Origin of the sequence: Streptomyces sp. WI03-4A, assembly GCF_033792105.1 — a bacterium.
GTDB lineage: Bacteria > Actinomycetota > Actinomycetes > Streptomycetales > Streptomycetaceae > Streptomyces > Streptomyces collinus_A.
Window position 1 is genome coordinate 1 of record NZ_JARAUO010000043.1, and the last position, 57,671, is coordinate 57,671.

The 57,671-nt window shown below is 73.1% G+C and carries 46 protein-coding genes and 1 riboswitch (1 of these 47 running past the window's edge); of the genes, 18 read left to right on the forward strand and 28 right to left on the reverse strand.

Annotated elements, in window-relative coordinates:
• A partial coding sequence (locus PV343_RS32380) for a DUF5691 domain-containing protein (protein ID WP_319150610.1) occupies nt 1-1,409 on the forward strand: 1,409 nt, incomplete at its 5' end.
• Nucleotides 1,410-1,462: 53 nt separating this feature from the next.
• On the opposite strand, the gene PV343_RS32385 is transcribed toward PV343_RS32380, so the two are convergent.
• Nucleotides 1,463-1,873 carry a cobalamin B12-binding domain-containing protein gene (locus tag PV343_RS32385; protein WP_020941751.1) on the reverse strand — a complete coding sequence of 137 codons (411 nt, stop codon included), beginning with the start codon at nt 1,871-1,873 and terminating at the stop codon, nt 1,463-1,465.
• A 224-nt stretch (nt 1,874-2,097) separates the two neighbouring features.
• Between PV343_RS32385 and PV343_RS32390 the strand changes: the two genes are divergently transcribed.
• On the forward strand, nt 2,098-2,949 hold the full coding sequence (locus PV343_RS32390) for an esterase/lipase family protein (RefSeq protein ID WP_319150611.1): 852 nt from the start codon (nt 2,098-2,100) through the stop codon (nt 2,947-2,949).
• Nucleotides 2,950-3,248: 299 nt separating this feature from the next.
• Nucleotides 3,249-4,787: a M23 family metallopeptidase gene (locus tag PV343_RS32395; RefSeq protein WP_319150612.1), complete on the forward strand. Its 1,539-nt coding sequence runs from the start codon at nt 3,249-3,251 to the stop codon at nt 4,785-4,787.
• Between the two features lie 66 nt (nt 4,788-4,853).
• Here the strand turns inward: PV343_RS32395 and pcrA are convergent, their stop codons facing one another.
• Nucleotides 4,854-7,334 (reverse strand): DNA helicase PcrA, encoded by a 2,481-nt coding sequence (pcrA, locus tag PV343_RS32400; protein ID WP_319150613.1) that lies wholly within the window; start codon nt 7,332-7,334, stop codon nt 4,854-4,856.
• 284 nt (nt 7,335-7,618) lie between these two features.
• A riboswitch (cyclic di-AMP (ydaO/yuaA leader) is annotated at nt 7,619-7,788 on the forward strand.
• 7 nt (nt 7,789-7,795) lie between these two features.
• On the opposite strand from pcrA, the gene PV343_RS32405 reads away from it, so the two are divergent.
• Nucleotides 7,796-8,878 (forward strand): C40 family peptidase, encoded by a 1,083-nt coding sequence (locus PV343_RS32405; RefSeq protein WP_319150615.1) that lies wholly within the window; start codon nt 7,796-7,798, stop codon nt 8,876-8,878.
• Between the two features lie 186 nt (nt 8,879-9,064).
• Here PV343_RS32405 and PV343_RS32410 read toward each other — a convergent pair whose 3' ends face one another.
• Nucleotides 9,065-9,418 (reverse strand): hypothetical protein, encoded by a 354-nt coding sequence (locus PV343_RS32410; RefSeq protein ID WP_319150616.1) that lies wholly within the window; start codon nt 9,416-9,418, stop codon nt 9,065-9,067.
• A 416-nt stretch (nt 9,419-9,834) separates the two neighbouring features.
• Here PV343_RS32410 and PV343_RS32415 point away from each other — a divergent pair, with 416 nt between their 5' ends.
• Entirely contained in the window at nt 9,835-10,902 is a 1,068-nt protein-coding gene (locus tag PV343_RS32415; RefSeq protein ID WP_319150670.1) for a C40 family peptidase, read from the forward strand.
• Nucleotides 10,903-10,920: 18 nt separating this feature from the next.
• On the opposite strand, the gene PV343_RS32420 is transcribed toward PV343_RS32415, so the two are convergent.
• Nucleotides 10,921-11,649, reverse strand: a complete 729-nt coding sequence (locus PV343_RS32420) for a response regulator transcription factor (protein ID WP_319150617.1) — start codon at nt 11,647-11,649, stop codon at nt 10,921-10,923.
• Complete coding sequence (locus PV343_RS32425) at nt 11,646-12,938, reverse strand: PspC domain-containing protein (RefSeq protein ID WP_319150618.1); 1,293 nt, start codon at nt 12,936-12,938, stop codon at nt 11,646-11,648. The genes PV343_RS32420 and PV343_RS32425 overlap by 4 nt, the downstream gene beginning before the upstream one ends.
• Nucleotides 12,939-13,157: 219 nt before the next feature.
• On the opposite strand from PV343_RS32425, the gene PV343_RS32430 reads away from it, so the two are divergent.
• Entirely contained in the window at nt 13,158-14,630 is a 1,473-nt protein-coding gene (locus PV343_RS32430; protein WP_319150619.1) for a PspC domain-containing protein, read from the forward strand.
• Nucleotides 14,617-14,826 (forward strand): hypothetical protein, encoded by a 210-nt coding sequence (locus PV343_RS32435; RefSeq protein ID WP_319150620.1) that lies wholly within the window; start codon nt 14,617-14,619, stop codon nt 14,824-14,826. The genes PV343_RS32430 and PV343_RS32435 overlap by 14 nt, the downstream gene beginning before the upstream one ends.
• Here the strand turns inward: PV343_RS32435 and PV343_RS32440 are convergent.
• A complete protein-coding gene (locus PV343_RS32440) occupies nt 14,820-15,344 on the reverse strand; it encodes a TQO small subunit DoxD (protein WP_319150621.1) in 525 nt (174 codons plus the stop codon). The two genes, PV343_RS32435 and PV343_RS32440, sit on opposite strands and share 7 nt — an antisense overlap.
• A gap of 167 nt (nt 15,345-15,511) precedes the next feature.
• Entirely contained in the window at nt 15,512-16,798 is a 1,287-nt protein-coding gene (locus PV343_RS32445; RefSeq protein WP_319150622.1) for a hypothetical protein, read from the reverse strand.
• A 189-nt stretch (nt 16,799-16,987) separates the two neighbouring features.
• Here PV343_RS32445 and PV343_RS32450 point away from each other — a divergent pair, with 189 nt between their 5' ends.
• Nucleotides 16,988-17,875 (forward strand): DUF4429 domain-containing protein, encoded by an 888-nt coding sequence (locus PV343_RS32450; protein ID WP_319150623.1) that lies wholly within the window; start codon nt 16,988-16,990, stop codon nt 17,873-17,875.
• Here PV343_RS32450 and PV343_RS32455 read toward each other — a convergent pair.
• A complete protein-coding gene (locus PV343_RS32455) occupies nt 17,868-18,662 on the reverse strand; it encodes a class II aldolase/adducin family protein (RefSeq protein ID WP_020941737.1) in 795 nt (264 codons plus the stop codon). The genes PV343_RS32450 and PV343_RS32455 overlap by 8 nt on opposite strands.
• A 141-nt stretch (nt 18,663-18,803) precedes the next feature.
• Between PV343_RS32455 and PV343_RS32460 the strand changes: the two genes are divergently transcribed.
• Nucleotides 18,804-19,265 (forward strand): pyridoxamine 5'-phosphate oxidase family protein, encoded by a 462-nt coding sequence (locus tag PV343_RS32460; RefSeq protein ID WP_319150624.1) that lies wholly within the window; start codon nt 18,804-18,806, stop codon nt 19,263-19,265.
• Between the two features lie 18 nt (nt 19,266-19,283).
• Here the strand turns inward: PV343_RS32460 and guaA are convergent, their stop codons facing one another.
• Nucleotides 19,284-20,864 carry a glutamine-hydrolyzing GMP synthase gene (gene guaA, locus PV343_RS32465; protein ID WP_319150625.1) on the reverse strand — a complete coding sequence of 527 codons (1,581 nt, stop codon included), beginning with the start codon at nt 20,862-20,864 and terminating at the stop codon, nt 19,284-19,286.
• A gap of 276 nt (nt 20,865-21,140) precedes the next feature.
• On the opposite strand from guaA, the gene PV343_RS32470 reads away from it, so the two are divergent.
• A complete protein-coding gene (locus tag PV343_RS32470) occupies nt 21,141-21,410 on the forward strand; it encodes a chorismate mutase (protein ID WP_319150626.1) in 270 nt (89 codons plus the stop codon).
• 675 nt (nt 21,411-22,085) lie between these two features.
• Here the strand turns inward: PV343_RS32470 and PV343_RS32475 are convergent.
• The 5 genes from PV343_RS32475 to PV343_RS32495 form a co-directional block, all read right to left on the reverse strand.
• Nucleotides 22,086-23,876 carry a GMC family oxidoreductase gene (locus PV343_RS32475; protein ID WP_319150627.1) on the reverse strand — a complete coding sequence of 597 codons (1,791 nt, stop codon included), beginning with the start codon at nt 23,874-23,876 and terminating at the stop codon, nt 22,086-22,088.
• A 98-nt stretch (nt 23,877-23,974) separates the two neighbouring features.
• Nucleotides 23,975-25,588 (reverse strand): succinic semialdehyde dehydrogenase, encoded by a 1,614-nt coding sequence (locus PV343_RS32480; RefSeq protein ID WP_319150628.1) that lies wholly within the window; start codon nt 25,586-25,588, stop codon nt 23,975-23,977.
• Nucleotides 25,589-25,714: 126 nt separating this feature from the next.
• Complete coding sequence (locus PV343_RS32485) at nt 25,715-26,683, reverse strand: serine/threonine-protein kinase (RefSeq protein WP_319150629.1); 969 nt, start codon at nt 26,681-26,683, stop codon at nt 25,715-25,717.
• A gap of 114 nt (nt 26,684-26,797) precedes the next feature.
• A complete protein-coding gene (locus PV343_RS32490; RefSeq protein ID WP_319150630.1) occupies nt 26,798-28,489 on the reverse strand; it encodes a serine/threonine-protein kinase in 1,692 nt (563 codons plus the stop codon).
• A gap of 53 nt (nt 28,490-28,542) precedes the next feature.
• Nucleotides 28,543-30,261, reverse strand: a complete 1,719-nt coding sequence (locus PV343_RS32495) for a serine/threonine-protein kinase (protein WP_319150631.1) — start codon at nt 30,259-30,261, stop codon at nt 28,543-28,545.
• A gap of 263 nt (nt 30,262-30,524) precedes the next feature.
• Here PV343_RS32495 and PV343_RS32500 point away from each other — a divergent pair, with 263 nt between their 5' ends.
• Nucleotides 30,525-30,938 (forward strand): hypothetical protein, encoded by a 414-nt coding sequence (locus PV343_RS32500; RefSeq protein ID WP_319150632.1) that lies wholly within the window; start codon nt 30,525-30,527, stop codon nt 30,936-30,938.
• 12 nt (nt 30,939-30,950) lie between these two features.
• Here the strand turns inward: PV343_RS32500 and PV343_RS32505 are convergent, their stop codons facing one another.
• The 3 genes from PV343_RS32505 to PV343_RS32515 all read right to left on the reverse strand — a co-directional run bounded on the left by PV343_RS32505 (nt 30,951) and on the right by PV343_RS32515 (nt 37,744).
• Entirely contained in the window at nt 30,951-32,654 is a 1,704-nt protein-coding gene (locus PV343_RS32505) for a serine/threonine-protein kinase (protein ID WP_319150633.1), read from the reverse strand.
• 162 nt (nt 32,655-32,816) lie between these two features.
• Entirely contained in the window at nt 32,817-35,618 is a 2,802-nt protein-coding gene (locus tag PV343_RS32510) for a protein kinase (protein ID WP_319150634.1), read from the reverse strand.
• A 134-nt stretch (nt 35,619-35,752) separates the two neighbouring features.
• Nucleotides 35,753-37,744, reverse strand: a complete 1,992-nt coding sequence (locus PV343_RS32515) for a serine/threonine-protein kinase (RefSeq protein ID WP_319150635.1) — start codon at nt 37,742-37,744, stop codon at nt 35,753-35,755.
• Nucleotides 37,745-37,982: 238 nt separating this feature from the next.
• Here PV343_RS32515 and PV343_RS32520 point away from each other — a divergent pair, with 238 nt between their 5' ends.
• The gene (locus PV343_RS32520) at nt 37,983-39,023 is read left to right on the forward strand and encodes a serine hydrolase domain-containing protein (protein WP_319150636.1); all 1,041 of its coding nucleotides are present in this window, start codon (nt 37,983-37,985) and stop codon (nt 39,021-39,023) included.
• A 121-nt stretch (nt 39,024-39,144) separates the two neighbouring features.
• On the opposite strand, the gene PV343_RS32525 is transcribed toward PV343_RS32520, so the two are convergent.
• Complete coding sequence (locus tag PV343_RS32525; protein WP_319150637.1) at nt 39,145-40,854, reverse strand: glycerol-3-phosphate dehydrogenase/oxidase; 1,710 nt, start codon at nt 40,852-40,854, stop codon at nt 39,145-39,147.
• A gap of 282 nt (nt 40,855-41,136) precedes the next feature.
• On the opposite strand from PV343_RS32525, the gene PV343_RS32530 reads away from it, so the two are divergent.
• Nucleotides 41,137-42,345, forward strand: coding sequence for a nucleotide sugar dehydrogenase (locus tag PV343_RS32530; protein WP_319150638.1), 1,209 nt, complete (start codon nt 41,137-41,139; stop codon nt 42,343-42,345).
• Nucleotides 42,346-42,436: 91 nt separating this feature from the next.
• On the opposite strand, the gene PV343_RS32535 is transcribed toward PV343_RS32530, so the two are convergent.
• The 4 genes from PV343_RS32535 to PV343_RS32550 all read right to left on the reverse strand — a co-directional run bounded on the left by PV343_RS32535 (nt 42,437) and on the right by PV343_RS32550 (nt 47,577).
• On the reverse strand, nt 42,437-43,561 hold the full coding sequence (locus PV343_RS32535) for a GuaB3 family IMP dehydrogenase-related protein (RefSeq protein ID WP_319150639.1): 1,125 nt from the start codon (nt 43,559-43,561) through the stop codon (nt 42,437-42,439).
• 140 nt (nt 43,562-43,701) lie between these two features.
• Nucleotides 43,702-45,204: an IMP dehydrogenase gene (gene guaB / locus PV343_RS32540; RefSeq protein WP_319150640.1), complete on the reverse strand. Its 1,503-nt coding sequence runs from the start codon at nt 45,202-45,204 to the stop codon at nt 43,702-43,704.
• A gap of 162 nt (nt 45,205-45,366) precedes the next feature.
• Nucleotides 45,367-45,954, reverse strand: a complete 588-nt coding sequence (locus PV343_RS32545; RefSeq protein ID WP_317444923.1) for a sigma-70 family RNA polymerase sigma factor — start codon at nt 45,952-45,954, stop codon at nt 45,367-45,369.
• A gap of 1,011 nt (nt 45,955-46,965) precedes the next feature.
• Nucleotides 46,966-47,577: a response regulator transcription factor gene (locus tag PV343_RS32550; RefSeq protein ID WP_003948568.1), complete on the reverse strand. Its 612-nt coding sequence runs from the start codon at nt 47,575-47,577 to the stop codon at nt 46,966-46,968.
• Nucleotides 47,578-47,958: 381 nt separating this feature from the next.
• Here PV343_RS32550 and PV343_RS32555 point away from each other — a divergent pair, with 381 nt between their 5' ends.
• Nucleotides 47,959-48,288 carry a WhiB family transcriptional regulator gene (locus PV343_RS32555; protein WP_319150641.1) on the forward strand — a complete coding sequence of 110 codons (330 nt, stop codon included), beginning with the start codon at nt 47,959-47,961 and terminating at the stop codon, nt 48,286-48,288.
• A 110-nt stretch (nt 48,289-48,398) separates the two neighbouring features.
• Here the strand turns inward: PV343_RS32555 and PV343_RS32560 are convergent, their stop codons facing one another.
• Entirely contained in the window at nt 48,399-49,301 is a 903-nt protein-coding gene (locus PV343_RS32560; protein WP_319150642.1) for a LysR family transcriptional regulator, read from the reverse strand.
• An 80-nt stretch (nt 49,302-49,381) separates the two neighbouring features.
• On the opposite strand from PV343_RS32560, the gene PV343_RS32565 reads away from it, so the two are divergent.
• The 3 genes from PV343_RS32565 (at nt 49,382) to PV343_RS32575 (ending at nt 51,660) form a co-directional block, all read left to right on the forward strand.
• Entirely contained in the window at nt 49,382-50,050 is a 669-nt protein-coding gene (locus PV343_RS32565) for an MOSC domain-containing protein (protein WP_319150643.1), read from the forward strand.
• 53 nt (nt 50,051-50,103) lie between these two features.
• Nucleotides 50,104-50,877 carry an SDR family NAD(P)-dependent oxidoreductase gene (locus PV343_RS32570; protein ID WP_319150644.1) on the forward strand — a complete coding sequence of 258 codons (774 nt, stop codon included), beginning with the start codon at nt 50,104-50,106 and terminating at the stop codon, nt 50,875-50,877.
• Between the two features lie 75 nt (nt 50,878-50,952).
• A complete protein-coding gene (locus tag PV343_RS32575) occupies nt 50,953-51,660 on the forward strand; it encodes an ester cyclase (protein WP_319150645.1) in 708 nt (235 codons plus the stop codon).
• Nucleotides 51,661-51,738: 78 nt separating this feature from the next.
• Here PV343_RS32575 and groL read toward each other — a convergent pair whose 3' ends face one another.
• From groL to PV343_RS32595, 4 genes are all read right to left on the reverse strand, one after another.
• Nucleotides 51,739-53,367: a chaperonin GroEL gene (gene groL, locus PV343_RS32580; protein WP_319150646.1), complete on the reverse strand. Its 1,629-nt coding sequence runs from the start codon at nt 53,365-53,367 to the stop codon at nt 51,739-51,741.
• Between the two features lie 121 nt (nt 53,368-53,488).
• Nucleotides 53,489-53,797 carry a co-chaperone GroES gene (gene groES / locus PV343_RS32585; RefSeq protein WP_020132158.1) on the reverse strand — a complete coding sequence of 103 codons (309 nt, stop codon included), beginning with the start codon at nt 53,795-53,797 and terminating at the stop codon, nt 53,489-53,491.
• Nucleotides 53,798-54,027: 230 nt separating this feature from the next.
• The gene (locus PV343_RS32590) at nt 54,028-54,822 is read right to left on the reverse strand and encodes a polysaccharide deacetylase family protein (protein WP_319150671.1); all 795 of its coding nucleotides are present in this window, start codon (nt 54,820-54,822) and stop codon (nt 54,028-54,030) included.
• Nucleotides 54,823-55,145: 323 nt separating this feature from the next.
• On the reverse strand, nt 55,146-56,078 hold the full coding sequence (locus PV343_RS32595; RefSeq protein ID WP_319150647.1) for a polysaccharide deacetylase family protein: 933 nt from the start codon (nt 56,076-56,078) through the stop codon (nt 55,146-55,148).
• 91 nt (nt 56,079-56,169) lie between these two features.
• Between PV343_RS32595 and PV343_RS32600 the strand changes: the two genes are divergently transcribed.
• Complete coding sequence (locus tag PV343_RS32600) at nt 56,170-57,336, forward strand: THUMP-like domain-containing protein (RefSeq protein WP_319150648.1); 1,167 nt, start codon at nt 56,170-56,172, stop codon at nt 57,334-57,336.
• A 13-nt stretch (nt 57,337-57,349) separates the two neighbouring features.
• On the opposite strand, the gene PV343_RS32605 is transcribed toward PV343_RS32600, so the two are convergent.
• A protein-coding gene (locus PV343_RS32605; protein WP_319150649.1) for an RNA polymerase sigma factor crosses the window boundary here: on the reverse strand, nt 57,350-57,671 show its 3' portion. It continues 932 nt past the right edge of the window; only the last 322 of its 1,254 coding nucleotides appear in the window; the start codon falls outside the window, past its right edge — the gene reads right to left on this strand; the stop codon is at nt 57,350-57,352.

A 57,671-nucleotide genomic window follows, 5' to 3' on the forward strand; every position in this document is an offset into this window, starting at 1 on the left:
ACCCCCGGCCGGCGCTGCCCGCGGCCGCGGCGCGCAGGCTCGCGATCCTGCTGGCCGACCGCCCCGGGAGCGGGGGCGGCGGCCGGCGCGGCAGCTCCCCGGACCTCATCGAGCTGCTCCCGCAGTGGCTCGCGGCGGCCGGCGCCCACGGGTACGCGGCGCCCCCGCAGGCGCTGCCCGCGCTGCTGGACGCTGCCCGGGGCCGGACGGACCTGCGGCCGGCGGCGCTGGCGTTCGCCGGGCCCCGGGCGCTGTGGCTGGCCCGGCTGAACCCGGACTGGCGCTTCGCGCTGCGCTCGGCGCCGGGCGGCGGTGCGACCCTGCCCGACCCGGCGGACGGGGAAGCGGTGCGGCGGCTGTGGGAGGAGGGCCTGTTCGCCGAGCGGGTCGCGCTGCTGGCCGCGCTGCGCGCCCGTACGCCCGCGCCCGCCCGGGAGCTGCTGGCGTCGACCTGGACGACGGAGCGGGCCGAGGACCGGCTGATGTTCCTCGACTCGCTGCGCACGGGCCTGTCCCTGGAGGACGAGCCGTTCCTCGAACAGGCGCTCGGTGACCGCAGCCGCAATGTCAGGTCGACGGCGGCGGAGCTGCTGTCCACGCTGCCGGGGTCGGCGCTCGCCGCGCGGATGGCGGTCCGGGCGGCGGCATGTGTGGCCGTGGACCGGACGGGGAACTCGCCAACGGTCGTCGTGGAGGCGCCACCCGAGTGCGATCCGGGCATGGAGCGTGACGGTGTGGCGGCAAGGCCTCCCACGGGCAGAGGAGAACGGTCGTGGTGGCTGGGTCAGCTGGTGGAGGCGGCACCGCTCGGCATCTGGGCGAGCCGGCTCGGCGGGCGCACCCCGGAGCAGATCGTGGCGCTGCCGGTGGCGGACGACTGGCAGGCGGAGCTGCACGCGGCCTGGTGCCGGGCGGCGGTGCGCCAGCGCGACGCCGCGTGGTCGAGGGCGCTGCTCGGCACGCCGTCGGCCCCGGAGGCCGGCGGGCCGGGCGCGGTGTCGCTCGCGGAGCGGGCGAAGCTGCTGGGCGCGCTGGAGCCGGGGGAACGGGCCGTGTGGGTGGCCGGGTTCATCGCGACGCACGGCCTGTCGGAGGCGTTCCAGCTGCTCGGGGTGTGCGCGGTCCCGTGGGCCGCCCCGCTCGGCCGGTCCGTGGTGGACGCCCTGGACATCGCCCGGGACGCGGGCAGTTACCCCTGGAGTTTCAGCGGGGTGATGGGGCTCGCCGAGCGCTGCCTGGACCCGGCGGAGGCCACCCGCCTGGAGGGTCTGCTCGCGCTGCCCGACGAGCGGGAGAACGCGTCGCCGGGTGCCGGGGGGTACTGGGCCGAGGCGTTCCAGCGGCTCGTGGCCACGCTGCGCCTGCGGGCGGCGATGGCCGCGGAACTGCGGCCGGACGCGCCGAGTTGACGCGGGCTGCCCGGGCCACCGCTGCCGCCCGGGTCGCTCCGGAGGTGCCGCCGCTAGGCGGGCTGCCGGACGTTGCCCCGCACCCAGTCCACGATCTCGGTGGTGGTCGCGCCGGGGGTGAAGATCGCCGCGACGCCCTTCTCCTTCAGCGGCGGGATGTCCTCCTCCGGGATGATGCCGCCGCCGAAAACGAGGATGTCCGCGGCGTCGCGCTCCTTGAGGAGGTCGATGACGGCGGCGAACAGGGTGTTGTGGGCGCCGGAGAGGATGGACAGGCCGATCGCGTCGGCGTCCTCCTGGATGGCGGTGTCGACGATCTGCTCCGGCGTCTGGTGCAGGCCGGTGTAGATGACCTCCATACCACCGTCGCGCAGCGCCCGCGCGATGACCTTGGCCCCGCGATCGTGGCCGTCGAGCCCCGGCTTCGCCACCACCACGCGGATCGGACCGGCTGCCACACCCATCACTGCCTCCATCAAGCGACCACGGAAGCGACCACTTCCGCTCGTACCGACAAGTACCGCATATCTGGCACGTTCCGCCACCCGTCGGCAAGTGAACGAACGTTATCTCCAGCATCGCGCAACCGGCGGTTTTACGGTGCGGACAGAGGGGGAAATCACACGGTGGGACATGAGGGCACACGGGGGACCGAGCCGTCCCCCGGGTGCCGACAGGAGGTCGGCCAATGAAGGTCACCGGGGTACTTCCGCTCTTCCTCCCGTTCTACCGGCGCCTGTGGCCCGGCAGACTGGTCGACCTTTCCATGACGCTGTTCAAGGCGACCGCGCTGGAGGCCGCGATCCTGGCCGGCCACCTGCTGCTGTATCCGACCGGCCTGGTCCAGGAACGCCGCTGCGCCTCCCTGGCCGCCGGGGAGGGAACGACGCGGCTGCCCGCCCGCCCGGGCCCGCCGGTGGTGCTGCTGCACGGCTTCATCGACAACCGCTCCGTCTTCGTCCTGCTGCGCCGCAGCCTGGTCCGCAACGGCAGGCAGCGCGTCGAGTCGCTGAACTACTCCCCGCTGACCTGCGACATCCGGACCGCCGCCGAACTGCTCGGCCGGCATGTCGAGGAGATCTGCGAGCGCACGGGCAGTGAGCGCGTGGACGTCGTGGGCCACAGCCTCGGCGGGCTGATCGCGCGGTACTACGTACAGTGCCTCGGCGGTGACCTGAGGGTGCGCACGCTGGTCACGCTGGGCACCCCGCACTCCGGCACCCGGGCCGTGCCGCTGGCCAGCGCGCATCCGATCGTGCGGCAGATGCGTCCGGGCTCCGAGGTGATCGAGGAGCTGTCCCGGCCCGCGCCCGGCTGCCGCACCCGGTTCGTCAGCTTCTGGAGCGACCTGGACTCCGTGATGGACCCGCTGGAAGCGGCCTGCGTCGACCATCCCGACCTGGACGCGCTGAACGTGCGGGTGACCGGGATCGGGCACCTGGCCCTGCCGGTGCACCCCGCCGTCGCGGCCGGGATACGCGAGGCCCTGGAGGCCACGCAGGCCGAGGAGACGATCGCGGGCGGCCTGACGGTGGCCTGACGGTGACCACCTGACGGTACCCCGGGAGCGGCCCGGCCGGTCGCCCGGACGGGCGAACGGGTGGTTCGCAGGCCCTCGCGTCGGCCGGCACGGCCGACGCACGGGTGACCCACCGCCACTCGCCATCGAACGTATTTCGAACACAAAGCCAAACTCGCGTCCGCCGTCCCCCGAAACACGGGCGATTGCCCGTTTCCGGCCAACGCGAAACCAGCCGAAGATTGTCGCGCCCGCATACCGACGGGTACAGTCGCCGCACTGCTCTGGCAGCCCCTGTTGTCGAGGCGAAAGAGAAGTTGGTGAACGACCGTCACCCGTCGGGGAGTACGACCACCCCGGCCCCGGCTTCCGACGCCTCCGCCACGCACTACGCGCCGTACGGGACCCAGGAAGCCCGCTACGACGACTTCACCACGTACGCCGGCTACGACGCCACCGGTTTCACGGCCGGTTCCACCGGCACCGGAACCGTCGCAGGCGACCCGCTCTTCGGCAGCCTCCCGGGCGGTGAGCAGCACACCTACGCCGCCACCCAGTGGGGCACCGGCACCGGCCACACCCCGGGGTACGACCCGTACGCGGCCCAGCACCACACGGCCTACGACTCGGGCACGTACGACAGCACCGCCTGGACGGTTCCCGCCCAGGCCACCGGGCACGACGTCAGCGGCCAGTGGGACGCGAGCGCCTGGACGCAGGCCGAACAGCCGGGCCACGACGGCCTGTCCGCAGTCGCCGACCCCACCCAGCAGTGGGACTGGAACGCCCAGGCGTTCGACACGGGCGCCTACGACGCCACGCAGTGGAACTCCGACGGCACGGCCGTGGCGCACGAGCAGCTTGCCGAACCGTTCGACCAGCAGGCCACGGCCACGTTCGAGCAGGTCGGCGACGCCCAGGCGACCGCCGCCTTCGACCATGTGTCCTACGAGGACGCCGCCTACGGCGAGGCCGGCCACCTCGGCGAAGCCCGCGACACGGCCCTCGAGGGCGACGAGCCGGGCTCCACGGGCGAACTGCCCGTCGTGCGGGACCTGCTCGACGACCAGGAGGACACGACTCCGGCCCCGGCGTCCCGCGCGGGCTCGCGCAGTGCCGCACGCTCCCGGCGCCGTACGCCCCCCAAGCGCTCCGCGCTGCTGACCATCGCCGTGCCCTCGGCCTGTGTGATGGGGGTGGCCGGGATCGCGGCCGCCTCCGTCGGCGGTCTGACGGACGACGGCGGCAAGGACACCACCGCCTCCGCGCCGGACGCGCACGCGGTGAAGCCGTCCGTCGCCAACAGCAAGCTGGACGCCCAGCTCCGCACACTCTCCGCCGGGGCCGACGACTTCGCCGACCGGGCCAGCCGTACGCAGGACCGGATCGACCTCAAGGCGCAGCAGGAACTCCAGCAGAAGAAGGCGGCCGCCGAGGCCGCGCTCAAGGAGCGGCTGCGCCCCAAGTTCGCGCTGCCCGTCGCGCAGCGCGGGCTCAGCGCCTACTTCGGCCAGGCCGGTGTGAACTGGATGTCCGTGCACACGGGCATCGACTTCCCGGTCTCGTACGGCACCACCGTCATGTCCGCCGTCGACGGCGTCGTCTCCACGAAGTGGAACAGCGCCTACGGCAACATGATGATCGTGACGGCGAAGGACGGCACGGAGACCTGGTACTGCCACCTGTCCAGCTACCGCGTCGCCTCCGGTACGAGCGTCAAGGCCGGGGAGCCGATCGCCTTCTCGGGCAACTCGGGCAACTCCACCGGCCCGCACCTGCACTTCGAGGTCCGGCCCGCGGGCGGGGCGGCCATAGACCCCCTGCCGTGGCTGCGCAGCCACGGTCTCGACCCGACCTGACCCGGCCCGATCCGACCTGAGACGACCTGACCTTCGAGCCCCGCCGGACCGGCGGGGCTCAGGTGTCTACAGCTTCTCCACCGGCGCGTACCGCAGCAGCAGCCGCTTCGGCTTGCCGTCCCCGAAGTCGATCGTCGCCTGGGCCTTGTCCTCCACGCCCGAGACCGCGACGACCGTGCCGAGCCCGAACTGGTCGTGGGTGACCCGGTCGCCGACGGCGAGGGCCACGGCCGGCTTCTCGGAGGCCCGCCGGGTGGCGAACCCGGACGCGCCCGCCGCCGAGGAGCGGGAGCGGGACGAGGACAGCGAGGCCGCGATCCCGGAGACCGGCGCGGCGGCCCGCGGCGCGGGAGCGCCCGTCCGCTTCCACTCCAGGTGGGTGGTCGGGATCTCCTCCAGGAAGCGGGAGGGCGGGTTGTACGAGGGCTGTCCCCAGGCGCTGCGCATCGCCGAGCGCGTGAGGTAGAGCCGCTCACGGGCGCGCGTGATGCCGACGTAGGCCAGGCGCCGCTCCTCCTCCAGCTCCTTGGTCTGGCCGAGGGCGCGCATGTGCGGGAAGACGCCGTCCTCCATGCCGGTCAGGAAGACGACCGGGAACTCGAGCCCCTTGGCGGTGTGGAGGGTCATCAGGGTGATGACGCCGGCGCCGTCCTCCTCGTCCGGGATCTGGTCGGAGTCGGCGACCAGGGCGACCTGCTCCAGGAAGTCGGCGAGCGTGCCGGTCTCGCCCTCCCCGCGCTCCTGCTCGAACTCCAGGGCCACGGCGGCGAGTTCCTGGAGGTTCTCGATGCGGGTCTCGTCCTGCGGGTCGGTGGATGCCTGCAACTCGGCCAGGTAGCCGGTGCGTTCCAGTATCGCCTCCAGGACCGTGGCCGGTCCGGCGCCGGACTCCACGATCGTCCGGAGGTCTTCCATCAGCACGTTGAACCGCTTGACGGCGTTCGTCGACCGCGCGGCCATGCCGTACGCCTCGTCCACCCGCTTCAGCGCCTGCGGGAAGCTGATCTTCTCGCGCTGGGCGAGGGCGTCGACCATCGCCTCCGCGCGCTCGCCGATGCCCCGCTTGGGGACGTTGAGGATGCGGCGCAGCGGCACCGAGTCCTCGGGGTTGGCGAGGACGCGCAGGTAGGCCAGGACGTCCCGGACCTCCTTGCGCTCGTAGAAGCGCACGCCGCCGACGACCTTGTAGGGCAGGCCGACGCGAATGAAGACCTCTTCGAAGACACGGGACTGGGCGTTGGTGCGGTAGAAGACGGCGACGTCCCCGGCCTTCGCCTCGCCCGCGTCGGTGAGGCGGTCTATCTCGTCGGCGACGAACTGGGCCTCGTCGTGCTCGGTGTCCGCCACGTAGCCGGTGATCCGCGCGCCCTGGCCGGCGTTGGTCCACAGGTTCTTCGGACGGCGGGACTCGTTGCGCTCGATGACCGCGTTGGCCGCCGAGAGGATCGTCTGGGTGGAGCGGTAGTTCTGCTCCAGCAGGATCGTCGTGGCGTCCGGGTAGTCCTCTTCGAACTGGAGGATGTTGCGGATGGTCGCGCCGCGGAAGGCGTAGATCGACTGGTCCGCGTCACCGACCACGCAGAGCTCGGCGGGCGGCAGGTCGGCCTCGCTCGGCGGCACGTCCACCGGGTGCTCGGCGGTGCCGACGAGTTCGCGCACCAGGGCGTACTGGGCGTGGTTGGTGTCCTGGTACTCGTCGACCAGGACGTGCCGGAAGCGGCGGCGGTAGTGCTCGGCGACGTCCGGGAAGGCGCGCAGCAGGTTGACCGTCGTCATGATCAGGTCGTCGAAGTCGAGCGCGTTGGCCTCGCGCAGCCGCGACTGGTAGAGCGCATAGGCCTGCGCGAGGGTCTTCTCGAAGCCGTCGGTGGCCTGGGCGGCGAAGTCCTCCTCGTCGATCAGCTCGTTCTTGAGGTTGCTGACCTTGGCGCTGAAGGACTTGGGCGGGAACCGCTTGGGGTCGAGGTCGAGGTCCCGGCAGACCAGGGCCATCAGGCGCTTGCTGTCGGCGGCGTCGTAGATCGAGAAGGACGAGGTGAAGCCGAGCCTCTTCGACTCGCGCCGCAGGATCCGCACGCACGCGCTGTGGAAGGTCATGACCCACATCGCGTTCGCGCGCGGGCCGACGAGCTGCTCCACGCGCTCCTTCATCTCGCCCGCGGCCTTGTTGGTGAAGGTGATCGCGAGGATCTGGCCGGGGTGCACGTGCCGCTCGGCGAGCAGGTGGGCGATGCGGTGGGTGAGCACCCGGGTCTTGCCCGAGCCCGCGCCGGCGACGATGAGCAGCGGTGAGCCGGCGTGGACGACGGCCGCGCGCTGGTTCTCGTTCAGCCCGTCGAGGAGCGCGGCCGCGTCGAGCGCGGGGCGGGGGGCGCCGTCGCGGTAGTGGGCGTCACGGTCCGGCGGCACGTCGAACTTCCCGCCGAACAGATCGTCCGGAACGGGCTCCGGCGCGTGATCGTCCTCGGGCGGCGGCGGGTGCTCCTCCTCGTGCCCACGAGGGGCCTGGAGGTCCGCCAGGAAGCTGTCGTCAAAGAGGCTGCTCATCGCTCTACGAGTCTAGGGCGCCGCACCGACAACCGGTCCCCGCCCCGGAAACCCGGTCCGCGCGGGGGCCGCAACCGGACACGGCGCACCGCGGCCGGCCGCCGCGCCACGGACGCCGACATGGCCCTCACGCTGCGAGAGCGCCTTGTCACACCGGTGTGAAACAGGCGCCAGGTCACGGAAATGTATCGGACATAAGCCACACCAACCTTCACAGGAGTCACACGAGTTGGCTAGGTTGCCGTCAGGCCGCACGCACCCCTTCCGGCGAACGTCGCCGGGCGTCGCGGCCTCCGCCGAGTCCGGTGCGCCTTCGCGCGGCCGGAGCCGGGGACCCACCGATCCCGGGGTGAATCGGCCGACTCCCGCCCGGGACGACGCCGTAGGGCAACCCTTCCGAACCACCCGCCCGAACCCGACAGCTAACCCGGTAGGCGGCACGTTGGAAGGAGTCGCCACCCTTGGCGTCGCACCGCAAGCCGCGACCCGGCGGAAGTGGACCGGGTCTGCGCACCCCCGCTCTCGCCACCGCCGCGCTCACCTCCGTGGCCGTCCTGTCCCAGACGGCCGAGGCGGCCCCCGCCGACGACGGCGGGCCGAGCGTGGAGGAGATCGAGAAGAAGATCGACGAGTTCTACCGGCGGGCCGAGTCGCCGGCCGAGCCGTCCGTGGACACCCCGGAACGGACCGTACGGCAGCGGGGCCGGCTGGACTCCCTGCGCGGGAAGGTGGCGTTCGGCGACGGCCCGCAGGAGCCGGAGCACGACCGGCGTCCGCCGGACTACTTCGACCAGACCCGGCTGATGGACCGGCTGGCGTCGACGGTGAAGAAGCGGCAGGAGACCGCCAGGAGCACCGACGCGGGCGCCGAGGTTCCGGACGCCTCGGCGCACGCCCCCGCGCGCGCCCGAGCCGCCGTCCAGCCGCGGGAGACCGCCACGGCGGCCGTGTCGGCGTACGACCCGAAGACCGCCAAGGCCGCCGTCCAGCGCAAGCTCGCCGCCGCCCGGAAGCTGATGTCCCTGCTGACCGCCCCGGAGGACCCGGCCTCGGCTCCGGCCCCGAGTCCGGCCCTGAGTCCGCCCCCGCCCCCGTCTCCGGTCCCGTCCGCGGCCGGGCGGCACGGGCGGCACGGGCGGCGGGAGGCCGCGGCGCCGTCGTACCAGGCGTCGCCGGGCGTGCGGGCGACCAGGGCCGACCTGGCGATCGCCTTCGCCCGCGGCCAGATCGGCAAGCCGTACGTGAACGGGGCCAGCGGGCCCGGCTCCTACGACTGCGCCGGTCTCACCCGGGCCGCCTGGAAGGCCGCCGGTGTCACCCTGCCGCGCACCGCCCGCGCCCAGGCCGCCGTGGGCACGACGGTCCCGCTCGCCGACGCGCGCCCCGGTGACCTGGTCTTCTTCCACGATGACCTGAGCCATGTGGGTCTGTGCACGGGGGACGGGACGATGATCCACGCGCCGGGGCCCGGCGCGTACGTCCGCGAGGAGTCCCTCCGCCACGACGGCGACTCGGTCGTCCACAGCGTGGTCCGGCCCGCCTGACGCACCACCGCGCGTCCGGGACGTCCCGGACGCGCGGTCGTCCTCCTTTCCAGCCCCCCACGCGCGCGTGGCCTCCTCGTCCGGCCGGCGCGGCTCCCCGGCATCGGGATCACGCCGGGCATCTCAGGTCTGCGGATCAGGGCCCGGCGCTGAGCGTCACGTCCGCGGCGCGGTGGGGAAGGTCCCTCACGTCCACAGCACGGCGATGAAGATGTTCGCCGTGGTCAGCAGGCCGACCAGGCCGAAGACGCGCTTGTCCACCTTCTCCTCGTCGCGCTGCACGTAGACCAGCCCGAGGATGACGATCAGCAGGGCCAGCTTCACGCCGATCTTGATGGTGTCGACGTGGTGGCCGTCGGCCTCGTTGAGCCCGACCAGGGCCACACCGGTGACCAGCATGGTGAAGGCCCCGTGCAGCATCCCGGGGACGAAGCGGGCCGTGCCCCGGCCCATCGCCTTCATCTGGGTGAGGAAACCGCCGAGCAGCGCGGCGATGCCGATGATGTGCAGGCCGACGAGGAGATGGATGAGTACGTCCATGAGCCCGGAGCCTAATGAGGGGCCTCGGACCCGCCGTCACCGGGCCCGGGCGTGACATCGGACGGATCTTGCATATATGCGCCCCATAGCACCACAGCGCTTCCTGGTGTCCCGCATTCCGCGCATCGATCACCACGCTGCGTGAAGGTGTCGACTCCGGCACGGCAACACGGTCACTTACGGTCACGTTTCGATCCACCGACGCCAGTTCCGCACTCCGCGTTACCAAGCTGTCACAGGCGGGCCTAGCGTCCTCCCCCAGGTGACCGGCACCCCACCGCCGCCCGGGCCAGGGGCGGCCGCCGGTCGCCGCGCCGAGAAAGGCCCGGCGGTGGCCCGCTCCCCCTGTGCGGGCCATCGCCGGTCGCCTCGATCGCCCAGACGCAGCAGTCCCACGAAAGGTCGTGACGGTCCAGGTGGCAGCGCACCGCAAGCCCCGACAGCGCTCGCTCGGCGGCAGCACCGCCCGTACGGCCGTCACCCTCGCCCTCGCGGGCGCGGCCACCGCCACGGTGTTCGACGGCACCGGCAGCGCCGCCCCGGAGCCGACCGTGGCGCAGGTGAAGGCCAAGGTGGACAAGCTGTACCAGCAGGCGGAGGCCGCCACCGAGACCTACGACGGGGCCAGGGAGAAGGCCGGTGCGGCCCAGCGGCGGCTGAACTCGCTGCGGGACCAGACCGCGCGCAGGCAGCAGAAGCTCAACTCGGCCCGTGACGCGCTGGGAACCTTCGCCGCGGCGCAGTACCGCGAGGGCGGCATCGACCCCTCCTGGCAGCTCGCCCTCTCCAGCGACCCCGACCGGTACCTGGACGGCGCCGCGTTCGCCGAGCGGGCCGGCGAGCGGCGGGCCGGTGCGGTGGCCCGGGTGCGCGAGCAGCTGCGGGAGATCGAGCAGCTGCACGGAGCCGCCCGCGCCGAGCTGACCGCGCTGCGGTCGCGGCAGGCGGAGCTGCGGCGGCAGAAGCAGACCATCACCGGGAAGCTGGCGCAGGCGCGCCGGCTGCTGGCGCGGCTCACTCCGCGGGAGCGGGCGCAGGTCACCGGGGACAGCGGCGCGCCGGGGCACGCCACCCGGTCCGCCCCGGACGCCCGGCAGCCGCTGGACGAGCCGGGACCGCCCTCCTCCGCCCCGGACTCCCGCGCCGCGGCGGCCGTCGCCTACGCCTACCAGAAGCTCGGCAGCCCGTACGTGTGGGGCGCGACCGGCCCGGACGCCTTCGACTGCTCGGGCCTGGCCCTGGCCGCCTACCGTTCGGCCGGGGTCTCGCTCCCCCGCACCACCTACGCGCAGATCAACGCCGGCCGACGCGTCTCCCGGTCCGAACTGCGGCCGGGCGACCTGGTGTTCTTCTACTCCGGCATCAGCCACGTCGGCATCTACGTCGGCAACGGGCAGATGATCCACGCGCCCAACCCCTCGGCGCCGGTCCGCCTGGCCCCCATCGACCAGATGCCGTTCGCCGGGGCGGCCCGGGTGGCCTGAGGCCGGCCGGGCCGGGGGTCAGACCAGGCGGCGGGCGGTGGCCCAGCGGGTCAGCTCGTGCCGGTTGGACAGCTGGAGCTTGCGCAGGACCGCCGAGACGTGGGACTCGACCGTCTTCACCGAGATGAACAGCTGCTTGGCGATCTCCTTGTACGCGTAACCGCGGGCGATCAGGCGCAGCACCTCCCGTTCGCGCTGGGTGAGGCGGTCCAGGTCCTCGTCGACCGGCGGGGCGTCGGTGGAGGCGAAGGCGTCCAGGACGAACCCGGCCAGGCGCGGCGAGAAGACGGCGTCGCCCTCCTGCACCCGGAAGATCGAGTCGATCAGGTCGGTGCCCGTGATGGTCTTGGTGACGTAGCCGCGGGCGCCGCCGCGGATCACCCCGATCACGTCCTCGGCGGCGTCCGACACGGACAGCGCGAGGAAGCGGACGGGCGCCTCGGCGGCCGACATCAACGCCGCGCACCGGCGCAGCACTTCGACCCCGCCGCCGCCCGGGAGGTGGACGTCGAGGAGGACCACCTCGGGCCGGGTCGCCGTGATGACGGTGACCGCCTGGTCGACGTCCGCGGCCTCGCCGACCACCTCCACACCGGTCTGGGCGGTCTGGCCGATCTCGGCCTGGACGCCGGTGCGGAACATCCGGTGGTCGTCCACGAGCACCACGCGCACGTGCCGCTCCCCCGGGCCGGTCCCGGGCCGCTCCGCCGCCCCCGCCGTACCGTTCGCCTCGGTCGCGTCGCTCATGACGTCCTCTCCGCCCTCTCCATCTCCAGCTCGACCTCCGTGCCGCCGCCCGGCACCGCCCGCAGCCGGGCCGTGCCGCCGTTGCGTTCCATACGGCCGATGATCGATTCTCTGACGCCCATGCGGTCGGCGGGTATCGAGTCGAGATCGAAGCCCGGGCCGCGGTCGCGGACGGACACGAAGACCGTCTTCCCCTCGACCTCGGCGTAGACCTGCACGGCGCCGCCCTCGCCACCGTACTTGGCGGCGTTCACCATCGCCTCGCGCGCGGCCTGCATCTGCGCGGCGGTCCTCTCGTCGAGCGGGCAGTCGCCGACCACGACCACCTCGATGGGCACGCCGTGCTTGTCCTCGACCTCGGCCGCGTTGCGCCGCACCGCCTCGGCGACCGTGTCCGGCTCGTCGGCCTCGTCCTTGCCGGTGCCCTCCGGCTTGTACAGCCAGGTGCGCAGGTCCCGCTCCTGGGCACGGGCCAGGCGGCGCACCTCGCCCGCGTTGTCGGCGTTGCGCTGGATCAGGGTGAGGGTGTGCAGCACGGAGTCGTGGACGTGGGCGGCGACCTCGGCGCGCTCCTGGGCGCGGATGCGCATCAGGCGTTCCTCGGACAGGTCCTGGGTCATGCGGACGAGATAGGGGCCGGCGAGCAGTGTGATGCCGACCAGGACGGCGAGCGCGGCCTGGAGGACCGCGCCGAGGTGGGCGGCCGAACCCTGCATGACGAAGATGGCCGAGACACCGGCGGTGACCAGCAGGACGCCGACGCCCGCGCGCAGCAGGGTGAGGGTGCGCCGCCGGCTGCCCACCTCGACCCAGCGGGCCCGGCGGGCGTTGTCCGCCTGGCGCCAGACGAGGGCGACACCGGCCGCGACCAGGACGGCGGGCAGCAGGTACGCCTTGGCGCCGCCGGTCAGGTTGACGCTGCCCACGAAGACCATGGACACGATGACCATGAGGAGCAGCGCGACGATCTGGCCCTTGTCGGGCTTGCGGGCGACCAGTCTTCGGCGGCCGTCCGGCGAGGTCTCGGTGCCGACCAGGGACTGCGGCCGCTGGTCGCCGACGCCGCCGACGCCGAGCGGCACGAAGAACCAGAACGCGGCGTACAGCAGCGCTCCGAGCCCGTCGGCCATGAACAGGCCGACGAAGGCGAGCCGGACCCAGATCACGGGCAGCCCGAGATGGCCCGCGAGTCCCCGTGCCACTCCGCCGAGCCAGCGGCCGTCGCTGCTGCGGTAGAGCTTGCGCGGGGGCCGCGGGTCGTCGAGTGGCAGGCTTGCGGCTTCCGGCATGCCAACGATGGTCACACGGGCAGGTGTACGGAGCATCAGGGTCGGCCCCCTAGACGCCCCTGATCTTCGGGCGAGGCACCGCAACCGGCCCGGGAGCGTCACCGGAACGCCCGGAGCCGTGCCCCGAACACCTCCCCGGGCCGCCTCGGGGCGGATCTCAGGGTTCGCCCAGGGTCATCCCGGCTCCCGCCGCGGCGGACGGCCCGTCACCATGGACGCATGACGGATCACGAGCACGCCGCGACGGGTCCGGGACCCGGCACCGGCCCGCGCCCGGCCCCGGGCACCGGGGCGACGGATGCCGAGCCCGCCGCGACGGGACGCGGGCGACGGACGGAGGGGACCGAAAGCAGGGAAAGGACCGAGACGACCGAGGGGACCGGGGGCACGGGGCCCACGCCGGCGCAGGGCGCCGACGGACCGCTCCACCGCTTCCGGCGCGACCGTGCGCACAAGACGATCGCGGGCGTGTGCGCCGGACTCGGGCGCCGGACCGACATGGACCCGGTGATCTTCCGCATCACCCTGGCCGTGCTGGCCGCGACCGGCGGCATCGGCCTGATCTTCTACGGCTTCGCCTGGCTCCTCGTGCCGTTCGACGAGGAGGAGAACGAGGTACGCAAGCTGCTGACCGGGCGGGTCGACGGCCAGGCGCTGGCCGCCGTGCTGTTCGCCCTGGTCGGCTGCGGGATCTTCCTGACCATGCTGAAGAACGGCGGGGTGCTGACCTTCGCTGTGGTGCTCTCCCTGCTGCTGGCCGGCGCCGGCTACTGGTCCCGGCGGCGGGACGCGGCCGACCCCGACCCGCTCGCCGCCCAGGCCGCCGCCGACGCCCCGCCGGAGGCCCAGGCACCGCCGGTCGCCACCGCCTACCCGTCCTGGTGGCGGGACCCGATCGTCAAGGACGGCACGCACATCGGCGGCACCGGCTATCTGTGGGGCCCGCCCGAGGCCCGTGCCCACGACCCCGCCTCGGCGGTCGACGTCGGCGTCGCCACGCCCTGGACCCACCACGGCTCCGTGCAGCCACCGCGCACCGCGCCCGTGGCACCGCGCGAACCGCGCTGGATCGGCGGCTGGGTCTTCCTGCTCGCCCTGCTGGCCGGGGGGCTCGGCACCGGCCTGACCTGGGACACGCACCCGCTGGGCACCAGTCTGCAGACCGGCCTGGCCTGTGCGCTCGCGGTCTTCGGCCTGGGCATCGCGCTCAGCGCCTTCCTCGGGCGGACGGGGGCGGGATCGGTGTTCCTGGCGCTCGTCACGGCGGCGCTGCTCGCGGGGGTCACGGCCCTGCCGGGGGACATCACGACCCACTGGCACCGGACGTCGTGGCGGCCGGCCACGGTCGCGGACGTGCGCCCCGCCTACGACCTCGGCACCGGCGAGGCCACCCTGGACCTGTCCGGCCTGCGGCCGGCGAAGGGACAGAGGGTCAGCACGGACGCCCACGTGGGCGCGGGACAGCTGAAGGTGATCGTGCCCGCGGACACGGTCGTGCGGATGAACATCGACGTGGGGGTGGGCGACATCCGCCTGCCCGGTGACGACAGGAAGGACGTGGACGTGCGGCCGGGCAGACACACCGAGACGACCCTGAGCCCGGTCAGGGGCGACGGCAAGGACGCGGGCACGCTGGACCTGGACCTCCAGGTCGCCGTCGGGAACGTGGCGGTGACCCGTGCTGCGTCATGAGTTCCGGCCCGGCAGGCTGGTCGTCGGTCTCTCCCTCACCGCCGCCGGCGCGGTCTTCGCCGGTGACGCGGCGGGGTGGTGGCAGACCCCGTGGTTCGTCATGATCCCGCTCGTCGTGGGCGGCTTGCTCCTGGGCGGCGTCACCTCGGCCGTGGCCCGGGGCATGCGCAGCCGGCGCGGGAGCGAGGGTCAGTAGCGCCGGCTGCGTTGTCGCCGCGCGCGCAGGAGCGCGTCCACCGAGAGGTAGGGCGCCCCGGCGAGGACCAGGGGCAGCCAGGCCATCAGGAAGGCGAGGTCGTTGCCGTAGTAGTAGGGCGTCGTGGCCCAGCTGACGGTGAGCCACAGGCTGAGGGAGATCAGCGCTCCGCCGAGGGCGGCCAGGCGGCCGAACAGCCCGAGCAGGGTGCCGAGGCCCACGGCCAGCTCGCCGAGGGCGATGGCGTAGCCGAAGCCGACCGGGTTCTTGAGGGCCAGGTCGATCAGGGCGGGGACGGCGGATGCGGCGCGGGCCGAACGCATGGTGTCGCCGATCGAGCCGGCGCCGCCGGCTTTCAGGAAGGCGCTGTCGGTGAGCTTGTTCAGGCCCGCGTAGACGAAGGTGACCCCGAGGAAGACACGGAGCGGAAGGAGGGCGTATCGGGTGGCGGTGTCGCGCAGACCGCCACCGCCGTTCAGGTGTGCCGTCTGCGTGTCCGTCCGAATGCCGTGAGTCATCGCTGCAGCCGCCTCTCGCCCGCCGTGCGGAGCCCTTGTCCGACGATACGTACGGCGGGCGCGCGGGGTTCAATCCTCCCGCACTTCCTTTTCCCGATATCGGGCCCACTCGGAGACCGCCGTCGCGACTCCCCCGCCGCACGGCCGTCCGGCAGCCCGGCCGTCCCTCAGTCGGTGACCTCGACGACGCACCGGTTGGTCGCCACCCCGGCCGCTGTCACCACCTGCACCTCCACCGAACCGGGCTCGACCTCGACCGGTACCGGCACGGTCAGGACGGTGTCCGAGGGGTTGCGGAAGCCACCGGCGACGGGGACCAGCGGGACGTGCACGTCGACCGCGCCGATGCGCACGACCATCCGGGAGAGCCGGTCGGCGCTCCGGGCGCCGGGCGGGACGAAACCGGCGCCGCGGATCTCGATGTCGTCGCCGGTGCGGATCGGCCCGTCCAGGTCGCCGGGCTCGCGGGCCCGGACCACGGAGAGGATCACGGGACGGCCGCCCTCGGCGTACTTCCCGGCCAGATAGGTCGCGGCCGAGATCAGCACGACGACCGCGAGCCCCCAGGGCAGGTCGGGCAGCCGGTCGGGGCGGCGGGCCAGCCGTACGGCGGCGAACAGCACGGCGACGGCGCTGATGACGACGTACTGGAGATCGGCGAAGGCGCCCCGGCCGGAGTCGTCGGTCAGCAGGTCGGCGGCGCGCGGCCGGTGGGCCGGCACCTTCTGCAGCCGCAACCCGAGGATGCGCAGGCCCACCACCCTGCGGACCAGCACGGCGATGCCGCACACCACGGCGAGGACGGTCACCACGCCAGCCCCGCGCGCCAGGTCGAGCCCGGCGAGCAGCGCGTCGCGCTCGGCGGGGTCGGAGGCGACGGCCAGCCGGCCGGCCAGCAGCAGGACCGCGTAGGCGACGAGCAGGACCCAGGCCGCCGCCACCGCGCGCGAGGTGGACATCCGGTTGTCCTCACCGATCACCGGGGCCAGCGCCCCGCCGCGCGCCCGGTGGAACCAGGAGGCGGCGGTCAGCGCTCCCGCGACGACGAGCGCGGCGAGCAGGGCGGCGGTACGGGCGCCGGTCCAGCCCGTCCCGACCGCGGTGAGCGACTCGGCGAGCAGCAGGGCGAGCACCGCGCCCCAGACCGTGCAGGCCGTGCGCAGCCACAGCCGGGACAGCCACGCGTCACCCTCCGCCCGGCCCCGTTCCGCGACCGCCTCCGCCCGCTGGGTCAGTTCCTCGGAGACCCACTGGCGGGAGGCGGACGCCGAGTGCGCCACGGCCGTCGGCAGGCCCTGCCCGGCCGCGAACTCGTCCCGTGCGCGCAGGAACGCGGCGACGGCCCGCCGATGCCCCTCCCGGGCCCCGTGCGGGCAGTCGCCGCAGGTGCAGCCGCCCCCGTGGGCTCCGTCGGCAGCCGTCGCCGCGCCCTGTCTCGCCTCCTGCACCGCCACGCCCGACGCCCGCCTTCCCCATGACCCGAGACACGGCCGGAGGCCCGTACGCGGGCCGCTCCGCCGCCGTGCAACTCCCCTGTGCCGACAGCGAATTGTGCCCTACCCGAAGCGGCCGGGGGCCGCCGGGCGCGGTCACGGCGGGTGAAGTCGGGGCCCGCGTGTTGACCCGGCTGCGAGAATCGGCGTATGGCCGAGATCATCCAGCGGGACGGCACCTGGGCGTTCGACGGCAGCACGATCCGGATCACCCCCGGTCTCCACCGTTCCGTGCCGCTGTTCCGGCAGACGTACGGGGAGATCGCCGTACCGCTGGCGGCCGTGTCCGGTGTCGTCTTCGAACCCGAGCGCAGGCGGGGCCGGCTGCGGATGCGGCTGCGCGAGGGCGCCGACCCGCTGCTCCAGGCCACGGGCGGCCGGCTGCCGGAGACCGCCGATCCCTACCGGCTGGCGGTGGACGCGGACCGGGGCGGGGTCGCCGAGTTCGTCGCCGAGGAGATCCGGCACGCGCTGCTGCTCGACCAGGTGCCCGGGGAGCCGGCCCCGGCCTATCTGCTGCCGGGGCCGCCGGTGCCGGTCTCGGTGCGGTCCTCCGACGGCACCGTCTCCTTCGACGGCACCCAGGTGCGCATCGACTGGGCCGACAGCTCCGACCGGGTCAAGCGCGCGACCGGCCCGCGGATCATCGGCCTGGGCGACCTGGTCCAGGTGGAGTGGCTGCCCAACTGCGGGTTCGAGGACGGCTTCCTGCGGTTCGTCACCCGGGAGACGGCGTTCTCCAAGCTGCCGCCCGAGCGGGACCCCTACACGCTCGACCTGTGGGGCAGCCCGCGCCGCGACATGCTGACCGCGCTGGTCGCGGCGGCCGTCACCGCCCGGCTGCCGCACCCCTCCTCCCGCGCCGGCGGCGGGTACCCGGACGGGGAGGAGCCGTCCCCCGTGCCGGGACGGGCGGCCGACCACCACGACGTCCTGCTGCGCCGGCTGCGGGAGCTGGGCGAGCTGCACCGCGCCGGGGTGCTCACGGACGAGGAGTTCGCGGTGACCAAGGCGGCGGTGCTCCGGGGGTTCAGCTGAGCAGGTCGGGTTCGCGGCGGCTGATGTCCCGCCACAGCGGCTGGTAGTTGATCCAGGCCACCAGGTCGCCGCCGAGCTGCTCGCGGGTGGCGACGGCCAGCCTGTGGTCGATGAGGACCGGCCGGCCGGCCGCCTTCGCCATCAGCTGTACCTGGCAGGACCGCTCCATCGACAGGAACCACCAGGCCGCCGCGTCCACCGAGTCCCCGACGGTCAGCAGCCCGTGGTTGCGCAGCACGAGGGCCTTGCGGGAGCCGAGCGCGGAGGCGATGCGGCGGCCCTCCTCGGCGTCGACGGCGACGCCGGTGTAGGCGTCGTAGAGCGCCACGTCCTCGTAGAAGGCACAGCTCTCCTGGGTGATGGGGTCGATGAGGTCGCCGAGCGCGGCGACGGCGCGGCCGTGCACCGAGTGGCAGTGCGCGACGGCGACGACGTCCGGGCGGGCGGCGTGCACCTGGGCGTGCACGGTGAACGCGGCCTGGTTGACGTGGTAGCGGCCCTCGACCACCTGCCCGTCCCGGTTGGCCAGGACGAGGTCGCCGACGGTGACGTGCCGGAAGGGCATCCCGAACGGGTTGACCCAGAAGCAGTCGGTGAACTCGGGGTCGCGTGCGGTGATGTGCCCGGACACTCCGTCCTCGAAGCCCGCGCGGCCGAAGATCCGCAGGGCGCCCGCCAGCCGCTCCTTGCGGTGCCGGCGTTCGTCCTCGACCGACTCGTGCATCGGCGGCATGGCGAACTGGAGCTGGTCGGTGGGCAGCGGCAGGGGCGGCGTCGGCCCGTGCATAGGTCCTCCAGCGTGGGGGTTTGCGGTACGGGCCGGAAGTTACCGCCGGTCAGCGCAAAAGTGCAGTGCTGGGGGGTAACGATGACATCCGCGACGGATACCCGACAGAAGATGTCGGGATTGACCGTGAGGCTGGCAGGTATGAACTGGGCAGCCTTCACCACCGCCGCACCCGATCTGGCGGCGCTCGCCGAGGAGCGCTTCGGCGCGTACCGGCACCACGTCCTCGCCACCCTGCGCAGGGACGGTTCGCCGCGCACGAGCGGCCTGGAGGTCCGCTTCCTGCGCGGAGAGCTGTGGCTCGGCATGATGCCGGGCTCCCGCAAGGCGCTCGACCTGCTGCGCGATCCGCGCTTCGCGCTCCAGGCCAACCCGGGCGCCGACGTGGACGGCGGCGACGTCCGGATCGGCGGCCGGGCGTTCGAGGTCGTCGACGCGGCGCTCAAGCGGGCGTACGTCGAAGAGGTGGAACCGCCGCAGCCGTTCCACCTCTTCCGCACCGAGCTGACGGAGGTCGTACGGACCTACGTCGAGGACGAGACGTACCTGGTCACCCAGGTGTGGAGGCCCGGAGAGCCGGTGCGTGCCCTCAGGCGGACCTGACCTTCAGCGGCGGGAGGACTACTCCCACTCGATGGTGCCCGGCGGCTTCGACGTCACGTCGAGGACGACCCGGTTGACGTCCCGGACCTCGTTGGTGATCCGGGTCGAGATCTTCGCCAGGACGTCGTAGGGCAGCCGCGACCAGTCGGCGGTCATGGCGTCCTCGGAGGAGACAGGGCGCAGCACGATCGGGTGGCCGTAGGTGCGGCCGTCACCCTGGACGCCGACGGAGCGGACGTCCGCGAGCAGCACCACCGGGCACTGCCAGATGTCCCGGTCGAGACCGGCCGCCGTCAGCTCCTCGCGGGCGATGGCGTCCGCGTCGCGCAGCAGGTCCAGGCGCTCCTTGGTGACCTCGCCGACGATGCGGATGCCGAGGCCGGGGCCCGGGAAGGGCTGGCGCTGGACGATCTCCTCCGGCAGGCCGAGCTCCTGGCCGACCATGCGGACCTCGTCCTTGAACAGCTTGCGCAGCGGCTCGACGAGCTGGAACTCGAGGTCCTCGGGCAGGCCGCCGACGTTGTGGTGCGACTTGATGTTGGCGGTGCCGGTGCCGCCGCCGGACTCGACCACGTCCGGGTACAGGGTGCCCTGGACCAGGAACTCCACGGCCGGGCCCTGGTCGGCGATGATCTCGGCCTGCGCCTGCTCGAAGACGCGGATGAACTCGCGGCCGATGATCTTGCGCTTCTCCTCGGGGTCGCTGACACCCTTGAGCGCGGCGAGGAACCGCTCCTCGGCGTCCACGACGACCAGCTTGACGCCGGTGGCGGCCACGAAGTCCTTCTCGACCTGCTCGGTCTCGCCCTTGCGCATCAGGCCGTGGTCGACGTAGACGCAGGTGAGCTGGTCACCGATGGCACGCGCGACGAGGGCGGCGGCGACCGCGGAGTCCACGCCGCCGGACAGACCGCAGATCGCCCGCTTGTCGCCGACCTGCTCGCGGATGGCGGCCACCTGCTCGTCGATGACGTTGCCGGTGGTCCAGTCGGGCTTCAGGCCCGCGCCGCGGTAGAGGAAGTGCTCCAGCACCTGCTGGCCGTGCGTGGAGTGCATGACCTCGGGGTGGTACTGGACGCCGTAGAGCTTCTTCTCGTCGTTCTCGAAGGCGGCGACCGGGACGACGTCCGTGGACGCGGTGACCGAGAAGCCCTCGGGGGCGGCGGAGCAGGCGTCGCCGTGCGACATCCACACGTGCTGCTCGTCCGGGGTGCCCTCGAAGAGGGTGGAGCCGGACCGGGAGACGTGCAGGTCGGTGCGGCCGTACTCGCGGGCGCCGGTGTTGTCGACGGTGCCGCCGAGCACCTGTGCCATCAGCTGGAAGCCGTAGCACATGCCGAAGACGGGGACGCCGGCCTCGAACAGCGCGCCGTCGAGCCGGGGGGCGCCCTCCTCGTACACGGACGAGGGGCCGCCGGAGAGGATGATCGCCGCGGGGTTCTTGGCGAGCATCTCCTGGACCGGCATGGTGCTCGGCACGATCTCGCTGTAGACCCGCGCCTCGCGGACACGACGGGCGATGAGCTGGGCGTACTGCGCGCCGAAGTCCACGACCAGGACGGTGTCGGGACTGGCGGCACTGGAAGTCGCTGATGACACGGGGTGCCTTCTGGTGGTCGGGCGGGGGTCTGTGCTACCGAGTCTAACGGGGTGGGTGGCCACGCTTCCCTGCGCCGGAGCGTGGCATACTGGCCGCATGCTCGCGCAGACGACCTTCCTGTTTACCTATGGCACCCGGCCCGCCGGCTGCCATGGTCGTCCTGCTTGAGCGAATCGAGCGACTTACCAGGTGCCCCGGGCCGACAAGGCCCGGGGCACCTGTCGTTTCCGGGTCCTGCCGTTCCGGTGCACTCACCGCCACCGAGGAGCCCCGACATGACGACCGTCACCCCCGAGCAGACCCCGGAACAGACCATCGCCGACGCGCGTGCGCGCATCGACACCCTCGACGACCGGATCATCGGCCTCATCCAGGAACGGATGGCCGTGTCCACCGTCGTGCAGCGGACCCGGATCGCCTCCGGCGGCCGGCGTGTGCACCTCTCCCGCGAGATGGAGATCCTGGGCCGCTACAGCGAGGCCCTGGGCAGGCCCGGCACCTCCCTCGCGATGACCCTGCTGGAGCTGTGCCGGGGTCGCATCTGAGTTCGGTCCCGGACTCACCCGTACGGCGCGTGACCGGCCCGCGCACCGCTTCGTTGATCCCGGTGTCCGTGCCAGCCAGGGGCGGGCCCGAGAGAACCACGCGTGGCTCGCTGGGGCGATGAGGTGCACGGGTCGTGCCGTGCGCCGTGGGACCTCGCTCCAGGGAAGTGACCGGACGGCAGGGGACAGCAGCCCGGTCACCCAAGAGAACGGTCGGCTCCGGGGACGCCCGGGGCCGACCGGCGGAAAACTGCAAATATGCACCAGTGCCGGGCCAAACGGTTGCGGATGCCTCGCTCATCCAGCACGATGCGTACAAGCCCCAAGTCCCCGCGCGGGCCACGGCACTTGGCCGATCCGACCCGTCCGCCGGGGTCGAGACCACATCACAGGCGGCGCTACCCCCCGGCGCCGCCGCCAGGCACCGGCGCTGCCCTGACGTCGGTGCTGACGAGGAAGGGCCCCGCGGCTCAAGTCCCGCGGGGCCCTTCGCCATGCCCGCGCCCCCGCGACACTGTGACGCACGCCACGCGGAAATCCCGTGCGGCCGTGCAACCGTTCGCGGTCCCCGCTGATCAAACCTGCTGCCGGATCAAGAAGACGGTAAGAGCGAGGGACCTGCGTTCGGAGGGGGACGCAGGTCCCTGCCTTTGCCGGGCCGGCGCCGCCCTCCGGCTACTGCGCGGGCCGCTCCTTCGGCGGCACCGCGGGCATCCCCAGGAACGGCAGCTTCAGCGCGCCGAACGCGTCCGCCGGCACCGCCGCGTCGCGCGGCTCCACCGGCTTCAGCCGCTCGTACGCCGCGCCCTGGGCCGGGCGCGGGTCCTCCTCGCCCTTGTTCGGCCAGTACGACATGGCCCGCTCGGCCTGCGCGGTGATCGTCAGCGACGGGTTGACGCCGAGGTTCGCCGAGACGGCGGCCCCGTCCACCACGGAGATGCCGGGGTGGCCGTAGAGCCGGTGGTACGGGTCGATCACCCCGGTCTCCGGGGAGTCGCCGATGGGGCAGCCGCCGAGGAAGTGCGCGGTCAGCGGGGTGCCCATCAGCTCGCCGACGTTGCTGCCGGGGAAGCCGTTGATCTCGGCCGCGAGCGCGGTCGCGGCCTCCGAGGCGGCCCTGATCTGCTTGGGGTTGGGGGCGCCGTGTCCCTGCCGGGCCGTGAGCAGGCCCTTCCCGACGCCGCCGGGCTTCAGGTAGGTCGTCAGCGAGTTGTCCAGGGACTGCATCACCAGGCCGATGATGGTCCGCTCCGACCAGCGTCGGTTGGACAGCGAGCGGGCGACCAGCACGGGGTGGCGAGCCGCGTTCGCCAGCCAGGCGAGGACCCGCGAGGAGCCCTCGGCGTAGGGCACCTGGAGGATCGACAGACCGCCCATCGAGTTGGAGCCCTTGCCGTAGCGCACCGGCTCGATGTGGGTGTTGTCGTCCGGGTGCACCGAGGAGGTGATGGCGACACCGCGCGTGAAGTCGGCCCGCGCCTCACCGGTGGCCTTGCGGTAGCGCCGGTTGTCGGTCTGCGCGCCCACCAGCGCCTCGGAGTTGGTGCGGGTCAGGTCGCCGAGCCGGGCGGACAGGTAGGGCAGCTGACCGCCGGCCCTCATGCGGTGCAGCAGGGTCTGGGTGCCGTAGGTGCCGGCCGCGACGACGACCCTGCGCGCGGTGAAGACCCGGCCCTCGCCCTTCTTCTTCCGGTCCGTCGGCAGCGTCGTCACCGCGTACCCGCCCCGCGAGTCGTCCGTGACGGACACGACCGTCGTCAGGGGGTGGACCACCGCGCCCGCCTTCTCGGCGAGGTACAGGTAGTTCTCGTTCAGGGTGTTCTTCGCGCCGTGCCGGCAGCCCGTCATGCACTCGCCGCACTCCGTGCAGGCCCTGCGGGACGGGCCGGCGCCGCCGAAGTACGGGTCCGCCACCTCCCCGCCCGGCTTCGCCTTCGCCGTGCCGTCGGCGTCCTCGCCGTCGCCGAAGAAGACGCCGACCGGCGCGAGATGGAAGGTGTCGCCGACGCCCATCCGCTGCGCCGCCGCCTTCAGGTGCACGTCGGAGGGGGTCATGGTGGGGTTGAGCCGCACCCCGAGCATGCGCCGCGCCTGGTCGTAGTACGGCCGCAGCTCCTCCTGCCAGTCGGTGATGTCCCGCCACTGGGGGTCGTCGAAGAACGCCTTCGGCGGCACGTACAGGGTGTTGGCGTAGTTCAGCGAGCCGCCGCCGACGCCGGCGCCCGCCAGCACCATGACGTTGCCCAGCAGGTGGATGCGCTGGATGCCGTACATGCCGAGCTTGGGGGCCCAGAGGTAGTTCTTCAGGTCCCAGGAGTTTTTGGGGAGGCTGTCGCGGGTGAAGCGCCGGCCCGCCTCCAGCACGCCGACCGAGTAGCCCTTCTCCGTCAGACGCAGGGCGGACACCGATCCGCCGAAGCCGGAGCCGATGACTAGGACGTCGTAGTCGTAAGCGTCCTGGGGCACGGGGTTCTCCTCGTCGAGTTCGCGTGCGGGTGCTCTGTGGCCGGTCGCGCTCGGGCGGGGGCCGCACACATCGGTGCGGCCCCGCGCCCGTGGGCGGGTTACCGGAACCGGAACGCCTTCATGAGCCGCAGGCTGCGGCTCATGAACTGGGCGTACTTCTCGTCGTCCATGCCCAGCGACGGCGCCATCGGCAGCAGCCGCTGCCGGGCCACCGTCTGGGCCTCGGTGTACTTGAGGATGCCCTCGGAGCCGTGGCGGCGGCCGAGGCCGGAGTCCTTCATGCCGCCCATCGGGGACTGCACGCTGCCGTAGGCGGGCGCGTAGCCCTCGTTGACGTTGACCGTGCCGGTGCGCAGCCGGGAGGCGACGTCCAGGCCGCGGCGGGCGCTCGTCGTCCACACCGAGGCGTTCAGGCCGTACGGCGTGGCGTTGGCGCGCTCGACCGCCTCGTCGTCGGTGCCGAACCGGTAGACGGAGACGACCGGTCCGAAGGTCTCCTCGTCGCAGACGGCCATGGAGTCCTCGACGCCGTCGAGGATGGTCGGCTCGAAGAAGTACGGGCCGATGTCCGGGCGGGCCACGCCGCCGGCGACGACCTTCGCCCCCTTGGCGACGGCGTCCTCCACGTGCCGTTCGACCGCCTTGAGCTGCCGCTCCCCGGCCAGCGAGCCCATCTCGGCGCCGTAGGCGAGGGAGTTGCCCAGCCGCATCGCCCGCGTGCGTGCGGCGAAGCGCTCGAGGAAGGTGTCGGCGATGGACTCGTGGACGTACAACCGCTCGATGGAGATGCACAGTTGGCCGGCCGAGGAGAAGCAGGCGCGCACGGCGCCCGCGGCCGCCTTCTCGATGTCGGCGTCGTCCAGCACCAGCATGGCGTTCTTGCCGCCGAGTTCGAGGGAGACGCCGACCAGCCGGGCGGCGGCTCCCTGGGCGACCTCGCGGCCGGTGCGGGTGGAGCCGGTGAAGGAGACGTAGTCGGCGTGCCGGACCAGCTCGGGGCCGACGACCGGGCCCTCGCCGAGCACCACCTGGAAGACGTCGGCGGGCAGCCCGGCCTCGATGAGCAGGTCCCGCGCCCACAGGGCCGTGAGGCAGGTCTCGGTGTCCGGCTTCATCACCACCGCGTTGCCGGCGACGAAGGCGGGCAGCGCGTCGCCGACCGACAGCTCCAGGGGGTAGTTCCAGGGGGCGATCTGGCCGACGACACCGCGCGGGTGGCGCAGCTCGGAGACCTTGGTCAGGGTCGGGACGGCGCCGGTGTGCCGCTTGGGGCGCAGGTAGCCGGGGGCCTTCCGGCCGTAGTGGCGGGCAGCCACGGCGACGGCCTGCACCTCCTCGTGGGCGTGCAGCCGGGCCTTGCCGGTCTCCAGCTGCACCAGGTCCAGGACCTCGGCCTGCCGTTCCAGCAGCAGGTCGTGGAAGCGGAGCAGCACGGCGGCGCGCTGCCTGACCGGGGTCCGCTCCCAGACGGCCTGCGCGGCCCGCGCGGCCTCGAAGGCCCTGCGCACGTCCTCGGGGCCGGACTCGGGCAGGTCCGCCAGCTTGTCGCCGGTGAACGGGGTGTGGTTGGCGGTACGGCCGGAGCCGACGACGCCCTTGGTCAGCTGGGCCACCAGCTCCGGCGTGACCACGTCGGCGGCGGTGCGGACGCCCTCGGGGGCGGGCGCGAGCGGGTTGGTACCGGTGAGGTCCGGGGCCTGCGAGTCCGTCATGAGCCGCAGGGTATGCCGCGGCGGAGGCTTTGGGTACCCGTCGGTAACGAGGATTCACCGAGTGCTCACACGACGCCAGTGATCACTGGCAGTGAATGCGCTGATCAGGGCGTTGTCGGGTGACGATCACTCGGCGCCGGGTTTTTTCGCGAGCAGGAGACCGAGGGCGGCGAAGGGGGTGCGGCGGGGCGGGGCGGCGGGTGGGCCGGGACGGGGGTCGGTGCCGGGCACGGTCGCCGGGGCCGGGGGGTTCGGAACCGGTTCGGGTTCGCGCGCGGTGGCCGGTTGGTGGGGGGCAGCCGGTTCGGGCTCGCGCGCCGGGGCCGGAGCCGGTTCGCGCGGGGCCGCTACGGGCGTCGCGCCCGCGCACGCCTCCAGGGCCGCCGCGACCTCCGCCGCGTCCGGTCGGTCCGCCGGGTCCGGTGCGTGCAGCCGGACCAGCAGCGGCTCCAGCGGTCCCGCGTCCCCGCCCTCGACGGCGGCGGCCAGCAGCGCGCCGAGGGACCACAGGTCGGAGGCGGGCCCGGCGCCGGGGCCGGACGCGCGCTCGGGGGCGACGAACCCGGCGGGCGCCTCGTGGGCGTGGCCGTCCCCTATGCCGAAGTCGGTGACGACGACCCGACCGGTGCCCGCCTCGATCAGGACGTTGGCGGGCTTGATGTCCCGGTGCACGATCCCGACGGCGTGCGCGGCCCTGAGCGCGCCGAGGACCGCGAGCCCGATCCGGGCGGCCTCGGCGGGGCGCAGCGGCCCGCGCCGGACGGCCTCCCGCAGCGACTCGCCCTCGACCAGCTCCATGACGATCCACGGGAGCCCGTCCTCGGTGACGACGTCGTGCAGGGTGACGGCCGAGGGATGCCGCACCCGGGCGGCGGTCCTGGCCTCGCGGTAGAGCCGGTGCGCCACCCGCCGGCTCTCCTCGTCGTCCGCCGGGTCACCCGGCAGCACGGGCTCCTTGACGGCGACGTCCCGCCGCGCCGACTCGTCGCGTGCCCGCCAGACCGTGCCGGACGGCCCGGCGCCGAGAGGTGCGAGGAGCCGATAGCGCCCGCCGATCACACGTACGCCGGGCGGGAGTTCGCCGTCTCCAGTCATGTCACATGAGTACCGTGCGCACCACGCCGTTGTCGAAGCCGCAGGCTCGTGCGGCCCACCGGCGCGGGGTGAACCCGCCACCGGCCTCGCGCCCGTCGGGCCGTCCCGTGCCCGTCAGGGCGTGCTGATCTTCAGGTTCGCGATGGCCGTCCTCGCCACCTCGCGGCCGCGGGCCGTGAAGTCGCCCTTGCCCGGGTAGCCGACGAAGAGCCGGTACAGGTCGCCGGACTTGGTGCGGTAGTAGAAGATCTCGATCTCGCGCGGGCGCGGGTTCTGGCTGTCGTCCGTGGTGTAGGCGACGGTGTTGGTGGCGGCCGGCCGGCCCTGGTACCGGGCGTTGTCGTCGGGGTGCGTCCTCGCGCCCTTGGGCATGTCGAGTTCGTAGGCGCCCTGCGTCTTGAACTTCTCGTCGTCGGCGCGCATCTGCGCCACCGCGTTGCTCTTGATCTCCTGCAGCGAGTCCTCGGACCTCCGGGTCAGGTCCAGGACGACCGAGATGCCGCCGCTCCAGTCCGAGTACGACACCCGGCTCTGGTCGGTGTCGGTCTTGGCCGGGTGCCCCACCTGATAGGTGGCGGGAACGGCGAGGGTCACGCCGAGCCGGGTGTCCGTCCGTCTCGCCCAGCCGTCGGGCAGCGGACCGGCGAACGGGTCGGCGAGGACCAGGTAGCCGGCCACCGCCGCGGCCGCCACCACGACGGCGCCCACCCCGAGCCAGGTCCTCCGGCCCACGCGTCGCGACCGGGCGGCCGGCCCGGTGGCCGGCGTCTGCTCGGCGACCCTGGTCCGCTCGGCGGGCCCGGGTGCGGGAGGGTTGGCGGCGGCCTCCAGCAGGGCGCGGACCCGGGCCGCGTCCGGACGGGCGGCGGGGTCCTTCTGAAGCAGGCCGTCGACGGCCTCGGCCAGGGGGCCGCGCGCGGCGGCGGGCGCGGCCGGGGTGGCGTGCAGGACGGACTGCAGGGTGGCCGGGGTGTTGCTGCGGCGGAACGGGGAGACCCCCTCGGTGGCCGTGTAGAGGACCACGCCCAGGGACCACAGGTCGCTGGCCGGGCCGGGACGCCGGCCCAGCACCCGCTCCGGCGCGATGTACTCGGGCGAGCCGACGAAGCCGCCGGTGTCGGTCAGGTTCGTCTCGCCCTCGATCTGCGCGATGCCGAAGTCGGTGAGGACGACCCGGTCGTACCGGCCCAGCAGCACGTTGTCCGGTTTCACGTCCCGGTGCAGGACGCCCGCCGCGTGCGCCGCCTCCAGCGCGCCGAGCACCTGGAGGCCGATCCGGGACGCCTCGCGGGCGTCCAGGGTGCCCTCCTGGAGCGCGTCGCCGAGCGAGCGTCCGCGCACCAGCTCCATCACGATCCACGGCCGGCCGTCGACGACCGCGACGTCGTACACGTCGACCACCGAGGGATGGTCGAGCCGGGCCGCCGCGCGTGCCTCGCGGCGCATCCGCTCGTAGGCGTTGGCGCGTTCCCGCTCGGGAAGCGAGTCCGGCACCCGGGGTTCCTTGACGGCGACCTCGCGGTCCACCATCTCGTCCTTGGCCCGCCACACGGTGCCCATCCCGCCGTGGCCGAGCTTGGCGAGCAGCCGGTACCGCCCGGCGACCAGCCGCCCGGCCCCCTGGTCCGGGGCCGGCCGTGACGCCGGGGCCGACGCCGGTGCCGGGGCCGGTGCATGGTGCGGGGCCGGGCGTGGGTCCGGCTGCGGGCGCGGGTGCGGCCGCGCCTCGGGGCGCGGGTTCGGCGGTTGCAGGACAAAACTCGTCGTGTCGTCGGCGGTGCGGCCGACTCCCCCGTCACTGCTCATGAGTCATCCATATCGCGCCACGCGCGTCCGGAGCCACAGAGCGGCCGAACCGGTCACCGAGCCGTGACGGAGAAGGTGTCCACGGCCACGTCGAAGTACTCCCGGGCCTCGCGCACCTTGCCGACCGGCGCCGACACCCACACGTCGTACATCCGGCCGTCCTGTTCCCAGCACAGGTCGTAGGTGTGGCGCGAGCCCTCGGCGGCGCTGAAGCCGTCCCAGGTGAACTCCCAGAGCGCGGCGGGCCCTCCGGCGTGCGAGGTCCCGGTGACCCGGCCGTCGTGGTAGCCGGGGTTGGTGCTCGGCCCGTCGGCCGCCGCGCGGTTCATCACCGCGGCGGGTCCGCCCGCCTCGGGCGAGGCGACCCTGATGCCGAGGCGGAACGTCTGCCCGGACGAGAGGTAGAAGATCCGCTCGCCCTGCCGGTCACGGGTGAAGTCCTGCGGCACGGCGAGGGAGAAGCCGGCCGGGTCCCGGGCGGTGCGGTAGCCGGAGGGGGCGGTGTGGCTGCGGGAGGCGGCGGGCGCGCTGCTGGAGGTCGGCGTCGAGGACGGTGAGCCGTCGGCGGTGCTCCCGGGCGGGGAGTCGCTCGCGGTGGTCCGGGACGGGTGGCCGCTCGTCGGTGCCGGGCCGGTGGTGGGGCCGGTCGCGGTGGTGCCCGGGGTGCCGCCGGGCCCGTCCCCGCCGTGGTTCAGCAGCAGCGCCACCGCGGAGACGCCGGCCCCAGCGACCGCGGCCACGAGCAGCGCGGCGACCAGCACCCCGCGCGGCGACTGACGTACCGGCGGCGGCCGTTCGGCGGTGGGCGCCGATGCGGGCACCGGTCGGTGCGGCACGTCGTGCTGGGTCGGCGTGTAGGGCGCCCCGGTGGTACGGCCGCCGAGGTCGACGGCCCCGGGCGTGCTGCCGGTGGCGGCGGTGCCCGGCGCTGCCGGGGTGCGGCCCGTCTCCAGGTACGTCCGCAGCATCCGCTCCGCGTCCGCCGCGTCCAGCCGCCGGTCCGGATCGCGTTCCAGCAGGCCCCGGACGACCGGCAGCAACGGCTCGGCCTGGGCGGGCGGGTGGATCTCGGCGGAGACGACGGCGTGCAGGATGCCGCCGAGGGAGTCGCGACGGAACGGCGACTCGCCGCTGAGCACGGTGCACAGCAGCGCGCCCAGCGACCACAGGTCGGACTCGGACCCGGTGCGCGCCCCGGACATCCGCTCGGGCGCGGTGTACTCGGGCGAGCCCACGAAGGAGCCGGTCTCGGTGAGCGTCGTGGCGCCCGCGATCCGCGCGATCCCGAAGTCGGTGAGGACGACACGCTCGGTGCCGGACTCGACGAGCACGTTCGCGGGCTTGATGTCGCGGTGCAGGATCCCCGCCTCGTGGGCGGTGCGCAGCGCGCTCAGCAGGTCGATGCCGATCCGTGCGGCCTCGGCGGCGTCGACCGGGCCGCGCGCCGCGATCCGGTCGGCGAGCGAGCCTCCGTCGATCAGCTCCATGACGATGTAGGGCCGTTCGCCTTCCTCGACGATGTCGTGCACGACGATGATGTGCGGGTGGCGCAACTGGGCCACCGCGCGGGCCTCGCGCAGCGTACGGTCGCGCTGGCGCAGGGCGTCCTCGGCGGAGAGCGTCTCCTCCAGCGGCAGTTCCTTCACCGCGACCCGCCGGCCGAGCAACTGGTCGGTCGCCCGCCACACGACGCCCATGCCCCCGCGGCCGATCAACGCCTCCAGGCGGTAACGGCCCGCGATCACACGGAAGACGTCCCCCTCGGTCCCCATGCGCCCCATCATGCCCCATCGGACAGGCGCCTTCCGGGACGGCGATCGGCCAAGTGTGCCGTCACCCCGGGTGAGTTCGGCCGGCTCGTCGGCGGGTGTGGCCGGATCATGCTGGGCCGTCAGCGGTGATCATTTTCAGCCACAACTCGTCCCGGAAGGTAAGCAAAGAGCGGCAAATCGCCGTGGAATAGGCGCTATACAGGGTAAAACGGGTGGCCTGAATCATGCTGTCCTGCGAAACATGGAACCCTTACATTCCCCTTATGCGAAACACTTTGAAGCGACTTTCCGTCACGGGCGTCGCGGCTCTGGCGATCTTCGCCACGACCACGGTGACCAATGCCAGCGCGGCGAGCGGCGGGGCCGCGTGCTCGGTGACCGGTGCCTCGGGAAGCCTCACGTTCACCAACTGGACGCCCAGGCACGTGGACATCAGCGGCTGGGTCAAGGACACCGCCGCCGATGGTCACCACGTGGCCATCCGGCTCGTCTCCATAGACGACAGCACCGGATGGGTGACGGAGTGGCCCTGGCACTCCGAGTACGACGGGAACGGGCAGACCCTCTCCTTCAGCACGTACGCGAACCCCACCGGCGACGACCTCGACTACGTCGGCGCGCAGGTGGCGGTCATCGAAGGCGGCACGATCGTCCGTGCTTGCTCCGACTACGCCTGATCAACCCCCGGGTCACCCTTCCTGGAAGCTGCGCAGGATCCAGTCGAACTGCTTCTTGGTGGTGGCCCAGTCGTCGGCCGGAGACGCCTCGTAGAGGGCGTACTCGGTGCCGGCATCGTTCACGTACCCGACGTCGATCGCGTGGTAGGGCCCCGGGAAGTAGTGCGGCGGGTCCTTGGCCAGGGCGTTCCACGTGTACTCCCAGTGGACGCCCGGCTGGTCGCGGAAGAGCTCCTTCTTGAAGATCAACTGCTTGTAGTTCACCAGCCGCCCTGAGACCCGATGCTCGTTCAAGAAGGTCATGTGCTCGTACGAGGTGGGGTAGTCCGGCGCGGTGTCGACGGCGACGCGCACCAGGTGCTTGCCCTTGTCGGGCGAGTAGTCGACCTGCCGCAGGCCGTCCTGGTCGATGGAGACGGTCCGCTTCCAGCCCTTGGGCAGGGAGATGCTGAAGCCCACCGGGTCCTTGATCCGCTCCCAGCCGGTGGGAACCGTCCCCTGGCCGCCACCGCCGCCCGGACCGACGCTGCCACTGACGCTGGGACCGGGACTCGACGTCCCGGAGGCGGAGCCGCCGTGGCCGCTCGTGCCGAACTGCTGCAGCGCGACCGCGACTCCTCCGCCGACGATCGCGGCGAGGGCCACCACCAGGGCGAGCGTGCGCAGCCGGCGACGTCTGGGGGGCCGTACGGGCTGTGGCTGCTGTGTCGGCTGCCCCTGCGGGACGGGCGTGTGCTGCCCGGAATGCGTGCCGTACGGACCAGCGACCCGCGTCGGTCCGGTCACCGGCGGGTACGGCGTCCCGGTGGGCCGCTCCGCGCCGGCGCGCGCCGGGCCCGTCGGCGGCTCCGGCCGGAAGCCGCCGGGCTGCGTGGGCACGTACACCTGCGCCGCGCTCGGCCGCCGGCCCTCCGCCGCCTCGGCGAGCAGTTGCTCGGTCTCGTCCGTGCCGGGCCGCCGCGCCGGGTCCTTCTGCAGCAGGGCGGTGATGACGGGCCCGAGCGGACCGGCGTACCGCGACTCCTCCGCCTCCTCCTCCACGACCGCCTGCATGGTGGTCAGCGGCGAGGTCCGGCGGAACGGCGAGCGGCCCTCCACCGCCGTGTACAGCGTGGCGCCCAGCGCCCACAGGTCGGAGGACGGGCCGGGGTCGTGGCCGCGCACCCGCTCGGGGGCGAGGTAGTCGACCGAACCGACGACCTCTCCCGTGCGGGTGATGGTGGTGTCGCCCTCGATCTGCGCGATGCCGAAGTCGGTGAGCAGGACTCGGCCGTCCCGGCCGAGCAGCACGTTGCCTGGCTTGACGTCCCGGTGCAGCACGCCGGCGGTGTGCGCGGCGCGCAGCGCCCGCAGCACCCACAGGCCGATCCGCGCGGCCTCCCGCGGGTCGATGCGCCCGCGCTCCTTGACCGCGTCGGCCAGCGAGTGGCCCTCGACCAGTTCCATCACGATCCACGGGCGGCCGTCGTGTTCGAGCACGTCGTGGACGGTGACGACGGCGGAGTGGTTGATGCGCGCCGCGGCACGGGCCTCGGCCCGGGTGCGGGCGAGCAGCACGGCCTGCTCACTCTCGGAGACGTAGAGCGCGGCGGTCAGCTCCTTGACGGCGACCTTCCGGTGCAGCACCTCGTCGTGGGCGCGCCACACCCGGCCCATGCCGCCGCTGCCGATGGAATCGGCGAGCCGGTAGCGGCCCGCTATGAGCAGGCCCTGCATCTGATTCACGTTGCCCCGCAATGCTCTTGACAGGGTCAGACTAAGGACCGGCCTGTCCTCTGGGAACAAGCGGGGTACCAAGGTGACAGTCCTGTGACGGTTGTCGCCGCGGCCTGTCGCCGGGAGCCGAAGTCCCCTTCCTCCAGGCGGTATACGGGGCGCTCATCCCGTGTAGCGGTACGTCGCGACCGCCTGGTCGTACAGCCGTGTCACCTCGTCCCGCTCCGCCTCCGGGCCGCGGACCTGGACGATGTGGTAGCGGCCGTTCAGCAGGATCGCCATGTTGCGCACGTACAGGTCGCGCCCCTGCCCGTCGGTCCAGGTGAACTGGCCCTCGGCCATGGTCCGGCCGCCCACCTCGATGGTCCGCAGCCCGGTGGCGGTGGCCCAGCTCGAGGAGCGGTACGGCTGGAGTTCGCGCTCCTTGTCGCGCTGGTAGACCATCGGGTCGCTGCCGTTGGACGAGGAGCCGTCCCGGCCCGGTACGACGAGCAGTTCGAAGTTCCCGTGCGAGTAGACCACCTGACCGGCGCCGTTCTTGGGCGTGCGGTCCCAGCCCTTGGCGACGGCGACCTGGAAGCCGTCCTGGTCCTTGCGCAGGGTGAAGCCGTCGGCGACCGACGGGTCCCCGCCGGTCTGGGTCTCGGTGGCGGGCGCGGACGCGGACGCGCCGGGGGTGCCGCTCGGCGGCTGCCCGCCGGACGGCTGCCGGACGTGGGAGGGCGCGGAACTCGGCTGCCCGGCGCTGCCGGTGCGCTCGCCGCCCGCCGCGCCGCTGTCCCCCTGCTTCGGCATGAACAGCATCGCGTACGCCACCGCGCCGGCCAGCAGGAGCAGGATCAGCAGGAGCAGCGTCCGGCCGAGGCTGCGCGGCGAACCAGCCTTCTCCTGGGCCCGCTTGTGCCGTCCGTGCGGATGGGTGGCCGGCGCCCCGGCACGCCTGCGCCGCACCAGCTCGCCGCGGCGCCGGACGATGGGCAGGCGGCTCGGGTCGGGGGGCGGGACGGGGACCACGTGGACCCCGGCGTTCGGCTCGGGCGCGGACCGCACCAGCGAACGCAACCAGCCGCCCAGCTCCTCGAAGTCCAACCGGTCGGTGGGGTCCTGACGCAGCAGCGACTCCACGACCGGACGCAGCGGCCCGCACTCCTCGGCGAAGGCGGGCGGTTCCGCGCACACCATCTGGACCAGCTCGGCCGTGGACTCCTCGGGGTAGGGCGCGTGTCCCTGGACGGCCCGGAAGAGCAACGCGCCGAGGGCCCACAGGTCGGTCGCGGGCCCGATCGGCGCCGCGAGCTGCCAGTTCTCGTGCACGGGCCCGGCCTGCTCCGGTGCCCAGCGCTCGGTCACCGGTCCCACCACGGTCATCCGCACCTGGCGGGCCCGTTCGGCGGCGAGCGCGGTGCCGGGGCCGCGGCGGGCCGCGGCCCCCGGTTCGTCCCAGCGGGAACCGGCGGGTGCCGCGCCCGCGGCGGGGCCGGGCGCCTGACCGGGAACGGTCACGCCCTGCCCTGGGCCGCCCTGCCCGGGACCGTCGTGACCGGGGCCGTCGTGACCGGGACCGTCGGGGTGGCCGCCGGACGTCTGGCCGGGCAGCGGCAGCCGGGTGGGGGCGGGCGCGGCCGAGGGTCCGAGGCGCCGGCGGTCGGTGCCCGGCGCCGTCGCGGGGTCACCGGCCGCGGGGCGCGGTGTGGCGCCGTGCCAGGGGGCGCCGTGCACCCCGTAGGGGTCGGCGATGCGGCCCGGCGGTGTGCCGGCCGGGCCCGCGGAGTACGGCGGCTGCGGGCCGCCTCCGGTTGCGTCCCCGCCGCCGGCCTCGACCTCGGCGGGCGGGCGGGCTCCGGGCAGTGCGGGGCGGCCGCCCTGCTGGGCCTCCTGGACCCGGGCGGCGGCCCGGGCTCCCGCACGGTAGGCGGCGATGGCACCGGCCCGCGCGGCGCGGATGTCGTCACCGCTCTCCAGGGCCCGCCGTCCGGCGGGTCCGGGGACCGTGGGACCGCCGGAGATGCCGTTCGCGCCCGGCACCGGCAGCCCGCCGGCCGCCCGCGCCTGGATCGCGGCCCGCCGCGCGGCCTCGGGGTCCGTGCCGGAGGCGCCGGTGCCGGCAGGCGGGACCGGTACGCCCGCGCCCGTCGTCCCCCGCCCGCCGGGGCCGCCGAGGCCAGGACCCCCTAGGTCAGGGCCGCCGAAGTCCGGTCCACCGGGGGCGCCACCGGCCGCACGTCCCGGCCCGAGCGCCCCGACCGGTCCTTCCCGGCCCGGCCCGCCGTCCCGGCCTTCCCGGTCTCCCCCGTCGCCGTCGTCGCCGTCGTCCTGTCCCGGCACCGGGTCGTACCCGCACAACGCCTCCTCAGCCGCGCCGACCGCGAGGCCGGTGAGCATGACCCGGCCGTCGTCGCAGACGAGGACCGTGCGGGCGGTGATGTTGCGGTGCACCCAGCCGTGGCCGTGCAGGACCCGCAGCGCCATGAGGACGTCGGAGGCGACCTCGGCCGCCCGGTACGGCGTCAGCGGCTCCTCGGCCAGCAGCGCGGACAGCGGGCGCGCCGCCACCCACTCGCTGACGATCCACAGCGAGCCGCCCTCGGCGAACACGTCGAAGACCTGGTCGAGACGCGGATGGTCGGGCACGCGGGCCGCCGCCTGCGCGGCCTCCACGGCGCGCCGCACGGCCGGGTCCGAGGGGCGGCGGGTGGCGGTACGGGCCGCGGGGGCGCGGCGGGCGCCGCGCTCACGGGCGGTGAACCCCTCGGGCAGCCCTTCGGCGTCGAGCACCTCGGCCTCGACGACCTCCGGCAACGGCACCTGACGGACCAGCACCTCCTGGCCGCTGTAGGTGTCGAAGGCCCGGGTCTCGGTCAGCTCGTACTCGTCGGAAGGCGGCAACGGCAGGCGGTAACGGTCCGCGAGCACCCGGCCCGCATAGTCGTCCACGTTGCCTCCCCCGGCCGCCTGGTCGTTCACATCCGTTCCCTGACGGACCGTTCCGCATCCACATTCGGCTGCGTACCGTCCGCAACCATTCACGATACGTGCCAGAGGCAACCCACATTGAGGGGTTGACGGATTCTCACGTACCCGGACCGGGCTCGGTCACGTCACGACTTGGGCTCGAAGGACCCCGTCAGCGTCTTCCAGGTGGCCTTGCGCAGCCCGCTGTCCCACTTCGCGGCCTTCGCGGTGTACATCAGCGCGTACCCCTGATGGCCGTTGACCACGAACCCCCGGTCGATCGTGCGGTACCGGGTGCCGCCGTCGACGTAGGTGAACTCCCAGTCCGCGGTGTTCCAGCCGCGGTAGTCCACCTTCTCTATACGGATCTTGTGGTACTGGGAGCGCACCATGTACCGCGACTGGTTCTGCCAGTCCGCCACCGGGTCACCCTTGGGCGTGCTGGTCCAGGCGACGAGCAGCTTCTGCCCCTCGGGGCCGGTGTAGCGGTCGCCGGCCGCGCCGGTGGTCTGGAATTTCCAGCCCTTGGGCAGCCCGATCGAGTAGCCCTGGCCGCCCTTGTGGGTCGACTCCACGGGCGCGCCGCCGCCCTTCGAGCCGGACGACCCGTGGTCGTCCGCGTCGCCGGACGGGTCGGGGCTCGCCGCGTCGTCGGTGGTGGAGCCGGTGGAGGCCGACGCCGAGGTGTCGCCGTCCGTCCGGGTGCCGCTGTCGGAGGACTTCTCGCCGCTCCTGCTCTTGTCCTCCTTGGTGGAGGCGGTCGCGCTCGCCGAGGTCCGGGCGCCGCTGCCGCTCGTGTCGCCGCCCTTGTCACCACCGTTGAGGACGATGGCCAGGACGACGCCGATCACGGCGAGGACGACCACCACGGCGATGATCACCAGCGTGCGCTTGGGCACCACGTCGGTGAGCGGCGCCCTCGGCACCGGCCGCGGCGGCAGGTCGAGATCCGGCGGCGGCATCACGGGCCACCCGGAACTCGGCTTCGTGGCCGACGAGTTCGGCACGGCCGAGGAGCCCTGGGCCGGACCGGCCGGCACTCCCGAGGCACCGGAGCCGCTCTCCACCGCCGCCCCACCGGCGGCCGCCTTGCCGGCACCGTTCTTCGTCGTCCGCGCGGTCGCCGCGGCACCGGCCGCACCGGCCGCCTTGCGGACCGAGCGCAGCGCCCCGCGCAGCTTCTCCCCGGCCTCTTCGCCGCGCTTGCCGTCGGGGCCGTCGGGCTGCGCCGGCAGCGGCACCACCCGCGTGGCGTCCATGGCCTCGGGCGCGGGCGCGTGGATCACCTGGTTGAGCATGACCCGGGCACGGGCGTCGTCGAGCCGCTGCGCCGGGTCCTTGTTGAGCAGGCCGTAGATGACGTCCCGGAGCGGACCGGCGTTCTTGGGCTCCTCCAGGGGCTCGGTCATCACCGCGGTCAGCGTGGCGATCGCCGAACCCTTGTCGTACGGCGGCAGTCCCTCGACCGACGCGTACAGCAGGCCGCCCAGCGACCACAGGTCGGCGGCGGGGCCGGGCTTGTGCCCCCGGGCGCGCTCCGGCGAGATGTAGGAGGGGGCGCCGACGAGCATGCCGGTGGAGGTGATGGACGGGTCGCCCTCCACCTGGGCGATGCCGAAGTCGGTGAGCACGACCCGGCCGTCCTCGGCGATCAGCACGTTGGACGGCTTCACATCGCGGTGCAGGATGCCCTCGCGGTGCGCGGAGCGCAGCACGTCGAGGACGGCGAGGCCGACCTCGGCCGCGCGCTTGGGCTCCAGCAGGCCGTCCTCGCGGATGACCTCGGCGAGGGACTTGCCCTCGACCAACTCCATGACGATCCAGGGCCGGTCGTCCTCGTCGACCACGTCGAAGACCGTCACCGCGCTGTTGTTGCGGATCCGGGCGATCGCCTTGGCCTCGCGCAGGGTGCGCGTGATCAGACGCCGCTTCTCCTCGTCGTCGATGTTCGACGGGAACCGCAGTTCCTTGACGGCGACCGTCCGGCCCAGGGTCTCGTCCTCGGCGCGCCACACCGTGCCCATGCCGCCGCGGCCCAGTACGTCTCCCAGCCGGTACCGCCCGGCGAGTAGACGACGCTCGCTCTTGTCCTGACGAGTCTCCTGACGGGATGTCCCCGCCCGCTCCGCCTCCGACATGCGTCCCCTCATGCAACCCGCCCTGACAGAGCCTCCATTGTCTCTCACCCGACAAGTGGCCGACGCCCAGGGTGCCCCTGACGCCGCCCCGCCCGCCGCGCGCCCGGGGACCCGCTCAAGTGGGGCTCCGTTCCGGCGGGATGATGGGTCCGAGCATTCCGGCGCAGAACCGCGCAGACGCGAGGAGATCCGGTGAGAGCCGGAGAAGCCGGAGAACCCGGAGAAGAAGGGAGCCCGGATGCCGACGCTTCGGGCACTGCTGTCCCTCCCGCTGCTCCTGGCCCTGCTGCTCGCACCCGCCGCCGCCACCGGCCACGCGACCGGCGTGACGGACCCGGTCCTCCCGCTGCTCGTCACCGAGGGCGGGGCACCCGCCGCTGCCCTGCTGGCCCGGGACGGCGACCGCACGCGCTACACGGCCGCCGGCCGGGGCATCGCACGGGCCGACCACTTCCGCGCCGGCAGCGTCACCAAAAGCTTCGTCGCCACCGTCGTGCTGCAACTGGCCGACGAGCACCGGCTGGCCCTGTCCGACACCGTCGAGCGGTACCTGCCGGGGCTGCTCCGCGGACCCGGCACCGACGGGCGGCACATCACCCTGCGCGCCCTGCTCACCCACACCAGCGGCCTCGCCGACTTCACCCGGGCCACCCACGGCGCCGTACCGCTGACCTCGCTTCAGGCCGTACGCACCGCCCTCTCCCTCCCTCCGGCCCGACCGGGCCGGTACTCCTACTCCAACACCGGCTACGTCCTGCTCGGCATGGTCGTCCGTCAGGTCACCGGCCACTCGTACGCCGCCGAGGCCCGGCGCCGGATCATCGCTCCCCTGGGTCTGACGGGCACCTCCTTTCCCGGATCCCGCACCTCACTTCCGCTGCCGCACGGCCGCGCCTACGCCGCCGACGGTTCCGACGTCACCGCACTCGACCCGCGCGTGGCCGGCGCGTCGGGCGAGCTGGTGACCACGCTCGACGACCTCGACCGCTTCTACGCCGCCCTGCTGGGCGGCCGGCTGCTGCCCCCGCGATGGCTGCGCGAGATGCTCGACACCCGGACCGCACACGGCTCGTACGGCATGGGGCTGTTTCCGGTCGGGCTGCCGTGCGGCGTCACGGTGTGGGGGCACAACGGCCGCATCACCGGCAGCTACGTGCGCACCGCAGCCACGGTGGACGGCCGTCGTGTCCTCACCTTCCGCATCGACACGACGGAGATCTCCGACCCCGGCCTCGAACCTCGCCTGCTCGCCGCCGAGTTCTGTCCCCGCACCCGGTAGAACGGACGGCACCCGACCGGAGATCCCGGCCGCGGCCACCCGTTCGGGTGATGTCCGCCGCGACCGCCCGGAGCCGGCGGGCACGCCACCGGAGCCGTCACTGGAGCCGACACCAGAGTCGTCACTGCAGCGGCACGATGTCCGGCGCACCCAGCCGGGCCGCGTCGGCCGTCAGGTCGTCCGGCTGGCGCTGGGACTCCCGCTCCGCCTCGACCCGCTTCTCGTAGTGCTCCACCTCGCGCTCGATCTGGTCCTTGTCCCAGCCGAGGACGGGCGCCATCAGCTCGGCGGCCTCACGGGCGCTGCGGGTGCCCCGGTCGAAGGTCTCGATGGAGATGCGGGTACGGCGGGTGAGGACGTCGTCCAGGTGCCGCGCGCCCTCGTGCGAGGCCGCGTACACGACCTCGGCGCGCAGGTAGTCGTCGGCGGCGTGCAGCGGTTCGCCCAGGGCCGGGTCGGCGGTGATGAGGTCCAGGACCTCCTCGGCCATCGAGCCGTACCGGTTCAGCAGGTGTTCCACGCGGACCACGTGCAGTCCGGAGCGGGCGGCTGTCCGCGCCCGCGCGTTCCACATCGCCTGATATCCCTCCGCGCCGAGCAGCGGGATCTCCTCGGTGACGCAGTCGGCGACGCGCATGTCGAGCCCGTGCACCGCCTCGTCCACGGCGTCCTTCGCCATCACCCGGTACGTCGTGTACTTGCCGCCCGCCACGACCACGAGGCCCGGCGCCGGATGCGCCACGGTGTGCTCGCGGGACAGCTTGCTGGTGGCGTCGGACTCGCCGGCCAGCAGCGGGCGCAGGCCCGCGTACACGCCCTGCACGTCGTCGCGGCTGAGCGGGACGGCGAGCACCGAGTTCACGTGCTCCAGCAGGTAGTCGATGTCGGCGCTGGAGGCGGCCGGGTGGGCCTTGTCGAGGTCCCAGTCGGTGTCGGTGGTGCCGACGATCCAGTGCCGTCCCCAGGGGATGACGAACAGGACCGACTTCTCGGTGCGCAGGATCAGGCCGGTGGTGGAATGGATGCGGTCCTTGGGCACGACCAGGTGGATGCCCTTGGAGGCGCGGACGTGGAACTGGCCGCGCTCCCCCACCATGGCCTGGGTGTCGTCGGTCCATACCCCGGTGGCGTTGACGATCTGCTTGGCCCGGATCTCGTACTCCCCGCCGCCCTCGACGTCCTGCACCCGGGCGCCGACGACCCGCTCGCCCTCGCGCAGGAACCCGGTCACCCGGGCGCGGTTGGCCGCGTGGGCGCCGTACGACACCGCGGTGCGCACCAGGGTCGCTACGAACCGGGCGTCGTCCATCTGCGCGTCGTAGTACTGCAGGGCGCCGACCAGGGCGTCCTTCTTCAGGCACGGTGCCACGCTGAGGGCGTGACGCCGGGTCAGGTGCCGGTGCAGGGGCAGGCCACGGCCGTGCCCGCGGGCCATCGACATGGCGTCGTACAGGGCCACGCCCGAACCGGCGTACCAGCGCTCCCAGCCCTTGTGCTGGAGCGGGTAGAGGAACGGCACGGGTTTCACCAGGTGCGGGGCGAGCCGTTCCAGGAGCAGGCCGCGCTCCTTCAACGCCTCGCGGACCAGGGTGAAATCGAGCATCTCCAGATAGCGCAGGCCACCGTGGATGAGCTTGCTGGACCTGCTGGAGGTGCCGGAGGCCCAGTCGCGGGCCTCGACCAGTCCGGTGGACAGGCCACGGGTGACGGCGTCCAGCGCGGTACCGGCGCCGACCACTCCGGCGCCGACGACCAGCACGTCGAGTTCACGCTCCGCCATCGCCGCCAGTGCCTCGGCGCGCTGTGCCGGGCCCAGAGTCGCTGTCCTCACCGCTGCCTCCCGCTGTCGAAGAACTCGCTCGCGTCGGCCGCACCCGGCGGGCGAAGCCCGGTTCACCCCCTCCTCATGCCCAAATTCTGACGGGGATGCCCGGCTTCAGCCACCACGCGCTTCCAACCTGTGGACAACACGCGCACAACCCCCGGAAGACACACGAACACAATCCCACATAACGGTCATATTTACTCCTAGTGTGACAGTGCTCCCGCGCATCCTGTCCACAGCGGTTGCGCATCTGTCCCGCTTCGGTTACTGGGAAGGACGGCTCCCGCCATGCCCGCAGACCTCGCCGTGATCGGACTCGGTTCCTACGGCCTGCCGCTCGCCCAGGCCGCCGTCTCCGCCGGCATTCCGACCATCGGGTACGCCACCGGGCCCGAGGCGGGCTCGCTCAGCCCCGCCGAGCTGCGCCGGATGCACGCGGCGGGCTTCCGGCCCGTCACCGACCCGGCCCAGCTCGGCCGGGTGCGCACCGCGGTGATCTGCGCACCCACCCCGCGCGGCGCCGACGGCGGGATCGACCTCGGCCAGGTGGAGTCGGCCGCCCGCACCCTCGCCGAGCGGCTGCGTCCGCACACCACGGTCATCCTGGAGTCGCCCGTCCTGCCCGGGACGACGGGCGAGTTCCTGCGGTCGCTGCTGGAGCGGGGCTCCGGTCTGCGCGCGGGCCGCGACTTCCACCTGGCCTACTCGCCCAGCCGGGTCGACCCCGGCAACCGCGACCGCACGCCGGCCGGCACGCCCAGGGTCATCGGCGGCCTCACCCCCGCCTGCACGGAGTCGGCCGCCGCGTTCTACGGCCGGCTCACCGACAAGGTCGTCCGCGCGCGCGGGCTGCGCGAGGCGGAGGCCGTGCAACTGCTGGAGACCAACTACCGGCACGTCAACATCGCGCTCGTCAACGAGATGGCCGTGCTCTGTCACGAGCTGGGCGTCGACCTGTGGGACGTCATCCGCTGCGCGGAGACCAAGCCCTTCGGCTTCCAGGCGTTCCGGCCGGGGCCGGGCGTCGGCGGCCACGGCGTCCCGCACGACCTGACCGGGCACGCGACCCGCACCCTGCGCATGGTGGAGCTGGCGCAGCAGGTCAACCACCGCATGCCCCGGTACGTCGTCCAGCGCGCCGCGGCCCTCCTCAACGAGCACGGCAAGTCCGCGCGCGGGGCTCGGGTGCTGCTGCTCGGCGTCACCTACAAGCCCGACCTCGCCGACCTGCAGAGCACGCCCGCCCAGGAGATCGCCGTCCGGCTGATGGAGTTCGGAGCCTCGGTGAGCTACCACGACCCCTACGTGCCCGCGTGGAACGTCCTGGACCGCCCGGTCCCGCGCGCGGACTCCCTGTACGAGGCGGCAGCCGACGCCGACCTGACGATCCTGCTCCAGCAGCACCGCACGTACGACCTCCAGGGCCTGTCGGTGAAGGCCCAGCTCCTGCTGGACACCCGGGGGGCCACGCCCACGGGGGCGGCGCATCGGTTGTGAGCAGGGGGCGCGTAGGTGGAGCGCGCCCCGCGGCCGGTGCGAAAGGGGCCGGTCACCCCGTAGGTGACCGGCCCCTTCGGGGTCGTGCGGATCAGCGGCGGTGCTGGGAGTCCGCCACCGTGACCTCGACGCGCTGGAACTCCTTCAGCTCGCTGTAGCCGGTGGTGGCCATGGCGCGGCGCAGGGCGCCGAAGAAGTTCATCGAGCCGTCCGGGGTGTGGGACGGTCCGGTGAGGATCTCCTCGATGGTGCCGACCGTGCCGAGGTCGACCTTCTTGCCGCGGGGCAGCTCCTCGTTGACCGCCTCCATGCCCCAGTGGTGGCCCTTGCCGGGCGCGTCCGTGCCCCGGGCCAGCGGGGAGCCCATCATCACGGAGTCGGCGCCGCAGGCGATCGCCTTCGGGAGGTCGCCGGACCAGCCGACGCCGCCGTCGGCGATCACGTGCACGTACCGGCCGCCGGACTCGTCCATGTAGTCACGGCGGGCCGCGGCCACGTCGGCGACCGCGGTGGCCATCGGGACCTGGATGCCCAGCACGTTGCGCGTGGTGTGCGCGGCGCCGCCGCCGAAGCCGACCAGGACGCCGGCCGCGCCGGTGCGCATCAGGTGCAGGGCGGCGGTGTAGGTGGCGCAGCCGCCGACGATCACCGGGACGTCCAGCTCGTAGATGAACTGCTTGAGGTTCAGCGGCTCGTGCGAGGACGACACGTGCTCCGCCGACACCGTCGTACCGCGGATGACGAAGATGTCCACGCCCGCGTCCACGACCGCCTTGGAGAACTGGGCGGTGCGCTGCGGGGAGAGCGCGGCGGCGGTGACCACGCCGGAGTCGCGCACCTCCTTGATGCGCGCCCCGATCAGCTCCTCCCTGATCGGCGCCGCGTAGATCTCCTGGAGCCGGCGGGTGGCCGTCTCGGCGTCCAGCCCGGCGATCTCGTCGAGCAGCGGCTGGGGGTCCTCGTGCCGCGTCCACAGGCCCTCGAGGTTGAGCACGCCGAGGCCGCCCAGCTCGCCGATGCGGATCGCGGTGGCCGGGGAGACGACCGAGTCCATGGGGGCGGCCAGGAAGGGCAGCTCGAAGCGGTAGGCGTCGATCTGCCAGGCGATCGAGACCTCCTTCGGGTCCCGCGTACGGCGGCTGGGGACGACGGCGATGTCGTCGAAGGCGTACGCCCGGCGGCCGCGCTTGCCGCGCCCGATCTCGATCTCAGTCACGTTGGTGGCCTTTCCCTATGCGTTGCAGCGCCTTCCAGTATCGCCGACAGGGACGACAAGGGCGGCCCCGGATGCCCCGGGACCGCCCTCGCGCTGCCGTCACGCTGCCGTCACGCGTGCGCGCGCGTCGCCGCGCGTGCTCACTTCCTGCTGTAGTTCGGCGCCTCGACCGTCATCTGGATGTCGTGCGGGTGGCTCTCCTTCAGGCCCGCCGAGGTGATCCGCACGAAGCGGCCCTTGGACTCCATCTCCTCGATGGTGGCGGCGCCCACGTAGCCCATGGTCTGGCGCAGGCCGCCGACGAGCTGGTGCAGCACGTTGGAGAGCGGGCCGCGGTAGGGCACCTGGCCCTCGACGCCCTCGGGCACGAGCTTGTCGTCGGAGGCGACCTCGGCCTGGAAGTAGCGGTCCTTCGAGTACGACCGGCCCTGGCCGCGGGACTGCATGGCGCCCAGCGAGCCCATGCCGCGGTACGACTTGAACTGCTTGCCGTTGATGAACAGCAGCTCGCCCGGCGACTCCTCGCAACCGGCGAGGAGGCTGCCCAGCATGACCGTGTCGGCACCGGCGGCGAGCGCCTTGCCGATGTCGCCGGAGTACTGCAGACCACCGTCGCCGATCAGCGGGATGCCCGCGGCGCGCGCCGCGAGGGAGGCCTCGTAGATGGCGGTGACCTGCGGGACGCCGATGCCGGCGACCACGCGGGTGGTGCAGATCGAGCCGGGACCGACGCCGACCTTGATGCCGTCGACACCGGCGTCGATGAGCGCCTGGGCGCCGTCGCGGGTGGCCACGTTGCCGCCGATCACGTCGACGTCCACGGCCGACTTGATCTTCGACATCCAGCTGAGCGCGTTGCTGTTGTGGCCGTGCGAGGTGTCGACGACCAGGAAGTCCACACCGGCCGCGGCCAGCGCCTGGGCGCGCTCCAGCGCCTCGGGGCTGGCGCCGACGGCGGCACCGACGAGCAGCCGGCCCTCGGCGTCCTTGGCGGCGTTCGGGTACTTCTCCGCCTTGACGAAGTCCTTGACCGTGATCAGGCCCTTGAGGACGCCCGCGTCGTCGACCAGCGGAAGCTTCTCGATCTTGTGCTTGCGCAGCAGCTCCATGGCGTCGGGCCCGGAGATGCCGACCTTGCCGGTGACCAGCGGCATGGGAGTCATGACCTCGCGCACCTGGCGCGTGCGGTCGCTCTCGAAGGCCATGTCGCGGTTGGTCACGATGCCCAGCAGCTTGCCGGCCGGGTCGGTGACCGGGACGCCGCTGATGCGGAACTTGGCGCAGAGCGCGTCCGCCTCGGCGAGCGTGGCCTCCGGGTGCACCGTGATCGGGTCGGTGACCATGCCGGACTCGGACCGCTTCACCAGGTCGACCTGGTTGACCTGGTCCTCGACGGACAGGTTGCGGTGCAGCACGCCGACGCCGCCGAGCCGGGCCATGGCGATGGCCATGCGGGACTCGGTCACCTTGTCCATCGCCGCGGACAGCAGCGGGATGTTGACCCGGACATTGCGGGAGATGCGGGACGAGGTGTCGACCGCGTTGGGGAGCACCTCGGATGCGCCCGGCAGCAGCAGCACGTCGTCGTAGGTCAGCCCGAGTGTCGCGAATTTACCGGGCACTCCGTCGACGTTTGCAGTCATGACACCTTCCCCAAATGGCCTTGATCGGTGCGGATGTCCATGCTAACGGGAAGCGTCGTCAGCAAATTCCACGGTACGGGGTCGCTTCAGGCTTCGTATGTTCGTACGGAAGCGGGAGCGCGACCGTTCAGAAGAGGGGCCGGGGTGCTCGTCCCCGGGGTGTCACTGCTCGGCGAGCGCGCGAAGGCGGCTCAGCGCGCGGTGCTGGGCCACCCGTACGGCGCCGGGTGACATTCCCAACATCTGCCCCGTCTCCTCCGCGGTCAAGCCTACGGCGATGCGCAGCAGGAGCAGTTCGCGCTGGTTCTCCGGGAGGTTGGCCAGCAGTTTCTTGGCCCACTCGGCGTCGCTGCTGAGCAGGGCGCGCTCCTCGGGGCCGAGGGAGTCGTCGGGGCGCTCCGGCATCTCGTCCGAGGGGACGACCGTGGAGCCGGGGTGGCGCATCGCGGCACGTTGCAGGTCGGCGACCTTGTGTGAGGCGATGGCGAAGACGAAGGCCTCGAAGGGGCGGCCGGTGTCGCGGTAGCGCGGCAGGGCGAGCAGGACCGCGACGCAGACCTCTTGGGCGAGGTCCTCGACGAAGTGGCGCGCGTCGCCGGGGAGCCGGGACAGCCGGGTGCGGCAGTAGCGCAGCGCGAGCGGGTGGACGTGCGCGAGCAGGTCGTGCGTGGCCTGCGCGTCCCCGTCGACGGCACGGTGCACGAGGGCACCGATCGCCCCGTGGGCCGTGCCCGCCTCGTCGTCGCGCATCGGTCCATGGTGCCCTGCGGCCGTGCGGCCCGTCGCATCGTGTTCGTGGTTGTGCACCGAAGCGTTATGAGCAGGTGCGCCGGCACTCATTCCCTGCGCCCTCCCCTTCCGCTCGACCGACTCGTCCCCGAGAGACTCCACATCTCAAGGATGCGGCATCCGCGGCGAAACGAGCACGGGGTGTCCGGCGGACAGTCGTACGCGGTCCGCGCCACCGCGTCCGGCGGTGCCGTGCGTCCGGCCCGCCGACGTCCCGACGCCGCGCCTCCCGACGGCCCCGGACAGCGCCGTCGCGGCCGGTCACGGTGCACCGGCGCGGGCACCGCGGGGAGCGGCCGTCCGGGACGTCCGCGCGCCGCTCCGTGCCAGGGCGCCCGGCCCGCACGGGTCACCGCGTGACGCATCCCATGTAGCTCCGGCCGGCTCGTCGCACGAGTCGTCACCCGGGTCGCCGTGCGACGCCTCGCACCGGCGACTCCGTGACGCCTCGCGCGCGTGCACGCGCTCGGAAGCCGTCCGGACTTCGCCCAGGGGTGGGTCGGGCCCGCCCCGGAAGCGGGTCGTGGCACCGGCACGGGGCACCCTCCGTTCCCGCCCGGGCCGGAAGGCCGGCGAGCGGCGTGTCTCAGGCATCCGCGGAGTGGCCGGGGCCGGTCCGCGAAAGCGCCTCACATCCACGTGCGCGGGCGACCGGGACAGCTCCCGGAGGTTCGCGCGGGCACAGACATCGCCGCACGGCGGTACGGCGGTACGCGGGGGCGACCGGGAGGGACGCCCCGGGGCGAGTGGTTCACTCGGCCCCGCGGGCCCGTCCGTCCTTGTGGCGTCGCGCGGTGTCCGTCCCGGCGGCCGGACCCGGACGCCTCGGCCGAGGCATGCCGCGCGCGTGCCCCGTGAGCGCCTGGACGCCGGGAGACCGCCCCGCTCCGGCGGGAGGAGGCGGACCGGCTTCCGGCCCGGCGGTGCGGCCGGTGCCGGATCGCCCCGCCTGCCCGGCGGGACGCGTCCTTCCTAGCGGACCAGGCCCCAGCGGAAGCCGAGGGCCACCGCGTGCGCCCGGTCCGAGGCGCCGAGCTTCTTGAACAGGCGGCGCGCGTGCGTCTTGACGGTGTCCTCGGAGAGGAACAGCTCGCGGCCGATCTCGGCGTTGGAGCGGCCGTGGCTCATGCCCTCGAGCACCTGGATCTCACGCGCGGTGAGCGTGGGCGCCGCGCCCATCTCGGCCGAGCGGAGGCGGCGCGGGGCCAGCCGCCAGGTCGGGTCGGCGAGGGCCTGGGTCACGGTGGCCCGCAGCTCCGCGCGCGAGGCGTCCTTGTGCAGGTAGCCCCGGGCGCCGGCGGCGACCGCGAGGGCCACGCCGTCCAGGTCCTCGGCCACCGTGAGCATGATGATGCGCGCGCCGGGATCGGCGGACAGCAGCCGGCGCACGGTCTCGACGCCGCCCAGGCCGGGCATGCGTACATCCATCAGGATGAGGTCGGAGCGGTCGGCGCCCCAGCGGCGGAGGACTTCCTCGCCGTTGGCCGCCGTCGTCACGCGCTCGACGCCGGGCACGGTCGCTACCGCGCGGCGGAGCGCCTCTCGGGCAAGCGGGGAGTCGTCGCAGACGAGGACGGATGTCATGACCGCCCTCCGCAGCTGATGCGCGTCACCTTGAGCCTCCAGGCTGGTACGGAATCGTCACCTGTGCGGTCGAACGTCTCGGACGCCTGCCCGAGCACTTGTGTTTTCAACCGCCTCCGCACTCTCAACGACGGTCACTCGAAAGAGTTACGGGGCCACCTGCCGTCTTCGGCACTCTACGTGAGGGAGCCGACACGGTGCAGACATGGCCGTCCGACCCTCAACTTTTCATCACAACCCGTGCCCCATTTAGCCGTTTTTGGTCCCGTTTCTCGGTGTCTGGAGCTAGATTCGCAATGAGTCATATTTTCATCTCCTTAGACCGGAGATGTACGGTCGTTGGCACCGTATCCGCCCAGAACGGCTACAAGGGGTCACGTAATGGCAGATTTCTCCCGCCTTCCCGGACCGAACGCGGACCTGTGGGACTGGCAGCTGCTGGCTGCCTGCCGCGGCGTGGACAGCTCGCTCTTCTTTCACCCTGAGGGCGAGCGCGGGGCGGCTCGGAGCGCTCGCGAGAACTCGGCCAAGGAGGTCTGCATGAGGTGCCCGGTCCGCGCGGAGTGCGCGGCACATGCCCTGGCGGTGCGCGAGCCGTACGGGGTCTGGGGCGGCCTGACCGAGGACGAGCGTGAGGAGTTGATGGGGCGGGCGCGCAACCGCTTGGTGGCGGCTTCTTCCACCGGCGGCGACCACGCCTCGCATCACTGAAGGAAACGTTTCTGCACCCACGGACCGCCGGGTGCTCTTCCGTACCGCCATTGGGCACGCCACGTGCGTGCCCAAGACCCTTGCCCGCGGCCCCGCCCCCGGGGCGCTCGTCAGGCGGCGCGTCCCGCCGCCCGGGCCAGCTGTTCCAGCGTCGCCGCCACGGCCGGCACCTGTGCCAGGTCGGGCAGGGTGAGGGCGACGATCTGACGCCGCACGACCGGCTCCAGCGCCACTGTGCGCACCCCCCTGGGCCGCACCGAGTCCACCGCGAGCTGCGGCAGGACGGCCACCCCGAGACCGGCGCCGACCAGGCCGACGACGGCCGGGTAGTCGTCCGTCGCGAAGTCGATGCGGGGCGTGAAGCCGGCGCCCTCGCACACCTCCACGAGCTGGCCCCGGCAGCGCGGGCAGCCCGCGATCCAGGGTTCCCGGGCCAGCTCGCCGATGGCAACGGACTCCGCGCGCGCGAGCCGGTGCCGCTCCGGCACGAGGGCCACGAGGCGGTCCACCAGCAGGGGGCGTACGACGAGGTCGTCCCAGTCCTCGGCCACCGCGGCCCCCTCGTAGCGGAAGGCCAGGGCCAGGTCGCAGTCGCCCTCGCGCAGCAGTCCGACGGACTTGGGGGGCTCGGCCTCCTCCAGGGAGACCCGGGTGCCGGGGTGGGCGGCGCGCAGGGCGGCCAGGGCGGTGGGGACCAGGGTGGAGCTGCCGCTCGGGAAGGAGACCAGACGGACCCGGCCGGCCCGCAGACCGGCGATGGCGGCGACCTCCTCCTCGGCGGCGGTGAGCCCCGCGAGGATCCCGGAGGCGTGTCTGACCAGGGCCTCGCCGGCCTGGGTGAGGCGCATCTCGCGGCCGGTGCGCACCAGCAGCGGGGTGCCGACGGAGGTCTCCAGGGCCTTCATCTGCTGGCTGACGGCCGGCTGGGTGCAGCCCAGTTCCCGCCCCGCCGCGGAGAAGGAGCCGGTGGTGGCGACGGCGCGCAGGACGCGGAGATGACGGGCCTCGATCACCCGTCAAGCATAAGCCCGGCTTGGGTACGGCGGCCAATATTGCGTCGACGCTTTGGGAACCGGTCCCGTACCGTTCGGGCATGAAGGTTCTCTCGCTCAACGTCGGCCGCCCGCGGCCGGTGCCGTACACCGACCAGCCCGAGGGCGTGACGGGCATCGACAAGCAGCCGGTCGACCAGCCGGTGCGGGTGGCGGCGCCCGGGCCCAAGGGCGTCGGCGCGAGCGGCGTCGCCGGGGACGCGGTGTGCGACACGCGTCATCACGGGGGCGACGACCAGGCCGTGTACGCCTACGCGCGCGAGGACCTCGACGCGTGGGAGCGCGAACTGGGCCGGGCGCTGCCCAGCGGTTGCTTCGGCGAGAACCTCACGACCGAGGGTCTGGACGTCTCCGGGGCGCTGATCGGCGAGCGCTGGAGAATCGGTTCCGGGCTGGTTCTGGAGGTCACCTCGGGGCGGATCCCGTGCCGTACGTTTCAGGGCCATCTGGGCGAGCGGGGCTGGGTGAAGAGGTTCACCCGGAAGGGCGTGACCGGTGCCTACCTGCGGGTGATCGAACCGGGTGAGATACGGGCGGGCGATCCGATCGAGATCGTGCACCGGCCGGACCACGCGGTGACGGCGGCGCTGCAGTTCCGCGCGGTCACCACCGAGCGGAACCTGCTGCCGGGGTTGCTCGTGGCGGGCGCCGCCCTGCACGCCGAGACGCTGGCCGCGGCCCGCAGGTACATGGCCGCTCAGGCCCGCTGAGAAGGCGTCACGAGGGAGCGGACGCTGTCGGTCCGGGTCACTACCCTTGGGCCATGACAACGGCTCTGATTACGGGATCGACCGCGGGAATCGGTGCCGCGTTCGCGCGGCGGCTGGCGGCTGACGGGCATGACCTCGTCCTGGTCGCCCGGGACACCACACGGCTGCACGAGCAGGCGACCGAGCTGCACGACCGGCACGGCGTCGAGGTGGAGGTGCTGACCGCCGACCTCGCCGAGGACAAGGGCATCGAGACGGTGGCCGACCGGCTCGGGGACCGCAAGAAGCCGGTCGACCTGCTGATCAACAACGCCGGCTTCGGCAACAAGGGCCGCTACCTGGACGTCTCCATGACCGACGAGCTGCGGATGCTCAAGGTGCACTGCGAGGCGGTGCTGCGGCTGACGTCCGCGGCGTCCGCGGCGATGCGCGAGCGCGGTCGCGGCGGGGTGGTGAACGTCGCCTCGGTGGCGGCCTTCCTGCCGCGGGGCACGTACGGCGCGTCGAAGGCGTGGGTCGTGCAGTTCACCCAGGGCGCGGCCAAGGACCTGGCCGGTTCGGGCGTCCGCCTGATGGCGCTGTGCCCGGGCTTCGTGCGCACCGAGTTCCACCAGCGGGCCGGGATGGGCACGGACAACATCCCGGGCTGGATGTGGCTGGACGCGGACAAGCTGGTCGCGGCGGCGCTCGCGGACCTCGCGCGCGGGAAGTCGCTGTCGATCCCGGACCCGCGCTACAAGGCGCTGATGGGTCTGGTGAAGGTCGCCCCGCGCGGGCTCATGGGCGGCATCAGCTCGCGGACGGGGCGCAAGTACGGCCCCCAGTAGGACGGGTGGTGCCGCCGCTCCGGTGGGAAAATGGTCGGGTCGGTACCGGACCAGGGGGGCCGGAGGCGGTGGGACATGACCTTCGTACAGCTCATCGAGTGCAGGACGAGCCGGCTGGACGAGATGAACCGGCTCTTGGACGACTGGGTCACGCAGAGCAAAGGACGGCGTACGGCGACGCACGCGGTCGTCGGCAAGGACCGCTCGGACGCGTCGCACATCGTCGAGGTGGTGGAGTTCCCGTCGTACGAGGAGGCGATGCGGAACTCGAACCTGCCGGAGACCGGCAAGATCTTCCAGGACATGGTCGCGCTGTGCGACGAGATGCCGACGTTCACGGACCTGGACGTCGTCAGGGACGAGCAGTTGGGCCTCGATGCCGTACGGCGGCTCTTCGCGGCCCTGGAGAGCGAGGGCGAGCTGCCGCCGCTCAACGACCTGCTGGACGAGGACATCCACAGCCACGACCCGGTGAACCCGCAGGACACCATCGGCCTGGACGGCGTCCGCGCCGAGTACCGGATGTGGCGCGGCGCGTTCGACTTCGCCTTCATCGTCGACGACGTGCTGGCCCAGGGCGACCAGGCCTGCGCCCGCTGGACCTGGCACGCGACCCACAAGGGCGACTTCCTGGGCATCCCGGCGACCGGCCGCCAGGTCACCATGACCGGCATGACCCTCTTCCGCTTCGGCCCCCACGGCAAGATCACCGAAATCTGGTGGCAGGACGATCAGCTGGGGCTGATGCAGCAGCTCGGGGCGCTGGACGAGCTGGAGCGGTAGGACGGGACCGGACGGCCGGTGCCCGGCACCCCCGAGGGGGTGCCGGGCACCGGCTGTTCGGCTGGGGTCGGCGCGAGACTAGTGGGAGTGGCCGTGACCGTGGCCGTGGCCCGCCTCGGCCGGCTCCTCTTCCTTCTTCTCGACGACCAGGGTCTCGGTCGTCAGGAGGAGGGAGGCGATGGAGGCGGCGTTCTCCAGGGCGGAGCGGGTGACCTTGACCGGGTCGATGACGCCGGCCTTGACCAGGTCGCCGTACTCGCCGGTGGCGGCGTTGTAGCCGTTGCCCTTGTCGAGCTCGGCCACCTTGGAGACGATCACGTAGCCCTCGAGGCCGGCGTTCTCGGCGATCCAGCGCAGCGGCTCGACGGCGGCGCGGCGGACGACCGCGACACCCGTGGCCTCGTCGCCGGTCTTGTCGAGGTTGCCCTCGAGGACCTTGACGGCGTGGACCAGAGCGGAGCCACCACCGGAGACGATGCCCTCCTCGACCGCGGCGCGGGTCGCGGAGATGGCGTCCTCCAGACGGTGCTTCTTCTCCTTCAGCTCCACCTCGGTGGCGGCGCCGACCTTGATCACGCACACGCCGCCGGCCAGCTTCGCGAGGCGCTCCTGGAGCTTCTCGCGGTCCCAGTCGGAGTCGGTGTTCTCGATCTCGGCCTTGATCTGGCCGATGCGGCCCGCGACGTCGGCGGAGTCGCCGCCGCCGTCGACGATCGTGGTGTCGTCCTTGGTGACGGTCACGCGGCGGGCGGAGCCCAGCACGTCGAGGCCGACCTGGTCGAGCTTGAGGCCGACCTCCTCGGAGATGACGGTGCCGCCGGTGAGGGTGGCGATGTCCTGCAGCATGGCCTTGCGGCGGTCACCGAAGCCCGGGGCCTTCACCGCGACGGCGTTGAAGGTGCCGCGGATCTTGTTGACGACCAGGGTCGACAGGGCCTCGCCCTCGACGTCCTCGGCGATGATCAGCAGGGGCTTGGAGGCGCCGGCCTGGATGACCTTCTCCAGCAGCGGCAGCAGGTCCTGGATGGAGCTGACCTTGCCCTGGTTGATGAGGATGTAGGGGTCGTCGAGGACGGCCTCCATGCGCTCCTGGTCCGTGACGAAGTACGGCGACAGGTAGCCCTTGTCGAAGGCCATGCCCTCGGTGAAGTCCAGCTCCAGACCGAAGGTGTTGGACTCCTCGACGGTGATGACACCGTCCTTGCCGACCTTGTCCATCGCCTCGGCGATCAGCTCGCCGACCTGCTGGTCCTGGGCGGACAGCGCGGCCACGGCGGCGATGTCGGACTTCTCGTCGATCGGGCGGGCCGAGGCGAGGAGCTCGTCGGAGACGGCCTTGACCGCGGCGTCGATGCCCTTCTTGAGGGCGGCCGGGGAGGCGCCGGCGGCGACGTTCTTCAGGCCCTCGCGCACCAGCGCCTGGGCGAGCACCGTGGCGGTGGTGGTGCCGTCACCAGCGATGTCGTTGGTCTTGGTCGCCACCTCCTTCACCAGCTGCGCGCCGAGGTTCTCGTACGGGTCGTCGATCTCGACCTCACGGGCGATCGTGACACCGTCGTTGGTGATGGTGGGGGCGCCGAACTTCTTGTCGATGACGACGTTGCGGCCCTTGGGGCCGATCGTCACCTTCACCGTGTCGGCCAGCTTGTTGACGCCGCGCTCAAGGGCGCGACGGGCGTCCTCGTCGAACTTCAGAATCTTCGCCATGACAGCGGAAGCCCTCTCGGAAATCTGTGGGTGTAAAGACGACTGCGCCCCGGGCGCCCGGCTTCGTTATCGGTCGCGGGGGCCAGGGGCGCAGGTCAAGAGCAAAAGGTGCTCGAGGTGACTACTTCTCGATGATCGCGAGGACGTCGCGAGCCGAGAGGACGAGGTACTCCTCGCCGTTGTACTTCACCTCGGTGCCGCCGTACTTGCTGTACAGGACGACGTCGCCGACCTTGACGTCGAGCGGAAGGCGCTCGCCGTTCTCGAAACGGCCCGGGCCCACGGCGAGGACGGCGCCCTCCTGGGGCTTCTCCTTCGCGGTGTCCGGGATGACCAGGCCAGAGGCGGTGGTCTGCTCGGCGTCGAGCGGCTGGACCACGATGCGGTCCTCGAGCGGCTTGATGGCAACCTTGGAGCTGGTGGTCGTCACGATCCGACCTCCCCCTTCGGAGATCTCACGGGGTTAACTGTCTGAGGTGGCGACCAGGTGGATCCGTCGTCGCGGGTGCCGGACCTGCCCGTCGCGTATTTGGCACTCTCCAGGGGGGAGTGCCAAAGCCGAGACTATGACCGGGGTTAGCACTCGGTCAAGCGGAGTGCCAATTACGGCGGCGCGTCGTGGATCATCGGCCCCGGCCGGCCCCCGGAGTGCCGGGCGTCCTACAGGTAGTCCTCGAGGCGTCCCACGGTCAGGCCCCGGGCCTGCGCCTCGCGCAGCAGGCGGCGCGTGCGCTCCTTGAAGTCGGGGCCCGTGGCCTCGTCGGGGCCGACGAGGACGATGTCGCCGGGCCCCAGGCGGTGGGCGCCCCTGGCGTAGGTGATGCCGTCGGAGGTCATGGCGGCGCGCCACAGCACGAGCGCGGAGACGCCGCAGTCGGCGGCGGCGCGCAGGGTCGTGGTGTCGTACGTGCCGTAGGGCGGGCGGAAGAGGCGGGGGCGCAGGCCGAAACGGGACCTCAGCTTCTCCTGCTGGCCGCAGATCTCCGCGCGCTGCCCGGCGTACGGCAGTCCGGCCATCGCCGGATGGTCCAGGGTGTGGTTCTCGATGCCGGCGCCCACCGCGCGCAGCCGGGCGAAGTGGCCGTAGCCCGGGCCCACGACGCTGTCGGTCAGGAAGAAGCTGACCGGCAGCCGCAGGTCGCGGACCATGTCGACGAAGCGCGGGTCCCGTTCGGCGCCGTCGTCGTAGGTGAGGAAGACGACCTTGTCGGAGGTGGCGACGCGGTGCACCACCCGGAGCGGCGAGGTGCCCGGGCGCTGGGCCGTCAGCGGCCGGGCCGGGTGGCTGGGCGGCGCGGCGAGCGGGGCGGCCAGGCCCCACCGGCGGTAGACCTGGTCCCCGGCCGGGCTCGACGCCCGTACCCCCTGGGCCGCGCGCTTGCCCAGGCGTTCGATGGGGTCGACGGACTGGGCGCAGCCGGCGAGCAGGAGGACCGAGGCGAGGGCGGCACCCAGCGCGGCGGCCGGACCGGCCCGCGGCGCGCCGGTCCCGGACCGCCCGGCCCGCGCCCCACCACGCCCACCGTCGCGCCCGGCCCGCGCACCACCACGCCCACCGTCGCGCCCGGCCCGCACGCCACCAGGCCCACGGTCGCGCCCACCGCCGCGCTCGTCGCCAGAGACCCACCCCCGCCACGACACCGGCCCAGGCCGCGGCTTCGGCCCCGGCCCGGGTGCCGGCTCCGGCGTGGCGGACCCGGTACGCCGGTGCCGCCGGGCCCGCGGGGCTCGTAGGACCCGCGGGGCCCGCCCGTCACCCCCCGTCGGCCCCCCGCGCCTCACAGGTAGTCCTCCAGGCGCGCCACGGCGTACCCGTCACGCGTGACCTTGTTCAGGAAGCGGCGCATGTCGTCGACCATCGTGCCGTTCCAGTCGTTGCGGCCGCGGAAGTGGGTGAGCACGATGTCGCCGGGGTGCAGGCTGCGGTCGTCGTCGCGGTACTCCCAGTGGTCGACGAAGACCTCCTCGTCCCAGATGGGCGCGTATTTGATCCCGCAGGACTTGGCGGCGCGCAGGGTGTCGCCGTTGTAGTCGCCGTAGGGCGGCCGGAAGACCGTCGGCGCCTTGCCGAACTGCTTCTTCATGATGGCCTGCATGCCGCAGATCTCGTCCTTCTGCTCCTCGTAGGAGAGACCGGGCAGGTAGGGATGGGTGAGGGTGTGGTTGTTGAGGGTGTGGCCCTCGGCCTGCATCCTGCGGAAGTAGCCGTAGTCGTTCTTGACGAGGTAGTTGCTGAGGAACGCCGAGTACGGGACCTTCAGGTCGCTCATCATGCGCAGGAAGTCCGGGTCCTTGTCGTCACCGTCGTCGATGGTGAGGAACACGACCTTCTGCCTGGTCGGAACGGTGGTGAAGACCGGGGGCAGGTTCTCCTCCTGCTGGCCGTCCACCTCGAAGCCGGCGCGTGGGGTGATCCTCGGCCTGACGGCCGGCGGGGCCGGCGGCGTGAGCGGCACCTGGTCCAGGTTCCAGCGCCGGGCGGCGGCGACCAGGCGCTCGTGCTCGGCGGCGAGGCGCGCCCGGGGGTCCGTGGGGCGGTCGGGGCCGCCCTGGCCGGGCTGCCGGCCGGGGGCGCCCCCGGAGCCGGAGTCCGTGCCCGGGGCGGAGCAGCCGGAGGCGACGGCGGCGCAGGCCAGGGCGGCCAGCCCGCTGCGGAGGACGACTCGCTGGAGCCGTGCCCGAAATTTGTCATTTTGTACTACGACTCGCATGGTGCCGGATCCTCGCAGGCCGCGGCGCCGAACCCGGGCCGACACCGCCGCCCGCAAGCGCACCGTCCACCGACTGGCCCACAATGACCCGGTGAACGACCTCGCCCTCCTCCTCACCCCCGAAGGCCGCGCCCTCCTCGACGAGGTGCGCGACACCGACCCCGCACGGGAGCTGTCCGTCGCCACCCGGCTGCGCCGCGAGCACCCGGCCGACCTGGTGTCGGCGGCGCTCGGACAGGCCCGGCTGCGGCAGCGGGCGGCCGCGAAGTTCGGGGCCGGGGACGCGGGGCGGATGTTCTTCACGCCGAACGGGGTCGAGCAGTCGACCCGGGCGAGCGTGGCGGCGTACCGGGCGGACCGGATGAAGGACCTGGGCGTGACCTCGGTCGCCGACCTGTGCTGCGGGATCGGCGGCGACGCGATCGCGCTGGCCCGGGCCGGCATCCGGGTGCTGGCCGTGGACCGGGACCCGCTGGCGGCGGCCGCGGCGCGGGCGAACGCGGCGGCGCTGGGGCTCGACGGGCTGATCGAGGTGCGCGAGGCGGACGTCACGGAGGTGAGCACCCAGGGGTACGACGCCGTGTTCGTGGACCCCGCGCGGCGCGGCGGGCGGGGCCGGATCTTCGACCCCGAGGCCTACTCACCGCCCCTGTCGTGGGCGGTGGAGACGGCGCTCGGCGCTCCCCGCGCCGCGCTGAAGATCGCGCCCGGCATCCCGCACGAGGCGATCCCCGCCGAGGCGGAGGCCGAGTGGATCTCGGACGGCGGGGACGTGAAAGAGGCCGTGCTGTGGTTCGGGGCCGGCGCGCCGGGCACTGTGCGGGCCACGCTGCTGCCGGGCCCGCGCACCCTGCCGGGACGCGGCCTGCCCGACCCGGAGGTGCGGCCGGTGGGGCGGTACCTGTACGAGCCCGACGGCGCCGTCATCCGCGCCCACCTGGTCGCCGAGGTGGCCGAGGAGGTCGGCGGCGGCCTCCTCGACGCGACGATCGCGTACGTCACCGCCGACGCGCTGCGCCCGACGCCGTACGCCACCGCCTACGAGATCACGGACCGGCTCCCGTTCAACGTGAAGCGGCTGAAGGCCCTGCTGCGGGAGCGCGAGGTGGGCGTCCTGACGGTGAAGAAGCGGGGCTCGGCGGTCGAGCCGGAGGAACTGCGCAGGAAGGTCAGGCCCCAGGGCCCGAACTCCGCCACGGTCTTCCTCACCCGTGTCGCGGGCGCCCCCACCATGCTGCTCGGCCACCCGGCCCGCTGACACACGCGCCCGCTCAGCCGTCGCCGGCGGCCCGGCTCAGCAGGAGCGCGCGTTCGCGTGCGTTGCGGGTCAGGGACGCCGCGCGGGCGAACTCCGCGCGGGCCTCCGCCGTGCGGCCCAGCCGGGTCAGCAGGTCGCCGCGCACGCTGGGGAGCAGGTGGTAGTCGCGCAGGGCGGGTTCCGCCGCGAGCGCGTCCACCAGCCGCAGGCCCTCGGCGGGGCCGTCGGTCATCGACACGGCGACGGCCCGGTTGAGCTCGACGACCGGGGACGGGGAGCGGGCCGCGAGCAGCCCGTACAGGGTGGCGATGGTCCGCCAGTCGGTCTCCTCGTAG

Coding starts and splice junctions, on each gene's coding strand:
- PV343_RS32385 (WP_020941751.1), bottom strand. CDS start 1,873: ATGGGTGTGGCAGCCGGTCCGATCCGCGTGGTGGTGGCGAAGCCGGGG.
- PV343_RS32390 (WP_319150611.1), top strand. CDS start 2,098: ATGAAGGTCACCGGGGTACTTCCGCTCTTCCTCCCGTTCTACCGGCGC.
- pcrA (WP_319150613.1), bottom strand. CDS start 7,334: ATGAGCAGCCTCTTTGACGACAGCTTCCTGGCGGACCTCCAGGCCCCT.
- PV343_RS32410 (WP_319150616.1), bottom strand. CDS start 9,418: ATGGACGTACTCATCCATCTCCTCGTCGGCCTGCACATCATCGGCATC.
- PV343_RS32420 (WP_319150617.1), bottom strand. CDS start 11,649: ATGAGCGACGCGACCGAGGCGAACGGTACGGCGGGGGCGGCGGAGCGG.
- PV343_RS32425 (WP_319150618.1), bottom strand. CDS start 12,938: ATGCCGGAAGCCGCAAGCCTGCCACTCGACGACCCGCGGCCCCCGCGC.
- PV343_RS32430 (WP_319150619.1), top strand. CDS start 13,158: ATGACGGATCACGAGCACGCCGCGACGGGTCCGGGACCCGGCACCGGC.
- PV343_RS32440 (WP_319150621.1), bottom strand. CDS start 15,344: ATGACTCACGGCATTCGGACGGACACGCAGACGGCACACCTGAACGGC.
- PV343_RS32450 (WP_319150623.1), top strand. CDS start 16,988: ATGGCCGAGATCATCCAGCGGGACGGCACCTGGGCGTTCGACGGCAGC.
- PV343_RS32455 (WP_020941737.1), bottom strand. CDS start 18,662: ATGCACGGGCCGACGCCGCCCCTGCCGCTGCCCACCGACCAGCTCCAG.
- PV343_RS32460 (WP_319150624.1), top strand. CDS start 18,804: ATGAACTGGGCAGCCTTCACCACCGCCGCACCCGATCTGGCGGCGCTC.
- PV343_RS32470 (WP_319150626.1), top strand. CDS start 21,141: ATGACGACCGTCACCCCCGAGCAGACCCCGGAACAGACCATCGCCGAC.
- PV343_RS32480 (WP_319150628.1), bottom strand. CDS start 25,588: ATGACGGACTCGCAGGCCCCGGACCTCACCGGTACCAACCCGCTCGCG.
- PV343_RS32485 (WP_319150629.1), bottom strand. CDS start 26,683: ATGACTGGAGACGGCGAACTCCCGCCCGGCGTACGTGTGATCGGCGGG.
- PV343_RS32490 (WP_319150630.1), bottom strand. CDS start 28,489: ATGAGCAGTGACGGGGGAGTCGGCCGCACCGCCGACGACACGACGAGT.
- PV343_RS32495 (WP_319150631.1), bottom strand. CDS start 30,261: ATGGGGACCGAGGGGGACGTCTTCCGTGTGATCGCGGGCCGTTACCGC.
- PV343_RS32500 (WP_319150632.1), top strand. CDS start 30,525: ATGCGAAACACTTTGAAGCGACTTTCCGTCACGGGCGTCGCGGCTCTG.
- PV343_RS32505 (WP_319150633.1), bottom strand. CDS start 32,654: ATGCAGGGCCTGCTCATAGCGGGCCGCTACCGGCTCGCCGATTCCATC.
- PV343_RS32515 (WP_319150635.1), bottom strand. CDS start 37,744: ATGTCGGAGGCGGAGCGGGCGGGGACATCCCGTCAGGAGACTCGTCAG.
- PV343_RS32520 (WP_319150636.1), top strand. CDS start 37,983: ATGCCGACGCTTCGGGCACTGCTGTCCCTCCCGCTGCTCCTGGCCCTG.
- PV343_RS32530 (WP_319150638.1), top strand. CDS start 41,137: ATGCCCGCAGACCTCGCCGTGATCGGACTCGGTTCCTACGGCCTGCCG.
- guaB (WP_319150640.1), bottom strand. CDS start 45,204: ATGACTGCAAACGTCGACGGAGTGCCCGGTAAATTCGCGACACTCGGG.
- PV343_RS32545 (WP_317444923.1), bottom strand. CDS start 45,954: ATGCGCGACGACGAGGCGGGCACGGCCCACGGGGCGATCGGTGCCCTC.
- PV343_RS32550 (WP_003948568.1), bottom strand. CDS start 47,577: ATGACATCCGTCCTCGTCTGCGACGACTCCCCGCTTGCCCGAGAGGCG.
- PV343_RS32555 (WP_319150641.1), top strand. CDS start 47,959: ATGGCAGATTTCTCCCGCCTTCCCGGACCGAACGCGGACCTGTGGGAC.
- PV343_RS32565 (WP_319150643.1), top strand. CDS start 49,382: ATGAAGGTTCTCTCGCTCAACGTCGGCCGCCCGCGGCCGGTGCCGTAC.
- PV343_RS32570 (WP_319150644.1), top strand. CDS start 50,104: ATGACAACGGCTCTGATTACGGGATCGACCGCGGGAATCGGTGCCGCG.
- PV343_RS32575 (WP_319150645.1), top strand. CDS start 50,953: ATGACCTTCGTACAGCTCATCGAGTGCAGGACGAGCCGGCTGGACGAG.
- groL (WP_319150646.1), bottom strand. CDS start 53,367: ATGGCGAAGATTCTGAAGTTCGACGAGGACGCCCGTCGCGCCCTTGAG.
- PV343_RS32595 (WP_319150647.1), bottom strand. CDS start 56,078: ATGCGAGTCGTAGTACAAAATGACAAATTTCGGGCACGGCTCCAGCGA.